The sequence below is a fragment of the Variovorax sp. TLI9-5A genome (genome assembly GCF_056867935.1).
Window position 1 is genome coordinate 2959601 of the sequence record NZ_CP200310.1, and the last position, 54567, is coordinate 3014167.

Below are 54567 nucleotides of genomic sequence, written 5' to 3' on the forward strand. Positions count from 1 at the left end.
GCGAGCGTCGTGGGCAGGAACTCCGTCAGCGCCGACATGTTGGCCCACAGCCGCACATGGCCACGTACGCCGCTCGAGTAGTCGCCGAGCTCGCTGCTGAACTGCTCGAAGCCCTGGAAGAGCCGCATCGCATGCTGCATCGCCACATGGCCGGCCGGCGTGAGGGCGATGCCCTGGGAGCTGCGCTCCAGCAGCTTCGATCCGGTCGCCGTCTCGAAGTCCGAAAGCCGCCGGCTAGCGGCAGACAGCGCAAGGTGGCAGGCTTCCGCGCCCTTGGTGATGCTGCCCGACTGGGCCACTGCGCAGAACAGACGCAGCGTCACGAAATCGACACGAGCGGGGTTGATCGGGTTGGCCATCGGCGGATTCTAGGTAGCGCGCCAGTGCCGAAAGTCATGGGGTAGGTGAAAGATATTTTTTGACATGTTATGTCGGTATGCCTATAGTGAATGCATCGAAGCACCGCTCGCTTCCGACGGTATTCACCACAAGGAGAGGTATGCAACCACTGCTCGATCAACTGAAGGGACTGGATCTGCTGGCAGGCGCCGAGATGGGCGGGCGGTCCGTGCAGCTGCAGCCCATTCCGGGCCACACGCCCGTGATCCAGGTGAGCATCGAGGGGCGCGACGAACTGCCGATCTTCGTCACCAGTTCCGACATGCAGATCATCTGCATCTGCTACCTCTGGGCCGAGGAAGAAGTGAAGCCGGCGCGCCGCACCGAGCTGCTCGAATCCCTGCTCGACCTGAATCCCTCGGTTCCCTTGTCTTCCTTCGGTCGTGTCGACGGCCGCTACGTGCTGACCGGCGCACTCGGCCGTGACGCCAGCGTGCAGGACATCGCACGCGAAGTGGCGGTACTCAGCGACAACGCGCTCGATGCGCTCGACGCCCTGTCCGAATTCCTGAATTAAGCGGAGGTCCCATGACAGTCATCAAGAAGCTCGTCACCCTGCTGCGCGGCAGCGCGCGCGAAATCGGCGAGAGCGTGGTCGACAGCAACGCCACGCGCATCTACGAGCAGGAAATCATCGACGCCAAGCACAGCATCGAGAAGGCCAAGGGCGACCTCACGGGCGTGATGGCCAAAGAGATGCAATCGGCCCGCGAGATCGAGCGGCTGAAGAACGAGGTCGCGCGCTACGAGGGCCTCGCGCTCGAAGCGCTCAACAAGACGCAGGAAGGACTGGCGCTCGACGTCGCGGCCAAGGTCGGTGCGCTCGAGCAGGAGCTGGAGGAGCAGGCCAAGGCCCACGCTTCGTACGCGCTGCAGGTGTCCAAGCTCAAGGACCTGATCAAGTCCGCCGAAGCCCGCATCCGCGAGCACGAGCGCGAGATCGGCATTGCCAAGACCACCGAGAGCGTCTACCGCGCCACGCAGTCGATCTCCGAGAACATCGGCACCGGCGGTTCGCGCCTGGCCAATGCGCGCGAATCTCTGGAGCGCATCCGCGCGCGCCACGAAGACCTGTCCGATCGCATGACCGCCAGCAAGCAGCTCGAAGACGAGTTCGGCCACGGCGCGCTCGAGAAGAAGCTGGCCGCCGCGGGCATCGGCGGCGATGCCGACCGTACCGGCAAGGTCATGGAGCGCCTCCGCGCCCGCCAGGCCAAGCCCGCAGGGCCCGAGGCGCAGTAGGCACCATGCGCGTCAAGCCGGTTCGCTGGCAAGGCTCGGACGAGGCGCTGCGCGCCGTCCAGGTCGCGTTCGACGTGGAAGAGGCCGTGCTGGAGGCCGTGCGCACCGCTGCCTTCAAGCAGCACGTCTCCACGTCCGACCAGATCCGGCAGGTGCTCGGCCTCGCCACCACCGCCAAGCCGAAGCGGCCGCGCCTCACGGTGTCGCTGAGCGGCGCCGACTATGAATTCCTGGCGAAGCGCTACGGCCTCGCCGCAGACGACAGACTGGCCATCAAGGAGAGGGCCACGCGCGACCTGATTGCCTTCGCGGGCAAGCCGGCGGCGGCACCGAAGAAGAACACCGGCGGGAGGACGCCGGTACGCAGCAGCAGTAGCAAGCAGAACAACTGACAACAACCCGCATGCGGGAGGATCAATGGGCGATTTCTTGGGAGCGGTGACGGGGTACCCGACCGCGATCTACACGGTGCTGCTGGGCGTCGTGGTGATCTACTGGGTGCTCGCGATGCTCGGCATGGTCGACATCGAACACAGCGGGCTGGATGTCGACGTCGGCGTGCACACGCATGCCGACGGCGACGCCAGCGACATCGGCCACCTGGCCAGCTACGTGGTGGCGCTGGGCCTGAACGGCGTGCCGTTCTCGGTGGCCGTGAGCCTGCTGGTGCTCATCGCGTGGACCGTGTCCTGCCTCGGCGGCGAATGGCTGCTGCCGCTGGTGCCCACCATGCTCCTGCAGTTGCTGGCCGGCACCGCGCTGCTGGTGGCCAGCGCGGTCATCGCCATTCCTGTCACTGCCGTGGCCATCCGCCCGCTGCGAGGCCTCTTCGTGAGCCACACGGCCGTGAGCAACGCGGCGCTGGTCGGCCAGCTGTGCCGTGTCGTGACCGGCGTGGTCAACGAGAAAGACGGCCGCGCCGAAGTCGCGCGGCGCGGCGCCAGCCTGAACATCCGCGTGTGGGCTCCCACGCCCAACACGCTCAGGCGCGGTTCGCAGGCGCTGATCGTCGAGTACGACGAGGTGGCCGCGCGCTACCTCATCGCCGCGCACGACGACGAACAGTCAGCCTGAGTGCGCGCCATCGAGGCGCGCCACACGCTCTTCACCCGTTTCGTTTCTTTCGCTCTCAAGCATTTCTGGAGAAAAAATGGAGCCCATCATCTTCGCCATCGTCATACTGGCCGTCGTCATCCTCGGCCTGTTCGCGATGTTCGCCAAGTTCTATCGCAAGATCGAGCAGGGCCACGCGCTCATCGTGAACACACTGCGCGCAGAGCCCGAGGTGACCTTCACCGGGCGGATGGTCTATCCGATCATCCACAAGGCCGAGCTGATGGACATCTCGGTCAAGACCATCGAGATCGACCGCTCGGGCAACGAGGGCCTGATCTGCCGCGACAACATCCGCGCGGACATCAAGGTGAAGTTCTTCGTTCGCGTGAACAAGACGGCCGACGACGTGCTGAAGGTGGCGCAGGGCATCGGCTGCGCGCGGGCCTCCAACCACGAGACGCTGGAAGAGCTGTTCTCCGCCAAGTTCTCCGAAGCGCTGAAGACGGTGGGCAAGTCGATGGACTTCGTCGATCTCTACCAGGCGCGCGACAACTTCCGCGACCAGATCGTGAGCCAGATCGGCAACGACCTCTCGGGCTACGTGCTGGAAGACGCGGCCATCGACTTCCTCGAGCAGACGCCGCTGTCGGAGCTCGACGCCAACAACATCCTCGACGCGCAGGGCATCAAGAAGATCACCGAGCTCACGGCGGTGGAGCACGTGCGCACCAACGAGCTGCGCCGCAACGAGGAAATGCAGATCAAGAAGAAGAACGTCGAGACGCAGGAAGCCCTGCTCGAGCTCGAGCGCCAGCAGGCCGACGCCACCGCGCGCCAGCAGCGTGAGATTGCCAGCGTGCGTGCCCGCGAGGAGGCCGAGACCGCCAAGATCCAGGCCGAGGAGCGCACCAAGTCCGAAACCGCGCGCCTGCTCGCCGAGCAGTCGGTGTCGGTGCAGCAGGAGAACGTGCAGCGCGAGAAGGAAGTGGCCGAGAACAACCGCAAGCGCGCCGTGGCCGTCGAGGAAGAAAAGGTCATCCGCGCCCGCGACCTGGAGATCGTCGACCGCGAGAAGGAAGTGACGCTGCAGCGCATCGAGAAGGACAAGGCCGTCGAAGTGCAGAAGAAGGCCATCGCCGACGTGATCCGCGAGCGCATCGTGGTCGAGCGCACGGTGGCCGAGCAGGAAGAGGCCATCAAGGAACTGCGCGTGGTCGCAGAGGCCGAGCGCACCAAGAAGTCGGTCGTCATCATGGCCGAGGGCCAGGCCGACGAGAAGATGGTGCTCGACCTGAAGGCCGCCGAGACACAGGAAAAGCGCGCCCGCCACAAGGCGGCCGAAGAACTCACGCTGGCCGACGCCAAGCTGAAGGTGGCCGAGCGCGAGGCCGAGTCGAAGAAGCGCGAAGCCGAAGGCGTGGAGGCCATCTCGGCCGCGCCGGGACTGGCTGCCGCCAAGGTCGAGATCGCCACCGCCCAGGCCAAGCTCGCCAGCTTCGAGGCCGAAGCCTCGGGCAAGGAGAAGCTGGGCCTCGCCGACGTGCATGTGCGCCAGGCCGATGCCGACGCGATCCTCAAGGCCGGCCAGGCCGACGCCCAGGTGATCGAGGCGCGCTCGCAGGCCGAGGCCGCGGGCATGCGCGCCAAGTTCGAGGCCGAGGCCTCGGGCAAGGAAAAGCTCGGCCTCGCCGAGGTCAACGTGCGCACGGCCGACGCCGAGGCCACGCTCAAGTCGGGCCAGGCCGATGCGCAGGTCATCGAGGCGCGCTTCGGCGCCGAGGCGAAGGGCCTGCACGAGAAGTTCGAAGCCATGAAGGCCATGAGCCCCGAGACGCGCGATCACGAGGAATTCCGCATGCGCCTGGAGAAGTCGCACATCGAGACCCTCAAGGGCATCGACGCGCAGACCGCCATCGCCAAGGAACAGGCCGAGGTACTGGGCACCGCGCTGGCCAACGCCAAGATCGACATCGTGGGCGGGCAGGGCGACTACTTCGACAGCTTCGTGCGCTCGCTCTCGGTGGGCAAGGGCATCGACGGCGTCATCTCCAAGAGCAACGCGCTGCAGGTGGCCTTCAAGGACCAGCTTTCCGGCGAGCGCGACGTGGTGAAGGACCTGCGCGACATCGTCGGCGCGCTCGGCAGCTCGTCGGGCGAGGTGCAGAACCTCAGCGTGGCCGCGCTGATGAACCGGATCGCCAGCGACGGCAGCGAAAGCCAGAAGAGCGCGCTGCGCAACCTGGTCGCCACGTTCCGCAACGGCGCCGCCGGGGACGCGGCGCGATGAACGCGAACCTCAAATGCAGCTGCCCCGCGCACTCGCCGATGCGGCCGGTGGCGCTGGCCGAGGCCCTGCTTGCGGTGGAGTGCGGTGACTGCCACGGCATGGTCATGGACATGGACGATTGGCGCGCCTGGAAGGCAGGCGACGCGAGCCGCGTGCCGCATGCGGTCGACGACGAAGTCATCGAGGTGTTCGACGCCACTGCGGTGCGCCATTGCCCCGAATGCGACCGGCTGATGCAGCGCCTGCGCGTGAGCGCGGGCCCCGACTTCCGCGTTGACCGCTGCGTGGCCTGCCAGAACCTCTGGTTCGACCCGGGCGAGTGGCGCGCCATCGTGAGCCGGGGCCTGGCCGGCCGGCTCGACGAGCTGCTGTCCGACGGCTGGCAGCGCCGCCTGCAGACCGAGGAGGTCCGCGAAGCACGCATGGCCGCGCTGCGCCGCCGCTACGGCGACGTTTGCATCGACGAGCTGGACCGCATCCGCGCCTGGCTCGATACCCAGCCTCACCGCGACGAACTGCTCGCCTTGCTCCGCGCGGACTGACCGCGCCGACCTATGCAACCAACGGATGAAAAGGGCGCGCCGCCGGCCGGCAGCGCCGAATCGCAGACCGAGGCGCTGGTGTCCGGCAGCGGCAGCTATGACCTGCTGAAGAAGCGGCTGGAGAACCAGGGCGAGGGCCTGCTGAAGAAGACGCAGGCGCTCAACGAGCAGCGGCTGGCCGAGTTCGGCCGCTCCGACCAGGCCCTGGTGCTGCGCACCCGCGCGCGCACCGAGAACAACGCCGTGGCGCGCGACCTCGTGCGCATCGGCGACCTGCTGCTGTTCGGCTACAACGTGTTCATCGGCCTGCGCAAGGAAACCACGGTCGGCGACGTGTTCGGTCTCTACCGCCTGGTGTCGCCGGGCGAGGCCGGGCAGGGCGCGGACAGCGACGAGCTGCAGCCGGTGCCGCTGGCCGGCAGCTTCCTGGAAGACCCGCGCTTCGCCTCCGACTTCCGCGAGCTGTACGCCTACTACAAGCAGGCCACGCTGCTGCAGCTTCGCGTGACGCAGGACAAGCTGCTCGCCGCCTTCCAGATCGGCCAGCAGCTCACCGACGTGCGCGTGTTCCGCTGGGCCATCGAGCGCGACGGCCGCATCCAGTACATCGACAACCGCGGCGAGCGCGACATCGCGCTGCCGCCCAGCCACGACTTCGAGTGGACGGTTGCCACGCGCGAAGACCACGTGGGCGGCAAGCACCCGCACATCAACGTGCTCGACACCGTGTTCGTCGAGACGCTGGGCGGCGACCTCACGATCAAGATCGAAAACAACACCGAGACCGGGCTGGGCATCTACAGCGAGCCGGTGGAAGACCGCAGCCAGTCGCTGACCGACGCCGAGATCGCGTGGGCGAAGCTCGGCATGCTGATCCTGCTGCGCGTGAAGCCCTACCGCGAGCAGGTCACGCGCTACCTGGTGTTCAACATCCGCACCCAGCAGGTCGAGCGCATCGACGCCATCGGCGGCTCCTGCGTGCAGCTGCCCGAAGACCACGGCATCATCTTCCCGGGTGGCTACTACCTGCAGTCGGGCGAGCACAAGCGCTTCGACCTGCCGGCCGAGATGGTCGAGAGCCTGCGCTTCAAGCGCATGCTGCGCTCGCCCAACGGCGAGGACGTGGCCTACATCTTCTACGACGCCAAGCCCGGCCGGTACGCGCTCTTCAACTACAACCTGATCGAGAAGAAGCTCGCCACGCCGATCATCGCCAATGGCTATGCGCGCTTCGCCGACGGCCGCATCCTGGTGTTCCACGACAACGACGGCGAGCCTACCCGCGTGCACCCGATGCAGCTGTGGCAGACGCCGTTCGCCAGCGAAGAGCACGTGAGCGCGCAGCCGCCCGCCGCCGGCTTCTTCGGCAAGATCGGCAACGCCGAGCTGGTGCGCGGCGTGAGCGACCTGATGGGCATCGCCCGCGCGGTGCGCGAGCAGGCGCCGACCAAGGCCGCCTACGAGGACCTTATCCGCCAGTGCACCCGCGTGAGCGACGCCTACTTCTGGCTCGATGCACCCGAGGCCGCCGGCATCATGAGCGAGCTGCGCAGCATCGCCGAGGTGGCGCGCAGCACCCTGGCTGAATTCGAGAAGGTCGACACCATCCGTCGCGAGACGGCCCGGGCGCTGGCTCGCGCGGAGGAAGAGCAGCGCGCGCTGCTGGTCGACATCGCCAGCACGCTCTGGCGCGTACCCGACGACTTCGTGAAGGCGCTGGGCCGGCTGCGCGAACGGCGCGGTGCGCTGCAGATGCTCAAGGAACTGCGCTACGCCGACCTGCCGCGCATTGCCGCGATGGACGCGGCGCTCGAAGCCGAGCAGCAGCGCATCGGCGAACGCGCCATGCAGTTCCTGGCGGCCGACACCGCCTTCGCCGGCCAGCGCCTGGCGCTGGACAAGCTCGCGACGGAATTGCCCAACCTCGCCACCTCGCCTGCGCTGGGACAGCTGCTCGCCACGCTCGACGAGCAGGCGGCAGGGCTCGACCTGCTGACCGAGCAACTGGGCAGCCTGCCGGGCGGCGATGCGGTGATCCGCACTTCCATTCTCGACCGCATCTCGCTGATCTACGCCGACATCAACCGCATGCGCGCCGATGCGCGCGCGCGGCGCAAGTCGCTGGGCGCGACCGAGGCGCGGGCCGAGTTCGGCGCGCAGTTCAAGCTCTTCGGCCAGGCGGTCGAGAACGCGCTGGAATTCGCCGACACGCCCGAGAAGTGCGATGACGCGCTCACCCGCCTGCTGGCGCAGCTGGAAGAAATCGAAGGCCGCTTCGCCGAGCAGGACGAGTTCCTCGGCGACATCGCCGAAAAACGCGAGAACGTCTACGAGGCGCTGTCTGCCAGGCGCCAGACCCTGGTCGAGGCCCGCCAGCGCCGCGCGCAGGGCGTTATCGACGCGGCGGGGCGCATCCTCGACGGCATTCCGCGGCGCATCGCGCAACTGGCCGATCTGACGCAGGTCCACAGTTACTTCGCCGCCGACCCGATGATCGGCAAGCTGCACACGCTGATCGCCGACCTGCGCACGCTGGGCGCGGCGGTGCCGGCCGACGAGCTCGACACCCGCCTGAAGACCGCGCGCGACCAGGCCCTGCGCGCCGTGCGCGACAAGCGCGAGCTGGTGAGCGAGGGCGGCGGCACCCTGCGCCTGGGCCGCCACGCCTTCACAGTGCACCGCCAGCCGGTCGACCTGACGCTGGTGGCCCGCGAAGAGGGCATGGCCTACCAGGTGACGGGCACCGACTACCTGAGCCCGGTGCACGACGAACGCCTGCGCGAGCTGCAGGCCTACTGGAGCCAGTCGCTGGTGTCCGAAACACCGGAGCTGTCGCGCGCTGAATACCTCGCCGGCTGCCTGCTCGAAGCCCTGCTCGAAGGCAAGGCCGAGCGCAGCTGGGCCGAGGTGCGCACGCTGCTGGCCGAAGACCCGCAGCATCCGCAGTTGCTCGAAATGGTCCGTCGCTTCGCCGCTGCCCGCTACCAGGAGGGCTACCAGAAGGGCATCCACGACGACGACGCGCTTCGCCTGCTGGCCGCGCTGGTCACCATGCAGGACCAGGCCGGGCTGCTGGCCTGGGGCCCGACCGAGCGCGCGCTGGCCTTGCTCTACTGGCAGCATGGGCACCTCATTGCGCACCGCGAGTCGTTGCTGCGCCGTGCGCGTGCGGCACTGCAGATGCAGGAGTTGTTCGGACGGCACGACGCCCTCGACCAGCTCGAAGCCGACGTCGCCCGTTCGCTGAGCCATTTCGTGCGCGAGGTGCTGCCCGACCTGCTTCCGCCTGCCGGGACAGAGGAAGAAGACGAGCACGAATCCCGCAAGGCGCTCGTCGCCACGCTGTGCGACCAGTCGGCCGCCTACCTCGTGCGCCAGCTTGCGGCACATGGCGGCGATACCTGGGTGGTTTCGGGGGCCGGCGAAGACCTCGCCGCCGCTTTGCTGCGCGAGCTTGAGCGTGGCCGCCGACGCGAAGCCTGGCAGGCTGATCTCGACGCCGCGCCGCCGGCCGAGCGCTGGCGGCTGGCGCGCGACTGGGTGCGCGCCTTCGCCGTGCACCAGTCGCCGCAATCGGTCGACTGGGTGGACGACGCGGCCAGCGTGCTCGCCATGCCGCTGCAGCGCACCCGCGTCAACGTGGCGCTCGATCAGACGGTGGAAGGCCTGCGCGGCGAACATCCGCGCGTGGCCGAGGGCCGCCTGACGCTGAACCTCAACGACTTCTGGCGCCGCTTCCTGTTCCACACGCAGCACGTGGTGCCGGGCTTCGAGTCGCTGCACCGGCTGCGCCACGAGCTGCTCGAAGGCGAGAAGGCGCGGCTCAAGCTGAGCCAGTTCCAGGCCAGGCCGCTCTCGACCTTCGTGCGCAACCAGCTGATCGACGAGCTGTACCTGCCGATCATCGGCGACAACCTCGCCAAACAGATCGGCTCGGCGGGCGAGGGCAGCCGCACCGACCGCATGGGGCTGCTGCTCTTGATCTCGCCGCCGGGCTACGGCAAGACCACGCTCATGGAGTACGTGGCCGACCGGCTGGGCCTGATCTTCGTGCGCATCAACTGCCCGGCGCTGGGGCACGGCGTGACGGCCATCGATCCGGCGAACGCGCCCAACAGCGCGGCGCGGCAGGAGCTGGAGAAGCTCAACCTCGGCCTGGCCATGGGCAGCAACGTGATGCTGTACCTCGACGACATCCAGCACACCAGCCCGGAATTCCTGCAGAAGTTCATCGCGCTGGCCGACGGCACCCGCCGGATCGAGGGCGTATGGAACGGCGAGCCGCGCAGCTACGACATGCGCGGCAAGCGCTTCGCAGTCGTGATGGCGGGCAACCCGTACACCGAGTCGGGCGATGTGTTCAAGATACCGGACATGCTGGCCAACCGGGCCGACATCTACAACCTCGGCGACGTGCTCTCGGGCCGCGAGGCGGCCTTCGCGCTCTCGTACATCGAGAACAGCCTGACCTCCAACCCCACGCTGATGCCGCTGGCCTCGCGCGACCCGAAGGACGTGCAGCTGCTGGTGAAGATGGCGCAAGGCAACGAGGTGCCGAGCAGTGCGCTGTCTCACGCGTACAGCGCGGTCGAGCTGGAGGAGATCAAGGCGCTGCTGCAGCGGCTCTTCCGTGCGCGCGACCTGCTGCTGAAGGTGAACCTCGCCTACATCGAGTCGGCCGCGCAGCAGGAGTCGTACCGCACCGCGCCGCCCTTCAAGCTGCAGGGCAGCTACCGCAACATGACCAAGCTTGCGGGCAAGATCACCGCGCTGATGCGCGACGACGAGCTCGACGCGCTGCTGCGCGACCACTACCGCGGCGAGGCCCAGACCCTGACCACGGGCGCCGAGGAAAACCTGCTGCGCCTGGCCCAGCTCCTGGGCAGCCCGACGCCCGAGGAGGACGCGCGCTGGAAAGAAATCTGCGAGGAGTTCGTGCGCCAGCGCAAGCTGGGCGGGGCCGACGTGGACGGCAGCCAGCGCATCGCCAGCAGCATGCTCGACGTGGCGCGTGCGGTCGATGCGCTCAAGCCCGAGCCCGTTGCGCCCGCGGAAGGGCCGAGCGAGGGCCAGCGGCTGGCCGACGCCATGCTGCAGATCGCCGTGACCTACCGCGAGCTGATCCTGCCGCTGGTGACTGCCACCGAGCGCCGCCTGGAGCTGGACCGCTCCATCGCCCAGAACATGGAGCGCCTGGCGGCGGAGGCGATGGCCACGCGCACGCCACCGAAGCGCGCGTCCAAGCCGGACAACAAGGAGCAATGAGATGTCGGCCCTGCCCGCGACCACCGAAACACCGGCCGCATTGCCCACGCTGCCCTCGTTGTTGGCGCAGCTCGACGACACCCTCGCGGATGCCCGCCTGAGCGACGACGAGCGCCGCGTGCTGGTCCACACGCTGCGCGAGGCCCAGCCGCCCGAGGACGGCCTGCGTCAGCTGCGCAACCGCGCTTTCGACCTGGTGCGTGCGCGCACTGCCGATCCTGAGCAGCTTGCGCTGCTGAAGTGGCTCGAAGGAGTGGTCCGCGCCATCGACACCGGCCGCTCGGCCGACGGCAACGTGACCGTGCGCTCGCAGGCCTTCTTCAGCCCCGGCACGGCCTGCCTGCAGGCCATCAACCAGCAACTGCGCTCGGCCAGGCATTCCGTCGACCTTTGCGTTTTCACGCTGTCGGACGACCGCATCACGGCCGAGATATTGGCCGCGCACCGGCGCGGCGTGTCGCTGCGCTGCATTTCCGACAACGACAAGGAGTTCGATGCCGGCAGCGACATCGGCCAACTGCGCGCAGCCGGCATTCCGGTGGCAGTGGACCGCACCGAGGCGCACATGCATCACAAGTTCGCCATCTTCGACGGCGCCCGGCTGCTCAACGGCAGCTACAACTGGACGCGCAGCGCCTGCGAGTTCAACGAGGAGAACCTCGTGCTGACCAACGACCCATCGCTCGTGCGGCGCTTCGCCGACGAGTTCGACAGCCTCTGGAAAGAACTGCAGGCCCCCCGATGAGCACCCGACGCATCGACTACGACTGGGAGCTGCCGCCCGAGATGCAGCAGCGGCTGGGCGGCTCCAGCTACGGCGCGCAGCGCGTCATCCACGAGCAGGGGCATCTGATGGTGATCCTGCACGAGCCGCCCGCGGGCACGGCGTCGGAGCGCAAGTCGGCGGTGTTTTTGCGCAAGCCCGACGGCAGCTGGCTGCACAAGGGCAACAACCCGGGCGAGCGGCCGCTGGCCAAGCTGGTCGAGAACTACCGCGCGGCAATGGCTGCCTTCGAGGTCAGGCACGAGGCCGCCGAGAGCTCGCAGGCGCTGTTCCAGATCCTCGGGCCGCTTATTCCGCTCTCGCGCGCCGCCTCGAACATGCAGGCCACCCTGCAGGCCGCGCGCGAGGCCGTGCCTGGGGACCCGATGATCACAGACCTGCGCGACCGCGCGGTCGAGATCGGACGCGGGCTCGAACTGCTGCTGGCCGACACCCGCATGTCGCTGGACTACCGGCTCGCGCATGCGGCCGAACAGCAGGCCCGCGCGGCCAACGAGGTCAGCCGCGCGCAGCACAAGCTCAACACCATCGCGGCGCTGACCTTCCCGCTGATGGCCATCGGCGCGGCCTTCGGCATGAACCTGCACAGCGGCGTCGAGAGCCTGCCGGGCTGGGTGTACTGGGCGATCTTCGGCGCGGGGCTCTTCATGGGCGTGCTGCTGCGCGGATGGGTGAAGGCGCCCGATGCGCCCGCACCGGCTACGCCTGCTGCCGGGCCTGGCATCTCGAAGAGAAAGTAGGGCGGGCGGCCCTGCCGGCAGCCGAGCCTTCGCGTTTCGCGAAGGACTGCTGCCGCCAAAGCAATTCCGCATTCCGCGATCCGTTCTTAGAGTCGGGGCCAGCCCAACAAAGGAGACGGACGCGGACATGAATGCACTCGAAGGCCTGAAGGTGCTGGAGCTCGGCCAGCTCATCGCCGGCCCCTTCGCCGGCAAGACGCTGGCGGAGTTCGGCGCCGACGTGATCAAGGTCGAGCCGGCCGGCGTCGGCGATCCGCTGCGCAAGTGGCGGCTGCTGCGCGACGGCACCTCGGCGTGGTGGGAAGTCCAGTCGCGCAACAAGCGCTCGGTGTGCCTGGACTTGCGCAGCGCCGAAGGGCAGGAGGCCGTGCGCGCACTGGCGCTCGAAGCCGACGTGCTGATCGAGAACTTCAAACCCGGCACGCTCGAAGGCTGGGGTCTGGGCTGGGAGACGTTGCATGCGCTGAACCCCCGGCTCATCATGCTGCGCATCTCGGGCTATGGGCAGACCGGGCCCTACCGCGACAAGCCCGGCTTCGGCGTGCTCGGCGAATCGATGGGCGGGCTGCGCTACCTGAGCGGCGAGCCGGGCCGGGTGCCGGTGCGCGTGGGGGTGTCGCTGGGCGACACGCTGGCGGCGCTGCATGGCGTGATCGGCGTGCTGACCGCGCTGCACCACCGCACGGCCCATGGCGGGGAGGGCCAGTTCATCGACGTGGCGCTCTACGAGTCGGTGTTCAACGTGATGGAAAGCCTGCTGCCCGAATACGACGCCTTCGGGGCCGTGCGCGAGCGTGCGGGCAGCGCGCTGCCCGGCATCGCGCCGACCAACGCCTACCGCTGCGAGGACGGGCACTGCGTGCTGGTGGCCGGCAACGGCGACAGCATCTTCCGCAGGCTGATGCGCGCCATCGGCCGGGAAGACCTGGGGAGCGATCCCGGCCTCGCGCACAACGACGGCCGCGTGCTGCGTGTGGATGAGATCGACGCAGCCATCGAGGCATGGACGCTGCAGCGCAGCCGCGACGAAGTGCTGGCCGCACTCGATGCGGCGGGCGTGCCGGTCGGGCGCATCTACACCGTGGCCGACATCGCGAGCGACCCGCAGTACCTTGCGCGCGAAATGATCGTGGAGGCGACCACTTCCGACGGCAGCACGCTGAAGGTGCCGGGCGTCGTGCCCAAGCTCAGCGCCACGCCGGGGCGAATCGCGCATCCGGCGCCTCGGCTGGGCGAGCACGATGGCGATCTGCATGGTGCCGGATGGCCCGCGCGGCGCACGGAAGGAGCGGCGGCATGAAGACGGGCAACGGCACGCGGCTGTTCATCAACGAGGTCGCCACGCGAGACGGCTTCCAGATGGAAAGCCGCTTCATTCCCACCGACGACAAGATCGCGCTGATCGACCGGCTGAGCGGGCTGGGCTACGCCAAGATCGAAGTCACGTCCTTCACGTCGGCAAAAGCGATTCCCGCGCTGCGCGACGGCGAGGAGGTGATGCAGCGCATCGCCCGCCGCCCCGGCGTGGTCTATACCGCGCTGGTGCCCAATGTGCGCGGCGCCGAGCGCGCGCTGGAAAGCCGCATCGGCGAATTCAACATCGTCATGTCGGTGAGCGAGACGCACAACCTCGCCAACCTGCGCATGACGCGCGAGCAGTCGTTCGCGCAGCTGGCAGGTGTCATCGCGCTGGCGAAGAAGGCAGGCGTGCCGGTCAATGTGTCGCTCTCATGCGTGTTCGGCTGCCCGATGGAGGGCGATGTGCCGCTGGCGGCCGTGCACGGCTGTATCGACCGTTTCGCCGCGCTGCAGGTGCAGGGCATCACGTTGTGCGACACCACGGGCATGGCCTATCCCACGCAGGTGGGCGAGATCTGCGAAGCGGTGATGGCGAGCCATCCGGCACTGGAGTGGACGGCCCACTTCCATAACACGCGCGGCATGGGCCTCGTGAACACGGTGGCCGCCGTGGAAGCCGGCATCCGCCGGCTGGACATGTCGCTCGGCGGTATCGGCGGCTGCCCCTACGCGCCGGGGGCGACCGGCAACGTGGCGACCGAGGATGTGGTCCACATGCTGCAGTGCATGGGCTACGACACGGGCATGGACCTCGCGGGCCTGGTCGGCGCCGCGGCGCAGCTGGAGGCGCTGGTGCAGCACGAGCTGCCGGCGCAGGTTTCGCGCGCCGGCCACCGGCTGACGCGGCATGCGCCGCCGCCCGATTTCAACGACATCGTGATCCGCGCCATGGAACGCGGGCACGCACCCAAGGAGCTGCAACCATGATCGACCACCTGGACCACCTCGTGCTGACCACCGCGCACGAGGAAGCCTGCATCCGTTTCTACGTCGACGTGATGGGCATGTCGCTGGAGAGCTTCGGCGCGGGCCGCAAGGCCTTCCGCTTCGGCAACCAGAAGATCAACCTGCATGTGAAGGGCCACGAGTTCGAGCCCAAGGCGCAGCTGCCGACGCCCGGTTCGCTGGACCTGTGCTTCATCGCCAGCGTGCCGCTCGACGAAGTCGTCGCGCGGTTCGGCGAGAAGGGCGTGCCGATCCTCGAAGGGCCGGTGATGCGCACCGGCGCCACCTCGCGCATCCGCTCGGTCTATGTGCGCGACCCCGACATGAACCTGATCGAGATCTCGGAGCTGTCGCCCTGAGGGCACTGTCCGAAGACGGCAGGCGAGCGAATACAAACAACCGGAGACAAACCATGAAACCCATCCACCGCCTTCTCGCGGTAGGCCTTGCCCTGGCCGCTTCGGCCGCGGCGGCCGGCGAAGCCTGGCCCTCGAAACCCATCACCATGGTCGTGCCGACCGCGCCGGCCGGATCGACCGACATCATGGCGCGGCTGGTCGGCGACCCGCTGCAGCGCGCGCTGGGCCAGCCCGTGGTGATCGACAACAAGCCCGGCGCCAGCGGCAACATCGGCACCGAGTTCGTGGCGCGCGCCGCGCCCGACGGCTACACGCTGCTGATGCAGTACTCGGGCTATCACGTCGGCAATCCCTCGCTCTACCCGAACATCCGCTGGAGCCCCACCAAGGACTTCGTGCCGGTGGCGATGGTGATGCGTGCGCCGCACGTGGTCGCGGTGAGCGGCAAGCTGCCGGTGAAGTCGATGAAGGAGCTCATCGAGTACGGCAAGAAGAAGGAGGGCGGGCTCTTCTACGCCTCCTCGGGCAACGGCTCGATCCAGCACATCGCGGGCGAGCTGCTGTCGCGGCAGACGAAGCAGGCCATGACGCACGTGCCCTACAAGGGCTCGGGTCCGGCGATCAACGACCTGATCTCGGGCAACGTGGACATGTTCATCACCACGCCGCCCTCGGTCATCGGCCATTTCGCGGGCGGGCGCATCAAGCCGCTGGCGTACACGGGCAGCAAGCGGCATCCGTCGATGCCCGACGTGCCGACCTCGGCCGAGGCGGGGCTGCCGGGCTACGAGGTCGAGTCGTGGTTCGCGGTGTTCGCGCCGGCGAAGACGCCGCCGGAAGTCGTCAACAGGCTCAGCGCGGAACTGCGCAAGATCGTGGAGAGCGAAGCCTTTCGCAAGAAGGTGGACGAGCAGGGCGCCTTCGCCACCTACATGGACTCGCCGACGCTCGCGAAATTCGTCGACCAGGAACTCGCGACGTGGTCGAAGGTGATCAAGTCGGCGGACATCAAGCCCGAATGATTCCGCGCGCTAAAGCTTGACGTTGATGATCGACAGGATGATCGCGGAGAGCGTCATCGCGACCGGCAGCTTCCGCACGGCAAGCGCATGGGCGCGGGCGACGGAGGCTTGGGTCTGCAGCAGAAGGCTGCGTTCGGAATGGATGGGGGTGGACATTTCGGACTCCTGTGTGGTTGCGGGCTTGTCGCCCTTGATGACCTCCACGATAGGCTTCGCAGAGCGCTCCAGCGCAGGCGTTTCGACGACACGGCGTTTCTGTTTTCGCAACGATCAAGCGGCAACCGGCCGGAACTTCGGGCGGGTCTTTGGGATCGGCGGGTCTGCGTGCAACGCGAGAATCCGGCACCGACTACCCATGGAAGCAGACAGAAATAGATGACGAGCAAGAAGGCAACGCTCCGGCCGCAGATACGCCGTGCCACCCCCGACGACTCGACACCGTGGCCGCTGCTGCTGGCCGCCAGGCTGCAGAAGCAGGACGGCATCGTGCTGCGCGACATGGTGCGCCTGAGCATCGAAGTCGCCGGTTAGCCGGCGATCAGTTTCTGCACCAGTTCGGCCGTGGTCGCGGCCGCGTACTTGCGCATCAGCCGGGCCCGGTGCAGTTCCACCGTGCGGTGGCTGATGCCCAGCGCCTTGCCGATTTCCTTCGAGGTCAGCCCGCGCATCACCTGCGCCGCCACCTCGCGCTCGCGCGGCGTGAGCTCGGCCTTGACTGCGCGGCGCGAGCCCAGGTCCTCGAAGGTCCAGATGCCGGCCTCGTGCGGGGCGGCGCGGTTCATGGCGTGGCCGGTGACGTGGCACCAGAAGGTTTCGTCCGCGATGGCGCCGTGCAGGCCGCCGAGGCGCTTCATCATGCGGTTGTCGGCGTAGTGCCCGCTGGCGTTGAGGAAGGGCTCCATGCGCTTGCCGATGCGCTCGAACTCGGCCACGCTGGGGTAGAGGATGCTGAAGGAATGCCCGACCAGCGCGGAGGGCGTTGCGCCGAATATCTCGCAGACGCGCAGGTTGCACGCCACGATGATGCGGTTGCTCGACACCACCATGCCGACGGGGGCGTGTTCAAAGGCCAGCCGGTAATCGATCTCGGGCATCGGGGGTCACCATTACGAAATACTACGTATGCAGGTACGTAGTATCGTTCAGGGCTGTCTTCCTCCCGCTTTCACCACTCTCATTCATCCATCAAGGAGCTCGAGTGAACAAGATTTTTCCTACCGCTGACGCGGCACTCAAGGGGGTCGTCGCCGACGGGCAGATGCTCGCGGTCGGCGGCTTCGGCCTCTGCGGCATTCCTGAAGCGCTGATCGACGCGCTCAAGGATTCCGGCGTGCAGAACCTCACCGTCATCTCCAACAACGCGGGCGTCGACGGCTTCGGCCTCGGCAAGCTGCTGGAAACGCGCCAGATCAAGAAGATGGTCGCCTCCTACGTGGGCGAAAACAAGGAGTTCGAGCGCCAGTACCTGGCCGGCGAACTCGAGCTCGAATTCACGCCCCAGGGCACGCTGGCCGAGAAGCTGCGTGCCGGCGGCGCGGGCATCCCGGCCTTCTTCACCAAGACCGGCGTGGGCACGCAAGTGGCCGAAGGCAAGGAACTGCGCGAGTTCGACGGCGAAACCTACGTGATGGAACGTTCGCTCGTGCCCGACGTGGCGCTGGTGAAGGCCGACGTGGCCGACAAGTCGGGCAACCTGCGCTTCCGCCTGACGGCACGCAACTTCAACCCGGCCGCCGCCATGGCCGGCAAGATCTGCATCGTCGAGGTCGAGAAGATCGTGGAAGTGGGCGAGTTGGCTCCCGACGACATCCACCTCCCGGGCATCTACGTGCACCGCATCGTGCTCAACGCGAACCCCGAGAAACGCATCGAGAAGCGCACCGTGAGCGCCGCCGCGCCGGTCGACGCCGCCGCCGCCAAGGTCGAGGCGCAGACCGCCATTGCCGCCGCCGCTGCAGGCAGCGAAGTACCCGCCAAGGTCGTCAACAAGAAAGAAGGAGCCTGAGATGCCCTGGACCCAAGACCAGATGGCGGCCCGCGCCGCCCAGGAGCTCGAAGACGGCTTCTACGTCAACCTCGGCATCGGCATTCCGACGCTGGTGGCCAACCACACCGGCGACAAGGAAGTGTGGCTGCAGAGCGAGAACGGCATGCTCGGCATCGGCCCGTTCCCCACCGAAGACCAGGTCGACGCCGACCTGATCAACGCCGGCAAGCAGACCGTGACCACGCTGCCCGGCTCGGCCATCTTCGGCAGCCATGACAGCTTCGCGATGATCCGCGGCGGCAAGATCAACCTGTCGATCCTGGGTGCGATGCAGGTCAGCACCAAGGGCGACCTCGCCAACTGGATGATCCCCGGCAAGATGGTCAAGGGCATGGGCGGCGCGATGGACCTCGTGGCCGGCGTGAAGCGCGTGATCGTGCTGATGGAGCACGTCGCGAAGAAGAAGGACGGCACCGAGGACCTGAAGATCCTCGAGAAGTGCACCCTGCCGCTGACCGGCGTGGGCGTGGTCGACCGCATCATCACCGACCTGGCCGTGATGGACGTGGTGCCCGAGGGCCTGAAGGTCGTCGAATTGGCGCCGGGCGTCAGCTTCGACGCGCTGCAGGCGAAGACCGGGGCGAAGCTGATCCAGTAAGTGCGGCGAACGCAATGACGAACGAGGGCAGGGCCGTGATGCGGACCTGCCCTTTCTGCTTTGGAGCACGGGCATGACGAATGCGAGCGAGGTTCTCGGCGGCATCTGGCGGCAGGCGGGGCTTCCCGAAGAAGCGCTGGCATTCGCGCGGCTCACCGGCGTCGACCCGGTGCTGCCGTCCTCCTTCGCGGTGGGTGCGGCCGCGCAGTCCACCGTCGCCGCAGCCGCGCTCGCGGCCTGCGAACTGGGCCACCTGCGCGGGACGGCGCGCCAGCAGGTGAGCGTCGACATGCTGCACGCAGCCCTGGAATGCATGGGCTGGTTCAGCCTCGGCGGGCAGGTGCCGCCGCAATGGGACGAGTTCTCGGGGCTTTACCGCTGCGCCGATGGCTGGGTGCGCGTGCACGCGAATTTCGCGCATCACCGCGACGGCGCGCTGCGGCTGATGAAGCTCGACCCGGCCACTGCCACGCGCGCGGATGCCGAGGCGGCCATGGCCCGGTGGCGCGCGCTCGACTTCGAGGACGCGGCCGCCGCAGCCGGACTTGTCGCGACGGCATTGCGGCGTTTCGACGAATGGGACACCACCCCGCAAGGGCAGGCCATCGCCGCGCAGCCTCTCTTCACCGTCGAGCGCATCGGCGATGCACCGCCGCTCGCACTGCCGCCGCTGCGCGAAGACCAGCGGCCCCTATCGGGCCTGCGTGTGCTGGACCTCACGCGCGTGCTGGCGGGGCCGGTCGGCGGACGCGCGCTCGCGGCCTATGGCGCCGACGTGATGCTCGTGAATTCACCGAACCTGCCGAACATCGCCGCAATCGCCGACACCAGCCGGGGCAAGCTCTCGGCGCATGCCGACCTGCGGACCGAGGAAGGGCGGATCGCGCTTCGACGGCTGGTGGCCGATGCGCATGTGTTCGTGCAGGGCTACAGGCCGGGCGGTATCGAGGCGCGCGGCTTCGGGCCGTTGGCGCTGGCGCGGCTGCGGCCGGGCATCGTCTGCGTATCGCTCAACGCATACGGCACGAAAGGCCCGTGGGCCGGCCGGCGCGGCTTCGATTCGCTGGTGCAGACCGCCATGGGCTTCAACCACGCCGAGGGCGAGGCCGCCGGCGACGGCAAGCCCAAGCCGCTGCCCATGCAGATCCTCGACGAAGCCACCGGCTACCTGATCGCCTTCGGCGCTGCCGTCGCGCTCTGGCGCCAGCAGCGGGAGGGCGGCAGCTGGCACGTGCAGGTGTCGCTCGCGCAGACGGGGCAGTGGCTGCGCGGCCTCGGGCGTGTGCAGGATGGGCTCTCGGCTCCAAAGCCCGACCTGAAGCCGTATGTCGAAATCTCGGACTCCGGCTTCGGCAGGCTGGCCGCGTTGCGCCACAGCGCGCAACTGCAGCGCACGCCCGCCGCGTGGTTGCGGCCTTCGATGCCGCCGGGCAGCGATCCGCCGTTGTGGCCTTAGACCCCCAGCGCCGCCCGCACCTTGTCCCCCAACCCCCGCAGCCGCTCCACCGGCTCGTTGGAGAACACGAAGCGCAAATACTGCGCCCCGTGCGTCTCGCCCCAGCCCGTCATCGCCGTGGCGCAGACGCGGTGCGCCAGCAGGCGTTCAGACAGCGTCTGACCGTCGATACCGAAGTCGCTGGTGCGCAGCAGCAGCGACCAGCCGCCGCCCGGCAAGCCGACCGGCAGGCCCTTGAGTTCGTCGAGCACCGTGTCGCGCCGCCGCTCCAGCTCGGCCACGTAGGGCGCGAGCGTGCGAGGCGATTGCTCCAGCGCCGTAGCCACCGCGTCCTGCGCGATGCCCACCGGCACCACCACGTTGGCGAGCGACACGGCCACGAGGTCGGGCATGTAGCTCTCGGGCGCAACGGTCCAGCCCACGCGCCAGCCGATCATGCGCAGTTCCTTGGCCGAGGAGCCCACGGTGATGGTGCGCTCGGCCATGCCGGGCAGGCCTGCAGGGTGGATGACCTTGCGGCCGTCGTACAGCAGGCGTTCCATCGCGGTGTCGAGGATCAGCGTGATGTCGTGCCGCACGCACAGCGCGGCGATGGCGCGCCAGTCTTCCTCGTCGAAGCAGCCGCCCGAGGGCATCGAGGGCGACATCAGCAGCATGGTGCGCACGCGCGGGCCGACGGCTGTCTGCAGAGCTTCGCGGTCGAGCTTCCATTCGCCGCCGGGCGTGAACCTGAAGGGCACGTACTTCGGTGTGCCGCCCGCGAGGCGGATGCGGTTGAGCAGGCCGGCGTAGGTCGGATCGGTCACCAGCACTTCGTCGCCCACCTCGACGGTGGCGAGCAGCGCATTGAGGATGCCCGAGAGGCCGCCCGCCGAGATCACGCAGTTGCGCGCGCCGCTGTATTCCACGCCCGAGAGCGCCGACACGTGCCGCGCCGCCACGTCACGAAGCCGCGACTGTCCGACGAAGGGCAGGTAGCTGTTGTCCGGGTCGAACGACGCGGCCTGCACGGTGCGCGCGACGGCTTCGGGGTCGGGCGGGATGTCGACATCGAGGTTCTCCAGCCGCAGGAAGGGCGGGCCGTCTGCATCGTCGGCAATGGCGCCCATGCGGTCGACGCCGATGCCGGCGATGTGTTCCAGGCGGGCAGGGCGATGGCGTGGCATGGGGCGTGTCTCCGTGTAGGGGTTTGCGTTGCTCGTTACGGGGCTGCTGGCTTGCGCGGGCGGGCCGGGCGCTGCGGCGGGCCGCTCGCGCCATTCTCTTCGCCGGGCGGCGGCAGAAGCAACAGCGGCTGCCGCTCCTGCACCGTCTCGCGCAGGAAGTTCCACACCGCCTGCATGCGCGCGAGGTGCTTGGTCTCCGCCGGCATCGACATCCAGAAGGTGCGCGTGAAGTTCGCCTGCCCAGGCAACACGGGGCGCAGCGCGCTGTCGTGCTCGGCGACGAAGGCCGGCAGCACCGCGATGCCCGCGCCCGCCGCCACCGCGCTGTGCTGCGCGAGCACGCTGGTGCTGCGCAGCGCGAAGGCGTCGGGGCGGTGCAGCTCGTCGAGGTACTGCAGCTCCTTGCTGAAGAGCAGGTCGTCCACGTAGCTGATGAAGGTGTGGCCGCGCAGGTCCTCGCGCGTACGGATGGGCTTGTGCGCCGACAGGTACTGCTTCGATGCGTACAGGCGCAGCGTGTAGTCGGTGAGCTTGGCGACCACCACCGGCCCGCGCGCCGGGCGTTCGAGCGAGATCACGATATCGGCCTCGCGCCGCGACAGGTGCACCAGCCGCGGCATCGCGAGCAGGTCGATGGTGAGCTTCGGGTGCCGCACCGCGAACAGCGCGAGCTGCGGCGCCAGCACCATCGTGCCGAAGCCCTCGGTGGCGCCGATGCGCACCAGCCCCGAAAGGCCTTCCTGTGAGGCCGGCGCAGTGCTTTCCACGGCCTGGAACGCGCTTTCCATCGCCTCGACCTGCGGCTGCAGCCTGCGACCGGCCTCGGTGAGCCGGTGGCCGCCCGATTCGCGCGAAAACAGCGGGGCGCCGACTTCCTTCTCGAGCGCCTGGATGCGGCGCGCCACGGTGGTGTGGTCGACCTCCAGCCGGCGTGCCGCGCTCATCAGCGTGCCCGAGCGGGCCAGCTCCAGGAAGTACCGCAGGTTGTCCCAGTCCATGTGCTTTCGTGCCTCGGGTGGTTCCGAATGTGAGGCTCTGCATTTTTGCAAAGCGGTCGCGCAATTTTGTCTATTGTCATGGCAAATCTGCAAAGCTAGGATGCGTGACCGACCCGGCTCGCCCGGCGCCGCTTTCACAGGATTCACAGGAGACAAACCCCATGGACGCCACCACCACGCCCTCTACCCAGGTCGCCACCGTCAAGCTGCTGATCGGCGGCAAGCTGGTCGAATCGAAGACAACCGAATGGCGCGACGTCGTCAACCCCGCCACGCAGCAAGTGCTGGCGCGCGTGCCCTTCGCCACGCAGGCCGAACTCGACGCGGCCGTTGCTTCCGCCAAGGAAGCCTTCAAGACCTGGCGCAAGACGCCCATCGGCGCCCGCGCGCGCATCTTCCTCAAGCTGCAGCAGCTCATCCGCGAGAACATGGGCGAGCTCGCCGCGATCCTCACGGCCGAGCAGGGCAAGACGCTGCCCGATGCCGAAGGGGACGTGTTCCGCGGCCTCGAAGTGGTCGAGCACGCATCGAACATCGGCAACCTGCAGCTCGGCGAGCTGGCCAACAACGTGGCCAACGGCGTCGACACCTACACGCTGCTGCAGCCGCTGGGCGTGTGCGCCGGCATCACGCCGTTCAACTTCCCGGCCATGATCCCGCTGTGGATGTTCCCGATGGCCATCGTCACCGGCAACACCTTCGTGCTCAAGCCCTCCGAGCAGGACCCGATGGTCACCATGCGCCTGTGCGAACTTGCGCTCGAGGCCGGCATTCCGCCAGGCGTGCTGAACGTGGTGCATGGCGGCGAAGCCATCGTCAATGGCATCTGCGACCACAAGGACATCAAGGCGATCAGCTTCGTGGGCTCGACCAAGGTCGGCACGCACGTCTACAACCGCGCCACGCTGGCCGGCAAGCGCGCGCAATGCATGATGGGCGCGAAGAACCACGCCATCGTGATGCCCGACGCCAACAAGGAGCAGACGCTCAATGCGCTGGCCGGCGCCAGCTTCGGCGCCGCGGGCCAGCGCTGCATGGCGGTGTCGGTGGCGGTGCTGGTGGGCGAGGCGCGCAACTGGGTGCCAGAACTCATCGAGAAGGCTAAGACGCTGAAGATCGGCGCCGGTACCGAGAAGGGCGTGGACGTGGGCCCGCTGGTGTCGTGCGCCGCGTATGACCGCGTGAACGGCCTCATCGAACGCGGCGAAGCCGACGGCGCCAAGCTGGTGCTCGACGGCCGCAAGCCCACTGTGCCCGGCTACGAGAAGGGCAACTTCGTGGGCCCGACGATCTTCACCGGCGTGAAGCCCGGCATGACCATCTACGACCAGGAAATCTTCGGCCCCGTGCTGTGCATCGCCGATGCCGAGAACATCGACGAGGCCATCGATCTGATCAACAGCAACCCGAACGGCAACGGCACGGCGATCTTCACGCAGTCGGGCGCCGCTGCGCGCCGCTTCCAGGAAGACATCGACGTGGGCCAGGTGGGCATCAACGTGCCGATTCCGGTGCCGGTCCCGATGTTCTCGTTCACCGGCTCGCGTGCTTCGAAGCTCGGCGACCTGGGGCCGTACGGCAAGCAGGTGGTGCTGTTCTACACGCAGACCAAGACGGTGACGGCGCGCTGGTTCGACGACAGCACCGTTTCGCACGGCGTCAACACCACGATCAGCCTCAAGTAAGAAGAAGCCCGGCGGATGGACTTCGAACTTTCCGAGGAGCAGCGCGCGTTCGCCGAAACGGCGCGCGACTTCGCTCAGGCTGAATTCGCGCCGCACGCGGCGCAGTGGGACGCGGAAGCCATCTTCCCGAGGGAGGCGATCGCCAAGGCCGGCGAGCTGGGTTTCTGCGGCCTGTATGCGCCCGAGCGCATCGGCGGCCTCGGCCTGCCGCGGCTCGACTCCGCGCTGGTGTTCGAGGAGATGGCCGCGGTCGACCCCTCGACCACCGCCTTCATCACCATCCACAACATGGCGACGTGGATGCTGGGCACCTGGGCCACCGATGAGGTGGCACGCCAGTGGGGCGAAGAGCTGACGAGCGGGCGCAAGCTGGCTTCCTACTGCCTGACCGAGCCCGGTGCCGGCTCGGATGCGGGCTCGCTCAAGACGCGCGCTGAATTGCAGGGAGCCGAGTACGTCATCAACGGCGGCAAGGCATTCATCTCCGGCGCGGGCTCGACCGACGTGCTGGTGCTGATGGCGCGCACCGGCGGTGCGGGCGCCAGTGGCGTCTCGGCCTTCGCGGTGCCGGCCGACGCGCCGGGCGTCAGCTACGGCAAGAAGGAGCACAAGATGGGCTGGAACAGCCAGCCCACGCGCACCATCAACTTCGACAACGTGCGCATTCCCGCGCAGAACCTGCTGGGCAAGGAAGGCGAAGGCTTTCGCATCGCCATGAAGGGGCTGGACGGCGGGCGCATCAACATCGCGACCTGCTCGGTGGGCGCGGCGCAGGGCGCGCTCGACGCGGCGCGCCGCTACCTGCACGAGCGCCAGCAGTTCGGCAAGCCGCTGGCGAGCTTCCAGGCGCTGCAGTTCAAGCTGGCCGACATGGCGACCGAGCTGGTCGCGGCACGGCAGATGGTGCGGCTCGCGGCTTCCAGGCTCGATGCCGGCCATGCGGACGCCAGCACCTATTGCGCGATGGCCAAGCGCTTCGCGACCGACGCGGGCTTCAATGTCTGCAACGACGCGCTGCAGCTGCACGGCGGCTACGGCTACTTGGGCGAGTTCCCGCTGGAGCGCCTGGTGCGCGATACACGCGTGCACCAGATCCTCGAAGGCACGAACGAGATCATGCGCGTGATCGTTGCGCGAAAATTGCTGGAAGGGGACAGCGATATCCGCTGAAGCCCTGCATCCAGAACCTCTCAAGACAATGACCGACTCCGTAGTTCTCTTCGACGAAATCAAGACCGCCGGCGGCCAGCGCTTCGCGGTGGCCACGCTCAACGCACCGGCTTCGCTCAACGCGCTGTCCGTGGACATGGTGCGGCTGCTCACGCCCAAGCTGCGGGAGTGGGCGAGCGACGCAGGCATCGTCGGCGTGCTGCTGCAGGCGGCAGGCGACAAGGCCTTCTGCGCCGGCGGCGACCTGCGCCAGCTCTACCAGACGCTGCTCGACTGCGGCCCCGAGCGCAACACCTACGCCGAAGACTTCTTCCGCGAGGAGTACGAGCTCGACTACCTGATCCACACCTTCCCCAAGCCCTTCCTGTGCTGGGGCCACGGCATCGTGATGGGCGGCGGCGTGGGCCTGCTGGCCGGCGCATCGCACCGCGTGATGACGCTGCAAAGCCGCATCGCCATGCCCGAGATCAACATCGGCCTGTACCCCGACGTGGGCGGCAGCTGGTTCCTGCGCCGCACGCCGGGCCGCACCGGGCTGTTCCTGGCGCTCACGGCTGCCAACGTCAACGCGGCAGACACCATCTTCTGCGGCCTTGCCGACGCGCTGGTGCCGCAGGAGCGCAAGAGCGAAGTGCTGGAAGCCATCGCCTCGACGAAGTGGGCCGGCGAGAACAAGGCCGACCGCGCCACGCTGTCGCGCATCCTCGCCAAGGCGGGCGAGGGCGCCGAGATGCCGGCCTCGAAGGTGCGCGAGCACTACGACACCATCAACGCGCTGATGGCGGGCGACGACCTGCTCGACATCGCGAAGCGCCTGCGCGATCTGCAGAGCGACGACGCATGGCTGCAGACCGCGGCCAAGACCTTCGCCAAGGGCGCGCCCAGCTCGGCCGCGCTGAGCTTCGAGCTGTGGCAGCGCGTTCTGCGCATGTCGCTGGCCGAGGTGTTCCGCCTCGAATACTGGGCCTCGCTCGGCTTCTGCGCGCACAAGGACTTCGCCGAAGGCATCCGCGCGGTGCTGGTCGACAAGGATCGCAATCCGCGCTGGAGCCCGGCGACGCTCGAAGAGATCACGCCTGCTTTCGTCGAAGACCACCTGCGCCCGCGCGGCGAGATGCCGGCAGAGCTGGCATCGCTGGTCTGACCCGCACGCACCGATTCCTGCACAGAACAACGGAGACAAGACACATGAAGATCGCTTTCATCGGCCTGGGCAACATGGGCGGCCCAATGGCCATGAACCTGCACAAGGCCGGCCACGCGCTCGCCGCCTTCGACCTCTCGGCCGAGGCCTGCGCGAAGTTCGGCGCCGAGGGCCTGCCCATTGCCCGTTCGGCCGCGGAGACGGTGGCGGATGCCGAAGTTGTCATCAGCATGCTGCCGGCCAGCGCGCACGTCGAGGGCCTGTTCCTTGGCGGTGCGGGCAAGCCCGGCCTGCTCGACAGCATCCGCGCCGGAACGCTGGTGATCGACAGCAGCACCATCGCTGCTGCCACCTCGCGCAAGGTGGCGGAAGCGGCCGCGGCCAAGGGCATCGCGATGATCGATGCGCCGGTGTCGGGCGGCACGGGCGGTGCCATTGCCGGCACGCTGACCTTCATGGTCGGCGGCGAGGTGCAAGACCTGGAGCGCGCGCGCCCGGTGCTGGAGAAGATGGGCGCCAACATCTTCCACGCCGGAGCGGCCGGTGCGGGGCAGACCGCGAAGATCTGCAACAACATGCTGCTGGGCATCCTGATGATCGGCACCTCCGAGGCACTGGCGCTGGGCGTGGCCAACGGGCTCGATCCGAAGGTGCTGTCGGAGATCATGCGCCGCAGCTCGGGCGGCAACTGGGCGCTGGAAAAATACAACCCGATGCCCGGCGTGATGGAAACCTCGCCCGCCTCGAAGAACTATGCCGGCGGCTTCGGCACCGACCTCATGCTCAAGGACCTGGGGCTGGCCCAGGAAAACGCCACCGCCGTGCGTGCGGCCACGCCACTGGGTGGGCTGGCGCGCAGCCTGTATGCGGCCCACAGCCTCGCCGGCCACGGCGCGCTCGATTTCTCCAGCGTGCTGAAGCTGGTGCAGAAGGCTTCCTGAGCCCGCCGCGTCTGTCGGCTCAGCTGTAGCGGGACTGCAGCAGCCACAGCAGGCCGAGCACCACCGCGAACAGCACGGCGAACAGAACCCAGGCGCGCATGAACGCCTGGGTCTCGGTGAGTTCGATCTGCGCAATCTGCTGTGAAGGAGACGGGCTGACGGTAACTTCGGGTTGCGGTTGTGTCATTTCCCCACTGTACAGCGCAGTTCGCCAGCCGTGACCAGCTTTGCACGGGCATCCATCCGCGACATCGACCACATGATGGCGGCCGCTACCAGGTTGGCTCCCACGCTGAACAAGATCGGCAGGAGGTAGCTGCGGCTGATGTCGAAGGCATAGCCCGCGGCGGCCGGACCGACCAGCGTGCCGAAGGCCACGCTGGTGTAGAGCACGCCGATGATCGCGCTGATGTTGCGTCCGCCGAAGTAGTCCATCACCAGCGCCGGCAGCAACGCGACGAAGCCGCCGTAGAACGCGCCATAGAAGAAGGCGAACACCGCCAACCCCCTGAAGCCGCCCGAGGAAGGTTCGCCGTCCGGCCCCAGCCCACGGTCGCACATCGACCTGCAGGTGCAGGCGAGCAACGCGTTGGCCGATTTTTCGCGCGACGGCGTGGACGTCGCCATCCGCCACGGCACGGGCCAGCACCCGGGGCTCGTCAGCCACTGCGTGCTGACAGTCGAGGTTGTTCCCGTTGCCGCGCCCTCGTTGCTCGCTGAGCAGGGCAAGCCCGCGAAGCCAGCCGATCTGCTGCGCTGGCCGCGCGTGAACGACGCGCAGCGCAAGGGCTGGCGCCTGTGGTTCGCGGCGCAGGGCGTGGCCGATGCGGGCCCGGTGCGCGGACCGTCGTTCGACGATGCCGGCCTGTTGCTTGGGGCGGTGCAGACAGGGCAGGGCGTCGGCCTGCTGCCCGCGGCGCTGGTGGCGAACGACGTGGCCGAAGGCCGGCTGGTGCGGCTCTTCAAGGCTTCGCTGCTCGACGGCTTCGCCTACCACCTCGTGTACCCGCCGGCCAGCCATGACCGTCCGAAAGTAGCGGCCTTCCGTTCGTGGCTTGCCGAGGCGATGTGCGACGGCGGTACTCAGACAGCGGCGAGAAAAACGTCGGCGTCGCCGCCTTCGCATTTCCAGTCGGCGAAGACGCCGACGAGGCTGCAGCTGGTGCAGCGGCAGCCGAGGTAGTACCAGCGCACATCGTTGCTGTCGGTGTAGAGCGCCACGCCCGACAGCAGCTCGAAGCTTTCCTCGCCGCAGACGCATTCGTGGCCTTCGAACTCGGCCTCGTCCGCGTACTCGGCGCTGTCGCCCATGAGGTGCTCGTTGCCGCAGGCCGTGCAGGTGCGGAGTGCCGCGCCGGTGTCTTCGTCGCTTTCCAGCCTGAACACGCGATCGCCGCAGGTGCAGGCCGATGCGGCGAAGCGCGTGGCAAGGTACTTGTTGGCCTTGCTGTAGCGCTGGATCTCGGTTTGCGTGTCTTCAGGGCCGTCGCCGTACCAGTAGCGGCCTTTCTTTTTCAGAGCCATGCGGGTCCTTCCGTCCTCGGGTCCTCGGTGGTGTGTGCGGGCGATTCTGCCGAATGCCCGGGCGTCTTTACAGCAGCTCGATGCCCGGCAGGCTCTTGAAGCAGCTCTCGCGCGTGACGCGCACGAAGTCCGCGAGCCAGGGCTGCGCCGAGGTGTTTTGCGTGCACGCCATGTAGAGCCGCCCCGTCAGCCCCTTGCTGCCGACACGGCGGGCCGTGACGTAGCCGCGGTCCAGGTAGTTCTGCACCGCCCACAGGGGCAGCGTCGCCACGCCGCGTCCGCTGGCCACCAGCTGCAGCATCGCCACGGTGAGTTCGGTGGTGCGCCGGTGCGCTGGCTCCACGCCGGCGGGGCCGAGCACCTGGCGAACGATGTCGAGCATGTCGTCGGGCACGGGGTAGGTGATGAGCGTCTGGTCGGCGAAGTGCCGCGCCGTGAGGTAGGCCTTGGCCACGAGTGGGTGATCGTTGGCCAGCAGCGCCATGATCTCGAAGCGGAACAGCGCGTGGTAGTCCACGGTTTCGCCGGGGTCCTGCTCGGACACGATGGCCACCTCGGCGCGGTTCTGCATCACCAGCGCGATCGGGTCGGGGTGGAAGCCCGAGACGATGTCGAGTTCGATCTCGGGCCAGCGCTGGCGGAAGGCGTCCATGGCCGGCATGAGCCAGTCGAAGCAGGTGTGGCACTCGACCACGATGCGCAACTGGCCGCTGCGCCCCAGCGCGAGCCGGGCCACGTCGCGCTCGGCTTCCTCGATGAGCGGCAGCGCGGTGTCGGCCAGCTGCAGCAGCCGCAGGCCTGTGGTGCTGAACTGCGGCGGCACCGACTTGCGCTCGAACAGCTGCGCGCCGTAGCGGTCTTCGAGCAGCTTGATCTGGTGCGACAGGGCCGACTGGGTGAGGTTGAGCAGCTGCGCGGCGCGCACGAGGCTGCCTGTGTCGCGCAGCGCGATGAGCGTGCGCAGGTGGCGTATTTCAAGGATCGATTGCTGCATGACGGACTGCATGAAAAATATTCAATCGAATGGGCAAAAGGTTTCGTTTGAATCATATGCCCCAAACGCCGACCATCGCAGGTTCCAAGATCAGCGACCGGATTACCTGCAAATGACCACCCGTACCCACACCCTCGGCTTTCCGCGCATGGGCGCGCACCGGGAACTCAAGTTCGCCCTCGAGAAGCACTGGCGCGGCGAGATCGACCGTGCCGCGCTCGAAGCGGTCGGCGAGCAGCTGCGCGCCCGCCACTGGCAGGCCCAGCGCGATGCGGGGCTCGACTTCGTGACGGTGGGCGACTTCGCCTACTACGACCACGTGGCCAATCACATCCAGCTGCTGGGCTGCGAGCCGGCGCGCTTCGGCTTCCATGGCGACGAGCCTGAACTTTCGCGCTACTTCAAGATGGCGCGCAGCGTGGAGAGCGAGGCGGCTCACGCGCATGGCGAAGGCTGCACGCACGGTAGCGAAGGCACCTTCGCGCTGGAGATGACCAAGTGGTTCGACACCAACTACCACTACCTCGTGCCCGAGTTCGATGCGCGCACCCAGTTCAGGCTCGCGTCGACGCGCCTCTTCGACGAAGTGGCGCAGGCGCAGCAGGCCGGCCATGCGGTCAAGGCCGTGCTGCTGGGGCCGCTGAGCTTCCTGTACCTCGGCAAGGAGAAGGCGGCCGGCTTCGACCGCTTCTCGCTGCTCGACGCGCTGCTGTCGGTGTACGAGCAGGTGCTCACGCGGCTGAAGCAGCAGGGCGTGGAGTGGGTGCAGATCGATGAGCCCATCCTCGGCCTCGACCTGCCCGATGCATGGCGCAATGCCTTCGAGCGCGCCTACTGGCAACTCGCCCGCAGCGCGCCGAAGCTGCTGCTGGCCACGTACTTCTCGCCGCTGTCGGACAACCTGCGCCTGGCCTGCCAGCTGCCGGTGGCCGGCCTGCACGTCGACGCGGTGCGCTCGCCGCAGGAACTCACCGGCGTGGCCGACTGGCTGCCGGCGCACAAGGTGCTGTCGGTCGGCGTGGTCGATGGCCGTAATATCTGGCGCACCGATGTCGACGCGGCGCTTGCCAAGCTCAGGCCGGTGGCCGAGAAGCACCAGGGCGAGCTGTGGATTGCACCGTCGTGCTCGCTGCTGCACGTGCCGTTCAGCCTCGCGGCGGAGACGAAGCTCGATGCGGAACTGAAGTCGTGGCTCGCCTTTGCCGTCGAGAAGCTCGACGAGCTGCGCGTGCTGCGCGCGGCCATCGATGGCAACGAGGCCTCGGTCGCGGCAGAACTCACCGCAGCTCGCGCCGCGGTGGAAGCACGCCGCGTCAGCCCCCGCGTGCATCGTGCGGACGTGGCCCTGCGCCTGGCGCGCAGCGTGTCCGGTGACGACAGCCGCGTCTCGCCCTTCGGGCTACGCCAGTTGGTGCAGCGCACGCGTTTCGCGTTGCCCGCGCTGCCGACCACCACCATCGGCTCGTTCCCGCAGACCGCCGACATCCGCGCCGCGCGTGCTGCGTTCAAGCGCGGCGAGCTCGACGCGCCCGGCTACCGCGAGAAGATGCGCGCCGAGATCGCGCTGGCCGTGCGCAAGCAGGAAGAGCTGGGCATCGACGTGCTGGTGCATGGCGAGGCCGAGCGCAACGACATGGTCGAATACTTCGGCGAGCAGCTCGACGGCTTTGCCTTCACCGCCAACGGCTGGGTGCAGTCGTACGGCTCGCGCTGCGTCAAGCCACCGGTGATCTTCGGCGACGTGGCGCGACCGGCGCCGATGACGGTCGAATGGACCGCCTACGCGCAAAGCCTGACCAAGCTGCCGATGAAGGGCATGCTGACCGGCCCCGTCACCATCCTGCAGTGGTCCTTCGTGCGCGACGACCAGCCGCGCGCCACCACCTGCGAGCAGATCGCGTGGGCCATTCGCGACGAAGTGGTCGATCTAGAGGGCGCGGGCATAGGCATCATCCAGATCGACGAGCCGGCCATCCGCGAAGGCCTGCCGCTGCGCCGCGCGGGCTGGCCCGCGTACCTGAAGTCGGCCACGCGCGCCTTCCGCATCAGCGCTTCGGGCGTGCGCGACGAGACGCAGATCCACACGCACATGTGCTATTCGGAGTTCAACGACATCCTGCCGGAGATCGCGGCCATGGACGCGGACGTGATCACCATCGAGACCAGCCGCTCCGACATGGAGTTGCTGCGCGGCTTCGGCGGCGAGAACAATTCGGGCGGCTTCCGCTACCCGAACGAGATCGGTCCGGGCGTGTACGACATCCACTCGCCGCGCGTGCCTTCGGTCGAAGAAATCGTGCGGCTCATGCGCAAGGCCGCCGACGTGGTGCCGCCCGCCAACCTGTGGATCAACCCCGACTGCGGCCTCAAGACCCGCGGCTGGCCCGAGACCGAGGCGGCGCTGTCGAACATGGTGGCTGCGGCGAAGCAGCTGCGCAAGGAACTGGCACAGGCCTGAAGCGCGGAAGAGACCGGGGCGGACGGGGGCAGCAGGAGGGAAAGGCCGGCGTGCCAATAATGGCGCCATGCTCTCCCTGAACCGTCTCTCTCTTTTCCGTTTCTCTCTGTTGCTTCTCTTGCTTCCAGCCCCCTTGATGGGCTGGGCGCAGAGCCGTGCGGAAGCGCTGCTGCAGTTCGAAGGCGTGCAGACGCGCTACCAGGCGTCCTACGGGCCCGGCGCCGTCTCGCGCGGTGCGAGGGAACTGCTGGACCCCGATGACCAGGCCATCGCCGACAAGGCGCTCAAGGCGCTGGACACGGCGGCGACGCGCGCATTCAACACCAACGCCTCGGTCGCGGCCATGCAGCAGGAAGTTGCATCGGCCGGTAACGGCGGTGCCGCGCCCGGCCCGCAGCTGATCGCTGCCGTGGCCCGCTTCGTGAAGCTGCGCACCGACTACGCGGCAATGAGCGAAGCCGGCAAGGCGGAGTTTTTCAACCGCGAGCGCGCCAAGCCCGTCGACCCAGCGCGCGCTGAACTGCTCGAGCGCATGGCCGTGGCCGACGTGCGCGAGATCGACTTCTCAAGCCAGTTGCTGATGAGCGCGGTGGTCAAGCAGCTCGCGCGCGGCAATGGCGGCCAGCTCAGCTCGCTGCCCGACCGCACGCTCGACATGGCGCTCGACACGCTCTGGTCGCGCGGCGTGACCTCGACCCGACCGCGCAACCTGATGCTGGTGGCGCGCGAGTTTGAAAGGCAGGTCACGCAGGCGCTGCTCGCCGCGCTGCCAGATGCCGACGTGGCCGCCTTGCTGGCATGGCGCAACGATCCGCAGGCCGCCGCCGAGCGCGAGGCGCTGGTCGGCACCTACCGCGCCGAGGTCAAGGGCAGCGGCGGCGTGGCGCTGCGCACGCTGATACGCACCTGGCCGCGCTCCTGACCAGCAGGCCTCTGGGAGAAATCCCGAGGTCAAAGCCGCTTCAGGAGCGTGCAATGTGCGATGTACCCGATAACGACTCACAACACGCAGGAGAACTTCCCATGATTTCCAACCGCATTGCTTCCCTCGCCGTCGGGCTTGCCGTGTCAGTCCTCGCGCAAGGCGCTGCCGCGCAGGCCTGGCCCACCAAGCCGATCAGGCTTGTCGTTCCCTTTTCCGCTGGCGGTGCCAACGACCTGATGGCGCGCGCGGCGGCCGAAGGCGCGTCGAAGCTGCTGAGGCAGCCGGTGGTCGTCGACAACAAGCCCGGCGCGGGTGCGATCCTCGGCGCCGACGTGGTCGCAAAGAGCGCGCCGGACGGCTACACCTTCCTGGTGAGCGCGGCCGGCGTGGTGTCGAACAGCATGATCAAGAAGAGCATGCCGTACAAGGACGATGCGCTGGTGCCGGTGGCCATGATCGGGCTGGCGCCCTCGGTGATCGTGGTGCCGGCCAACGCGCCGTACAAGGATCTGAAGGAGTTCGTCGCCGCGTCGAAGAAGTCGGCCAGTGGCTTCCACTGGGCCACCGCCGGCACGGGCAGCACGCCGCATTTCGTCGAGGGCATCCTGCAGACGAAGTACGGCGGCAAGCTCGACGTGGTGCCCTACAAGAGCGGCTCGGAGTCGATCACGGCCGTGCTCGGCAACCAGGTCGAAGCGACCTCGGAGGCCAGCATCGTGGTGCTGCCTTACGTGAAGAGCGGCAAGCTCAAGGCGCTGGCGGGCACATGGACGCAGCGCATCTCGGCCTACCCCGAGCTGCCGACGGCGGCGGAGGAGGGCTTCCCCGAAATTCGCATCGCGCACTGGGCCGGCGTGCACGCGCCGCGGGGCACGCCCGACGCGATCATGGACAAGATGGCCGCGGCCGTCGACGCCGCGATGAAGTCGCCCGAAATCTCCAAGCGCCTGAAGGACATGGGCATCGAGCCCATCGGCGGCACGCGCGCGAGCTTCGTGAAGTTCGTCGACGAGGAGCGCACGCGGCTCGGCAGCGTGGTCAAGGCGACCGGCATGAAGGAAGACTGAGCCGGAATGCCCCGAAACCGGGCGCGCTGGCTGGCATGCAACATGCATGAAGGGTCAGCGCACCCGTAGCACCTTTTGCTGAAAGGCCGAGGTCGGCCGGCAAGTTCTGCTTGACGGTCTAGAGACAAAGTATGCAAACTAGCCGCGTTTTTGGCGGCAGAAAGAGCACTTGGATTAGCGTCGTCAAAAAGTTCCCGGTCATTGTTTCAGTTTCGTGAACACTGCGATTCGTTCTTCATAGGGTTTGCCCTAGTGATCGTGGTGCACACTTGCGGCACCCAAAAGCCCAATGAAGAAGGAATTGAAATGAAGACCTCGAACATCCTCGCCGCCGCCGCTCTGTCCCTGCTCGCCGCAGCTGGCGCCCATGCAGAAACCTACGAAGGCGTTCAGCCCCTGACTTCCGGCTACAGCCGCGCCGACGTGGCGCCCCAGGCTGTGGCAGCCGCCCGTGCCGGCAACGCCTACGGCGACAACGAAGGCGCTGCTTCCACCGCAACGCCCGCCCTGGCCGCTTCGGTCGACCGCGCCACCGTCCGTGACCAGGCTGTCGCCGCTGCACACGCTCCGGGCCAGAACCTGCGTCCCGAAACCTTCGCTGGCAGCGTGATCCCCGCGCAAGCCAAGGGCCTGACCTTCACGCGTCAAGCCGGCCTGTAATTCGAAGGCGGCGCAAGCCGCTCTTCATCGAATCACAAGTCACACATCGAGGAAACCGGACCTGCGAAAGCAGCGTCCGGTTTTTTCATTGGCGCTTCTTGTCTAGTGCTTCGCCCCATGACGATGGCAGTCGTGCGCATGGTCGTCCACGATGCCCGTGGCCTGCATCCATGCGTAGACGATCACCGGCCCCACGAACTTGAAGCCGCGCTTCTTCAGCGCCGCCGAGATGTCTTCCGACAGCGGCGTCTTCACCGGCACGCTGCCGGTGCTGTTCACGATGGGCTTGCCGCCCGCCATGCCCCAGATGAATTCCGAGAAGTCCTCGCCCTTCGCCTGCATCGCGAGGTAGGCGCGAGCGTTGCCGATGGTGGCCTCGATCTTCGAGCGCGAGCGCACGATGCCCGGGTCCTGCAACAGCCGCTCGACGTCGGCCTCGGTGAATTTGACGATCTTCTCGGGCACGAAGCCCTTGAAGGCCTTGCGGAACGCCTCGCGCTTGCGCAGGATGGTGAGCCACGAGAGTCCGGCCTGGAAGCCGTCGAGCATGAGCTTTTCCCACAGCGCGCGGCTGTCGCGCTCGGGCACGCCCCATTCGGCGTCGTGATAGGCCATCAGCAGCGGGTCGGTCTGGGCCCATGCGCAGCGGACTTTGGCGGTGCTCTTGTCGTTCATCGTTCGGTTCTTCGCTCGGCTATCGTCGGGAATGTTTTCAAGAATGAGGGGAGACACTCTGATGCAGCATCTTCGATTTTCATTGTCGGCGCTTTCGCTGGGACTCGCGCTCGCCTTTGGTGCGCAGGCGCATGCCGAGACGATCAGGAAGCCCCAGCTCGATCAACTCGCCGCCGCCTGGCAGGCGGGCAAGCCACCCACCGACTTCGGCGCTTTCCTGGCGCAGGCCGAGAAGGCCCATCCCGCACTCAAGCCCGCCGTGGCCGCCTACCGCAAGAAGACGCCCTTGGCCGGCGACGACCTCGTCAACGTCGCGCGCCTGCTCGGCCTCTACAACCGCCTGAAGAACCAGCAGGCCGTGATCGCGAGCATCGGCACCATGGTGGCGATCCCGACGGTGCGCAACGTGCAGGTCCCGCCCCATGAAAGCCCGCCGATCATCGAGTTCGGCCAATTGGTGCAGAAGATGGCGGGCGACTTCGGGCTGGCCTACCGCAACGTCGACAACCGCATCTTCGAAGTCAGCCTCAAGGGCACGGGCGTCGAGGAATTCGGCATCCTCACGCATTCCGACGTGGTGCCCGCGGTACTCTCCGAATGGGTGCTCGACGACGGTACGAAGCTCGATCCCTTCAAGATGACTCGCGTGGGCGACTACCTCTACGGGCGCGGCACCATCGACGACAAGGGCTCCATCGCCGCAGTGCTCTATGCGATGAAGACGGTGAAGGAAAGCGGCCTGCCCATCGAGCGCAGCATCCGCCTGATGATCGAGACCACCGAGGAGACCGGCGGGGACGCGATGCAGTACTACCGCACGAAGACACAGCTGCCGGCCTACAACATCGTGCTCGACAGCAAGTACCCCGCAGTGGTCGCGGAGAAGGGATCGGGCGCGCTGAAGGTGTTGTTCCCGGCGGAAGCTGCCGATGGCGCATCGACCGCGATCACCGCCATGAGCGCCGCCGCGTCGGCCAACGCGATCTCGCAGACGGCGACCGCCACGCTCAAGGGCGGCGACCTTGCCTCGGCACTCGCGAAGCTCGAAGCCGCGAAGCCGGCCTTCCTGCAGAAGTACGAGGGGCAGGGCGGCAAGTTCGCCATCGACGTCGCGCGCGGCGGCGACGGCATCGAGCTGAAGGTGACGGGCGTTTCCGCCCACGGCTCGCGCCCCGAGGAGGGCGTGAATCCGCTGCCGCGTCTCGCGCTGTTCCTGCAGGAGTGCGGCGTTCCGCTCGCGTCCAACCATTACCTGAAGGCCGTGAAGTACATCGATGCGCTCTACGGCACCGGCTACCTCGGCGAGAAGATGGGCCTGGGCTACGCCGACGACTTCATGGGACCGCTGACCTTCTCGCCGAACCTCGTGCGCATGGGCAACGACGGCAGGCTCGAAGTCACGGTCAACGTGCGCATGCCGCGTGGCCGCACGCCCGACGAACTCAAGGCGCAGGTCACGCAGAAGATCGATGCATGGGCCGGCGCGAACAGCGTGAAGCTCGACATCGCCTACGACCAGGGCAACTGGATGGCGCGCGACCCCAAGGGCGCGTGGCTGTCGACGCTGCTCGACATCTACGGCGACACCACCGGCCTCGAAGCCAAGCCCGTGCCAACGGCCGGCAGCACCACCGCGAAGCTGATGCCCAACGCCATCAACTTCGGCCCCGCGATGCCCGGCAAGAAGTACACGGCGCACAACGCCAAGGAATACAAGGAAGTGCCCGATCTCGATGCCGACATGCAGATGTTCACCGAGATGCTGGTGCGCATCGGCAACCTGCAGCAGATGCAGTAACGCAGAAGGCATTTGGCCCCGCGAGCATGGGGCTGGCGAACTTAAAGCCGCACTTTTCAGCCCTTGCACAACGTTTCTTCGTAGTGTGCGAGGGGATGGCGAGATGCCTCGCTCGGGTATCGTCGAAGGCTTCCATTTTTGTGAAAAGGAAGTCATGCACATGCTGCAATTTCGCTTCTCGTTGCCAGCCCTCACCCTGGGCTTGATGGCAGTTGGCCTCACCGCACCGGCCTTCGCAGAGACGCTCAAGAAACCCGCGCTCGACCAGCTCGCGGCGGCCTGGCAAGGCGGCAAGACCGCGTCCAGCTTCAACGCATTCCTCGCGCAGGCGGAGAAGGCCAACCCCGAGCTCAAGCCGGCAGTGGCCGCCTATCGCAAGAAGGCGCCGCTGGCTGGCGACGACCTCGTCAACATCGCGCGCCTGCTCGGCCTGTACAACCGGTTGCACAACCAGAAGGCGGTGATCGCGAGCCTCGGCGCCATGGTGGCGCTGCCGACCGCGCGCAACGTGCAGATCCCGCCGCACGAGAACCCGACGATCATCGATTTCGGCAAGCTGGTGCAGAAGATGGCACGCGACTTCGGGCTCGAGTACCGCAACGTCGACAACCGCATCTTCGAAGTCAGCCTGAAGGGCAAGGGCAGCGAGGAGTTCGGCATCCTCACGCACTCCGACGTGGTGCCTGCAGTGCTGTCCGAATGGGTGCTCGACGACGGCACGCGGCTCGATCCGTTCACCATGGTCCGCGTGGGCGACCGCCTCTACGGGCGCGGCACCATCGACGACAAGGGCTCCATCGCCGCCGTGCTCTACGCGATGAAGACGGTGAAGGAAAGCGGCCTGCCGATCCAGCGCACCATGCGCCTGATGATCGAGACCACCGAGGAAACCGGCGGCGACGCCATGGAGTACTACCGCGGCAAGGTGCCGCTGCCGGCCTACAACATCGTGCTCGACAGCGGCTACCCCGCGGTCGTGGCCGAGAAGGGCGCGGGCTCGCTGAGCGTGTTCTTCCCCGCCGAGAAGACCGACGCCAGCGTCACCGCGATCACCGACATGGGCGCAGCCGCGGCGGTCAACGCGATCTCGCAGACGGCCACCGCCACGCTCAAGGGCGGTGACCTGGCAGCCGCGTTCGCGAAGCTCGAGGCCGCGAAGCCGGCCTTCCTGCAGAAGTACGAACCGCAGGGCGGCAAGTTCGCGATCGCCGTCACGCGGGGCACCGACAGCATCGACATCAAGGTCACGGGCACCTCGGCCCATGGCTCGGAGCCCCAGAACGGCGTGAACCCGTTGCCGCGGCTGGGCCTGTTCCTTCTGGAGTCCGGCGTGACGCTGGCCGACAACCAGTTCCTCAAGGCTGTGAAATACGTCGACACGCTCTACGGCACCGGCTACCTCGGCGAGAAGATCGGCCTGGGCTACAAGGACGACTTCATGGGGCCGTTGACCTTCTCGCCCAACCTGATCCGCACCGGCGCCGACGGCCGGCTGGTGGTGGCGGTCAACACGCGCATGCCGCGCGGCCGCACGCCGGAGGAGCTCAAGGCGCAGGTCACGGCGAAGATCAACGAGTGGGCTGCCGCGAACAAGGCCACGGTCGAGATCAAGTACGACCAGGGCAACTGGATGGCGCGCGACCCATCGGGCCAGTGGCTGACGACGCTGCTGAACATCTACGGCGACACCACCGGCCTCGAAGCCAAGCCGGTGTCCGCTGCGGGCGCCACCACCGCCAAGCAGATGCCCAACGCGATCAGCTTCGGCCCCGGCATGCCCGGCAAGAAGTACACGGGCCACAACGCCAAGGAATACAAGGAAGTGCCCGACCTCGATGCCGACCTGCAGATGTTCACCGAGATGCTGGTGCGCATCGGCAACCTGAAGCAGATGCAGTAGCAGCCGGCTGCGAAGAGAAGCCCCTGAGCTCCAGCAGCTCGTCGAGGATGGGGCAGGCGGGCTGGTGGTCGCCCAGGCACAGGCCGGCGAGGCGCTCCAGCACGCGCTTCGTGGCCTGAAGCTCCTCGATGTGCGACTCGAGCTCTTCGGTGCGGGTGATGGCGATGAGCTTCACTTCGGCGCTCATGCGGTGCTCGTCCTGCCTCAGTGCGAGAAGCCGGCCGATGTCGCCCATGCCGAAGCCCAGCGTGTGCGCTCTTCGCACGAAGCGCAGCACGCCGACGTGCTCGTGCGTGTAGCCGCGCCCGAAGGTGTCCTGAATCAGCCCTCGGGCCTCGCACTGGCGCAGCAGCCGCTCCGAGATGCCCGCGCGGGCGATGGCTTCTTCCATTCCGAACCGCTGGCTGGCCTGCGCCGTTGCAGCCGTTTCGGGCTTGTCATGGGTGCGAGGGTTCATGCGAACTCCTTCCTGTTGAGAAGGCCCGCAGTCTTCGGCTTCGCATGGTGTCAAGGTCAAGCGGGCGGGCCGCTTTTCCCAGGAGGCGGCAGGGCGATGCGCTCGCCCTCGGATTCTTACCGGAGGCCGTGCGCGTGCAGCGCTGCCTTCAGCCGCCGCACCTCGTGCTGCAGATCGAGGATCAGCGCCGCTGCGTCGAGGTTCACGCCGAAGTCGCGTTCCAGCCTGCGTGCCTCCAGCGCGCATTGCAGGTCGGTGCTCGAGAACTGCCAGCGCTCGGGCGAGGTTTCGGCGGTTTCGATGCGCAGGATGCCGACCTCGACCAGCTGCACGACCCAGGCGGTGTCCGCGCCGACGGCATGCGCCAGCTCGTTCGCCGCGAGCGGCTGCGAGGCGCTGATCGCGGTGGTGCTCGTCAGAGTGAAATTCACCATGCTCAGACTCCCAGATGCTGGCGTGGATTGAAGGATGAGGTGGCTTGCGACAGCTGTTCGTAGGCCTTGCGCGCCTCGTCGTTGTCGGCGGGCGGCAGCGCGATGTCGAGCAGCAGATACAGGTCGCCCGGCGTCTTGCCCGCGAGCCCGCGGCCCTTCAGGCGCAGCTTCAGGCCGCTGCGCGCATTGCGCGGTACGGTCACTTCGACCACGCCGCCGGTCGGCGTCGGCACTTGCACCTGCGCGCCCAGCGCGGCCTCGGTGGGTGTGACGGGCAGCGTCATGTACAGGTCGCGTTCTTCCACGCGGTAGAGCTTGTGCGGCGCGATGCGCACTTCGAGATACAGGTCGCCCGCAGGCTCGCCGCCGTGGCCGGGCATGCCCTGGCCCGCGAGGCGGATGTACTGGCCCGGGTGCACGCCCGGCGGGATCTTCACGCTCAGCGTGCGGTTGGTCCACTGGGGGTGGCCTTGCGCGTCGATGGTCTGCGCTCGCAGCGTGATCTCGCGTTCGGCGCCGTTCAGTGCGTCTTCCAGCGTGATCTCGATCGCCGCGTGGTGGTCTTCGCCGCGCGCGCGGAAGTTCTGCCGCGTGGCGCCGCGCCGCTCGGCCTCGCCGAACAGCGACGAGAAGAACTCGCTGAAGTCGGCATGGTCGGCCGGCCCCTGGCGTGGGCCGCGGTGGAATTCGAAGCCCTCGTCCCAGCCCGGCGGCGCGCGGAAGTCGCCTTCGGGGCTGCCGCCGCGCGCGACGCGGTCGGCCAGCGCGTCATAGGCGGCGCGTTTTTCCTTGTCGCCCAGCACGTCCTTGGCCTCGTTGAAGTCGCGCATGCGCTGCTCGGCATCGGCCTCGGTGCTGACGTCGGGGTGGTACTTGCGGGCGAGCTTGCGGTAGGCCTTGCGCACCTCGTCGTCGGAGGCGGTGCGGTCGATGCCCAGGGCGCTGTAGTAGTCCTTGAATTCCATGGTGCGTGGCGGTTCGTTGGGTGGACGGCATCGAGGGCCCGGGGTGTCTTCCGGGGGCGCTAGGCCAGTGCTGAGTCGCCGTCGGCGTGCCGCAGCAGCGGCGTCACGGCCCATGTGGGGCCGCGTCGCTCGAAACGCAAGGGCTGGGCGTTGCCGAGCAGGCTGAGGTCGACGGGCACGCCCAGCAGGGCAGCCAGCGCGTAGAGCGTGCCGCCGTGCGCCACCACCAGCACCGGGGCAGGCAGCCGCAGGACGGTGTCGATGGCCTCGCGCGTGCGGGCGATGAACTGCGAGAGCGTCTCGCCGCCCTCGGGCTCGCAGGCCCAGTCGATATTGGCGGACGAGGTGCCGATGAGCGCGCCGAAGTTGCGCTCGCGCAGCGTCGCCTGTGCGGCGGGCACGAGCTTGAGTGCGGTGGCCACCGCATAGGCCGTGTCGTTCGCGCGCCGGGCGTCGCTGCACACCACGGTGCGGATAGGCTCGCCGGCCAGCAGCGTGGCGGCGCGCGCGGCCTGCTGCAGGCCCAGCTCGCTCAGGGGCTCGTCCACCGCCTGGAAGACGCGCAGCGCGTTGCGGCCGGTCTGCCCGTGGCGCAGGAAGTAGAAGTGGTCGCAGTCGGGCAGGAGCGGCTGTGCCGCGGCGATGCGGATGAGCTGGTCGAGCCCGTTGGGCGCGGTGTGGATGGCCGTGGTCTGTGACATGAGAGAAGTGGAGGTGCGCCCTCAGCGTAACTTCATGGCCTTGGGCCGGGCCTGCAGCCGGTCGATGTAGGCATCGAGCTTGGGCCGGTGTAGCACGCCGCCGAAGGCGCGGTGCCAGATGAACATCGAGCCGATCATCACGTCGGCCGCCGTGAACTGCGGGCCGAACAGGTAGGGGCCGTAGCCCAGTTCGCGCTCGACCGCGTCCTTGGCCGCCTCGAAGCTGGTCCAGCCACGCGCGCTGTTGTCGCTGCGGATTTTCAGGATGTTGTCGCCCATCGCGGGTTCGAGTTGCGCTGTCGAATAGACCATCAGCGAGAGATAGCGGCCCCGCTCGGGCGAACCCGCGGGGGGCGCGAGCCGTTTGCCGGGAAACTTCTCGGCAACGTACATGCAGATTGCCGCGTTCTCGAAGACGCGCGCGCGGCCGTCGACCAGTGCCGGCAGCTTGCCCGCCGGGTTGATCCTCAGGAACTCGGGCTTCTTGTGCGCCTTTTCCCGGATGAGGGTTTGCACGATCTCGTAGTCGGCGCCGGCTTCGTCGAGCATCCACTTGGCGACCTGCGAGCGGCTGTGCGGATCGAAATACAGCTTCATGGTCATCGGCGTGTCTCCTCGGGCCTTCTGGACGGACGGATGGTCAGAACTTGGGAATGCGCAGCGTCTTGCTGATCATGAGCGTGCCCGAGAGCGCGAACAGCAGCGCCAGCGGATGCAGCTGCCACGGCCCAACCGCCCAGGCGCCGCCCCACACGTCGGTGCCGATGCGGCCCTGCCACGCGGCGTATGCCAGCACGCCCACCAGCACCACGCTGGTCGGGATGGGGGTGCCCTCGAAATACTTCACCTTGTCGGAGCCGGCCGAAAGCGCCTCGGCCGTCACGTTGAAGCGTGCGAGCCGGCTCACGCCGCAGCAGACGAAATACACCAGGATCGCGCAGTCCCAGCCACCGTTGAGGCCCGCCGCGAAGCCGAGGGCCGCGGGCGCCACGCCGAACGAGATCACGTCGGCCAGCGAGTCGAGTTCGCGCCCGAGGGCCGACTGCGTCTGCCGCCAGCGCGCGATGCGGCCGTCGAGCACGTCGAAGACGAAGGCCGCCGGCGCGAGCGCGGCGGCCCACAGGAACTGCGCCAGCGACTGGCTCGCCATGAAGGCCATCGCCAGGAACACCGCGCCCACGCCGCAAGCCGCATTGCCGAGCGTGAACACGTCGGCCAGGTGGAACTCCCGGATCATCGAGAAATGCTTGCGGGTCGGCACGGGAGAAGGGGTGTTCATGAAGGCAAAGAAAGGAATTGGCGGGCGGCCAATGGACCGAACCTTAACCGAAGCAGCAAGCGTAGCCTGTAGTCGCGGTCCGACGCGCGGGGCGCTTGTCGGACGGGTCGCGGCAGGGTGGGGTGGGGCGCTCAGGCGCCGTGGTGCGTCTCGACGATCCGGGCGAAGCGCCCGAGCAGGCTGGCCGCCGCGTCGGTGTCGACCACGCGCTCGCGCATCGTTTTCGCGTCGGCACCCATCGAGGCCAGCTCGCCGGCCAGCATCTCGATGTAGCCGCGCATGGCGTCGGCGTCGAATTCCGGGTGAAACTGCACGCCCCAGGCGTGCTTGCCGAAGCGGAATGCGTGCACTGGCTCGTGCTCGTTGCCGGCCAGCAGCACAGCGCCTTCGGGCAGGCGCAGCGCGCTCTGCCAGTGCACCGCGTGTGCCGGGAACTGGGCGGGCAGGCCCTGCAGCAGCGGATCGGTCGCGGCGGCCTCGTTGAGCGCGACGGTCACGGTGCCGACTTCCGCGCCTTCCGGATGGTCGCCGGCCTCGCCGCCCAGCGCGTGCGCCAGCAGTTGGTGGCCGTAGCAGATGCCAAGCACGGGCGTGTCGCGCGCGACAAGCTGAGCGAGCCAGGCGGCCGTGGCCTCGCTCCAGGGTTCGCGGTGCGACACCATCGCATGCGAGCCGGTCACCACCACGCCCGAAACCCCGGCCGGATCGGGCAGGGCGTCGCCGCGGCGCGGATCGATCACCAGCAGGGGCAGCGCGTGCTCGCCGAGGCCGTCGGCGATCCAGTGCTCGAAGTCGCTGCCCTGCTGTGCGCGCAGGGCTTCGAAGGTGCTTCCCAGCTTGACGATGACGAGGGGGTGCGGTCGGGGAGTGTCCATGCCGCGATCATGCCGCAGGTGCGCAACCGGCAAGCAACGGCTACAGTGGATGACCCGGGGCCGTTCCCGGGTGCCTGACTTGACCGCAACCCTGCCGGAAACACCATCGATGCGCGCACTGGCTGCCTTCCTCGCGATCTCCGCCGTGGCGCTCGGCGCGCATGCGGCCGAGGTGGTGCGCTGCACCGATGCCAACGGGGCCATTTCGTACACCAACGTCGAGTGCCCGCCGGGCAGCAAGCAGTCGCGGCAGGTGCCGATCCTCGAATCGCCGCCGCCCGATCCGGCGCGCCGCGACTACTCGCCGCCGCAAACCTACGCGCCACCGGGCACGCCGCCCAGCCAGGTGGCGAGCAACCCGCCCTCGGGCCCGGCCATCATTCCGCGCTACCCCACCGAGAGCCAGCCGCAGGCCGCGGCCGAGCCTCCGGGCGTCGTGATCCTGAGCCCCGATCCGTACTACGACGGCGCGCGCCCCATCCGCAGGCCGCGGCCGCCGCACGCGCAGGACTCCGGGCCACCGCCCGGTCAGCGGCCCTGCCAGAACCTCGCCGGCATCAAGCGCTACAACTGCTGAAGACCGACCGGATGAGCGTTGTTGGGGAAGAACAGGGGCCCGGCAGCCTGCCGTGGACCGTCTATTGCGACGGCAGTGCCATGCCGAACCCGGGGCGCATGGGCATCGGCGCCGTCATCACCGCGCCCGACGGCAGCCGCCACACGCTGTCGCAGGCCACGTACATCACGGGCTGCAACAACGAAGCCGAACTGCGGGCGCTGACCCTCGCGCTGCGGGACCTGCGCGAGCGCGGCGCGACGGTGGTGCGGGCCTTCAGCGACAACAGCATCCTGGTCGAACAGCTCGGTGCGCCCGGATCCGAGCCGGTCGCGCCCATCGTCCGGCTGGCTGGCCTGTTCGACGAAGCCCGTGCGCTGATCGGCAGCTTCGACGACGTGCGCCTGCAATGGATTCCGCGCCACCGCAACGGCGAGGCCGACGCACTGGCACGCGCCGCGCTGGGCTTCGGCCCCAAGCCGCCCGCCCGACAGAGCCGCAAGCGCCGATAGGCGCCAACACGGGGCCTGTCCGGGAGCCCCTATCATCACGCGCCATGACAGAAGCCACCTCCCGCCCACCTCTCCCCGACCATCTCTCCATCGACCCGCGCAGCCCGCACCATGTGGCCGCCGCGTTCGAGCACGACATCGGCATCCGCTTCAATGGCAAGGATCGCCTCGACGTCGAGGAATACTGCATCAGCGAAGGCTGGGTCAAGGTGCCCGCCGGCAAGACCCTCGACCGCAAGGGCAAGCCGCTGCTGATCAAGCTCAAGGGCACCGTCGAGGCGTACTACAAATAAAGAGACCGCTCATCGCCACTGCAGCAGCAGCGACCAGGGCTGCTGGCTCATGTGGCGATCGACGCACCCCGGCGTACCGGGCGTGCATCCCTCGGGCAGGTAGCTCGGGTCCAGCCACCGCGTGCCCGGCGCGAAATCGAGCCGGCGCCGCGTGACCGACTGCAGCACGTTGCCGCCCACGGCGTCGAAGCCCGTCGCATCCACAGTCACCACCACGTCGCAATGCATGGGCAGCGGCTCGCCGCCGGTGTCCCGCGCGGCCAGCACTTCGCCGATCTTGTCGAAGGTGTCGAGTTCGGCGCCCGTGCCGCGCGCCTGGCAGACCAGGTCGCCGACGCGCGGCGGCGTGCGCCTGAGGTCGCAGGCCCGCAGCGCATAGCGCGTGTTTCGGCCGAAGCTCTCGTCGATGCCGGCCTGCCACGCGGCTGCGGCGTAATCGGCATGCGCCTCGGAGAATACGAATTCCTCTTCCGTCAGTCCCGCCTGCCGTGCCAGCCAGCTGATGAAGGCGGCGGACCAGGGCGTGTCGATTACCGCGACCCGCGCCAGCGCGGCCTGGACGGCGCGCAGCTCCGCTGAATCCAGCCCCTCGTCGGGGCCCACGCCCATGCCCTGAAGCCGCCCGGCAGTTGCCTCGTTCAACGCCTGCATCAGCAGATGGCGGTCAGCCGGGCGCAGGGCGCCGAAGCGCACCTGCGAGGGCAGCCGTGGATCGACCGCCTGCCAGTAGCCCAGCACGCGCTGCCAGGGCGCGAGGCCGGGCACGGTGCGGCGCGTGGCCTCCGCTTCGGAGTCGCCGGCTTCGGTCATGCGGCCTTCGGCGTCCATCGCCTGGCCGCCGAAGGCTTCGTGCTCCTGGATGGCGAAGGTGGCCATGGCGAGGGCGCGCGAGGGTGATGGGAGTTGCGTGGCGGTGTCGAGGCAGCCCGAAGAGGCCGATGCCGGGTTCGCGAACGCTGCCAGCCACAAGGTGCAGGCGAGCACTCCCGCCGAGTGTTTCGACGCGCGGGGAGTCTGGTCGCCGACGAATGGCATGCGGCTCTTGCGCGGGCGCCTCAGGCCAGGATCACGCGCTCGCAGGCCTTGCGCAGACCCGGCAGGCCCGGCAGTTCGCGCGCCTTCGCGTCGGTGATCACCACGTCGATGTCGGCCGTGCGCGAATAGGTCACGCGGCTGGCTTGGCCGATCTTCGCGTGGTCGGCCAGCAGCACCAGCTGCTGCGCCTGCTCGGCCATGGCGCGCGCGACGGTGGCCTCATGGTGCTCGAAGCTCATGGCGCCGTGCTTCGCATGCAGGCCCACGGGCGACAGCAGCGCGATGTCGGCGCGGTAGCGGTGAATGGCCTCCACCGTGGTGTCGCCGAAGGTGGCCTGTCCCTTCACGTCGATCTGGCCGCCCAGCAGGATGGTCTGGTTGCCGGTGAGGCGGCCTTCGCCCGCGCCCGCGAGCTTGAGCGCGATGCTCAGCGAATTGGTGATGACCGTCATGCCGCTGAGCGTGGCGATCTCTTCCGCGCAGATCGACATGGTGCTGCCCGCGTCCATGAAGATGGTCTGGCCCGGCTGCAGCAGGGCGACAGCGGCCTTGGCGATGGCGCGCTTCTCGCGCTGCCGTGCCACCAGACGCACCGCGAGCGGCGGCTCCGGCTCGGCCTTGACCGCGATGGCGCCGCCATGCACGCGCCGCAGTTCGCCCAAGCCCTCGAGTTCGACCAGATCGCGCCGCACCGTTTCGCGCGACACGGCAAGGTCCTGCACGATCCGTTCCACGCTCAGGCGCGAGAAAGTGGCCAGCAGGCTGCGGATACGCAGGAATCGTTCTTCTTGGAGCATGGAAACGCGGCTTATGGGAAGAAATGAAAAAGGCGGCGTCGGCGAGACGGCCGCCCCGGACAGGCGCGGAAGCCGCGCCATTGTGCCCGCGCCGAATGTCGGGCACGGGCGTGATCAAGCATTCATGCCAGCGGCCGGCGCCCCGATGCGGATGCGTCGGCCGGATGCCATCGTCAGAGGTCGGCCATGCCCATGGCCGGGTCGCTCACCGAGTGCCTGCCCGTTTCGACGCGGCCGGCGAAGCGGCGGTAGAAGGTCGGATCGGAGTCGCAGGTCACGGCGAAGTCGTACCACTGGCCGCTGCTTGCCAGCACCCATGCCTGCTCGGCCTTGGCACCGCCGTTGACCGTGGCGGTCCACGGGCCGTCGTCGCGATAGGCCTTGGCGCGCACCGTGAACTTGGCCGTGCCGCTTGCGCCGTTGAGCATTTCCACCGAGACGTTGCCGTTGGTCACGTCGTAGCACACGCGCACCTCGGGGTCGGGCGTGCCGCCCGCGCGCAGGCGGTTCAGGTCACCCTTGAAGTGGCGGTGGAAGCCGTTGGGGCCGAGCACCCACAGGTCGTAGAAGCCGCTGTTGTCGGCGCCCGGGTTCCAGGTGTCGTCGAGTTGCTTGCCGGGCTCGACCATGTAGCGGCGCGGCAGGCGGTCGAGGTTGAGTTTGTCGTAGACATGGAACACGGCGGCGGCCTTGCCGCTGTTCTTGAAGATCAGCCGCATCTGGCCCTTGACGGCGTCGCTGCGTCCGCTCACGTGCAGTTCGTAGGGCAGGGCGCGCGAGGGGCGCGTGCCGGTGGCCTGGCGGGGCAGTTGGGGGTCGAGCGGCAGTGCCACCTGCGCCAGCGCCTGCTGGTCGGCGCGCAGCTTGTCGGCCGCGTCCTTGGTCGTGCGTCCCGCCAGCGTGGGCAGCGCTTCGCTGTTGGGAGTGGCGAAGTTGAAGGCGCTCGTGAGGTCGCCGCACACCGCGCGGCGGAACGGCGAGATGTTCGTTTCCTTCACACCGAAGCGTGCTTCGATGAAGCGCAGCACCGAGGTGTGGTCGAAGGCCTGCGAGTTGACCCAGCCGCCGCGGCTCCAGGGCGAGATGACGTACATCGGCACGCGCACGCCGGGGCCGTACACGCGTCCGTCGGGTGCGGGCTGGCTGCTGGTGCCCGGCGGCTTCGGGTGCGTAAAGCGCTCCACGGCGAGGTCGGATTCGGGCAGCGTGGTCTTGCCTGCCATCGTGCCGTCGGGGTTGAGCGAGGGAGCCGCCGGCGAGGGGTAGTGGTCGAAGTAGCCGTCGTTCTCGTCGAAGTTGATGAGCAGCGCGGTCTTGCTCCACACCTCGGGCACGGCGGTGAGCGCGTCCAGCACCTGCTGGATGTACCAGCCGCCCTGCACGGGGCTCGACGGTCCGGGGTGCTCGGAATAGGTGGCGGGCGCGATGATCCACGACACCTGCGGCAGCTTGCCGTTCTTGATGTCCTGGCGGAACTGCTCGAGGAAGCCGCCGTCGGGCATGGTGTTGGCGATGCCCTTGTAGAGCGGGTTGCCCGCATCGTCGCTGGCCGGGTCGTAGGCGGGCGAAGCGGCGTCGTTGCTCACCGGCTTGCCCGAGGCTTCGTTGGCCTTGCGGTATTGCTTGAAGCCGGCCAGCGGGTTGTCGGTGAAGTTGTCGGGCATGTTCTGGTAGATGAACCAGCTGACCTTGGCTTCCTGCAGGCGCTCGGGGTAGGTCTTCCACTCGTAGCCGGAGGTCGATGGGCCGATGTCGTCCCACTCGTTGACGACCGATGCGACGCCGGCGGGGCCGGAGGCGGTCTCGCCCGAGGGGCCGTTGGTGCCGGTCCAGTGGAACATGCGGTTCGAGTTGGTGCCCGTGTGCATGCTGCAGTGGTAGCCGTCGCACAGCGTGAAGGCGTTGGCCAGCGCGAACTGGAAGGTGACCTCGGCTTCCTTGAAGTAGCCCATCGACGCGTTGTTCTTGTAGCGCGGCCACTGGTAGGCGCGGCCGCCGTCCCAGGCGTTCTCGCCGTCGTTCCACGAGTGCGGCGTGCCGCTCACGCGCTGGGCGTTGCCTTTACGGCTGTCGAGGTGGTAGGGCAGGATGGGCTTGCCGTTGGCATCGCTTTGCTGCCACACGTTCAGTCCCTTGGGCAGCGGAATGGTGAAGCGGTCGCCGAAGCCGCGCACACCCATCAGGGTGCCGAAATACTGGTCGAAGGAGCGGTTCTCCTGCATGAGCACGACGATGTGCTCGACGTCCTTGATCGTGCCGGTGGCGTTGTTGGCCGGAATGGCGAGCGCGCGGCGGATGCTGGGCGGAAAGGCCGAGAGTGCGAGGGCGGCAGCGCCGGTGGTGGCGGTGCCGGTGAGGAACTTGCGACGCGAATTCGTCATGGGTTTGTTCTTCTCTTGTTGGGGCATGGCGTAGGACTTGGCGTGGAACTCAGGGGGCGCAGCTCTTCACGGGGGCTGCACCGGTGTCGGGTTGTGTGGGTGTGGTGGGGGTGGTCGGGGGCGTCGGCGTGCCGACGAAGCCACCGCCTCCGCCGCTGCCGCCGCAAGCGGACAGGACGCAGGCCAGGAGGAGCGCGGGTGCGAGACGCGCGAGGAGACGTGGGTGAAGTTGCATGGTTGGAGTCCTCTGAAGGCGTTGTTGTCTTGGGGCTGAAGGTGATCGGGGTCAGGGCAGGGTCGACAACGGCTGGCCCGACTTGAAGATGCTGTTGAGCTCGGCGCTCGTGAGCGCGCGGTTCCAGATCGCGAAGTCGTTGAAGTCCATGGCGCCGCGCGGTGAGCTGCTCTCGCGCTGGTAGTAGAGGCCGGTGCCGTCCTCGTTGAGGCCCAGGCCGTTGCCCAGGCCGCCGAGCTTGTCGACCAGCGCGGTGGTGATCGCGGTGCTGTTGGTCTGAGTGCCCCTGACGGGGTCCATCACGTAGCCACGCATGGTGAGCGCCGCCTTGTCGACGATCACCGCCACGTAGGCCCACTGGCCCGCGCTGAGGCTGTAGCCGTTGCTGTCGGCGCGCGCGCTGCCCGTGCCTACGTTGAAGCGGATCTCGCAGCTGCCGAACAGGCCGATGGCCAGGCCCGCATTGCCGCCGGTGGTGTAGTTCTTGTTGCCGATCACCGTGCCGCCGTTGCTCACGCCCTGGCTGCAGGTGTTGTCGGTGCGCATCCAGAACCCGATGGTGAAGGCCGTGACCGCCGCGTTGGTGGTGACGTCGTTGTTCTGCACGAGGCGATAGCCGGCCATACCGCTGGCGTTCTTCACCGTGCTGTCGACGCGCAGCGCCTTGGCCTTGTAGGGTGCGCTGAAGCCGTCGTCGACCAGCGAGCCGCCGTTGGCATCGGACGCCCACGGTGCGAGCGTGGAGGCGTTCTTCGTGTCCACGCCGGGCAGGGCGTCGAGTGGGTAGTAGTCGACCAGGCCGTTCGCGAGCGTGGGGGCGAGCGTCACGGGTGCTTCGGGCGCGACATAAGAGATCTGCGCGGCAAGCGCCACGCTGGCTTCGCCCGCGACGACCGTGTACTGGAAGGCGTAGACCCCGTCGCTCGCCGCGACGATGGGATCGGTGTAGCTGGTGGTGCCGGCCGGCAGCGTAGCCACCACCTTGCCGTCGCGCAGAACCTGCACCGCGGAGGTCGTGTTGCCGGAAAGGGTCCACGACAGTTGGATGCTGCGCTTGTCCGCGCCCGTCTTCGCCGCCAGGCTGCGCAGCGAGGTGCTGGCCTGCAAGGCCTGGCCGGCGAAGCGGTAGTCCGTTGCCGCCGGCAGTGCGCCCAAGTGGCGCAGCACGGTCGGAGCGATGTCGGTGGCGGCCGCGAGTGCGAGCAGCGTGTCGTCCGACGCAGCGGCAGCGCCGACGCCCGGCAGCGCCGCCAGCGTCTTGTTGCTCGCGATGAAGACGGTCTTGTTGCTGTTGTCCTGCAAGCCGGCAGCACTGCCGAAGGCATCGAGGCCGTGACCGGTGGTGAGGATCACCAGCCAGTCTTCCTTCGGGTCGTTGGTGGTGCGCTGCGCGATGCGGGCGAGCAGCTTGCCCACGCCGGTAGCGGTGTCGGCGATCGAATGCTGGTAGGCGTCGCTCTTCAGGCCGTTGCCCGCGGCAGTGGCAGGTGCGCCGTATTGCGCCACCAGCAGGTCGTAGCCGGCGTCGATGAGCTGCGCGGTGCGGTCGGTGACGCAGGCATCGGCGCCCGCGCAGTCGATGGCGCTGTCCACCGTGCCGGCTTCGTTCGCGAGCAGCAGAGGATAGAGCGCGCCGGAGGTGACGGAGGCCGTCCTGTAGCCGGCGGCCTTGTTGTTCTGCTTCGCGAGAGCGAAGACGGAAGGCGCGAGCTTGACGTCGATGCGCTGATCGTTCGTGTCCCAGCGCACGTTGTGGCGCTGTGCCCAGGTGCCGGTGAGCAGGGTGGCCCAGCCGGGGCCGTCGGTGGTGCGCTGCTCGCTCGGCGTGCCGTTGGCGCCGCCGGTCCAGCCCGGCGCGACGCGCAGCGATTGCAATGCAGGCACCTTGCTCTGCGCCATCGCATCACGAAGCGCTGAATGTGTGAGGCCGTCGATTTCCACGACCAGCGCCTTGGGGCCGCTCTTGCCCTGGTTCACCGATGGCGTCGTATTGCCGCCGCCGTTGGTTGGTGGCGTACCGACGAGCGGAAGGCCGGTGCCGCCGCCTCCACCACCGCCGCAGGCCGCGAGAAGCAGCAGCGCGCACGTGCTTCCCCACGCCCGCATGCGGCGCGCATTCATTCCTCTGATCATGTTTTCCCTCGAAGTTTTGAGATGCCGGCCCGTGGCTCGAACCCCCGGGCTTCCGTGTTTCCACATGTGTTTGTGCAAGCAAATGCATTTGCAACAAAACACACAAATGCTCTGAATGCCTCGGATATTGCGTTTGCCGAGTGACAGCGGTTTGACAAGCTCTTCGAACTTCGAGGTCCGGAAAAGAAACGGGGCCCGAAGGCCCCGCAAGAGAAAAATGAAAGCGAGGAGCGCCGCGGCTCAGCGAATCTGCGTCTCGTATTCCTTCGCTACCTCGGCGAGATTCGTCCAGAAGCCCTGGGGCTTGTTCCCCGCGAGCACGTCGATGAGCACATCCACATGCGCGTGCCAGCCGCCCGCCACGCTGAGCATTCCCTTGCGGGTCGCCAAGCGTCTGTGCGTGAGCACGAGCCGCGTGCTGTCGCCCTGCGGCGTGAGTTCGAAGCTGACTTCCGACGGCGCGGCGCTTCCTTCGTCCCAGCTGATGGTCAGCCGCTTCTGCGGTTCGATGTGCAGCAGTCGCGACTTCTGGTGGATGGGCTCGCGGCATTCGGCGAAGCGGTCGGGCGCCACTTCCCCGGTGAGCTTCGTGTGCTCGAAGCGAAGTTCGAACAGCTCGCCGGATTGCTTCGGCAACACGCCGCCGGCCAGCCATGCGGCGCGCTTGTCGGAGTCGACGAGGTAGGCCCACACGCGCTCAATGGGGGCGGGCAGGGTGCGCTCCATGCGCAGGGTGCCGGGTTCGACCTGGGTGCCCAGGCTGTGCTTGATCGTCATTTGCAGTTTCTCCTTGGGTTGGATGAATGAAGGAAGCTCACTTCTTGCGGGGTGCCGAATCGCGCCGCAGCTCCTGCTCCAGCGCATCGAGACGGTTGCTCCAGAAGCTTTCGTAGTAGCGCAGCCATGCATCGGCCATGGCCAGCGCGGAAGGCTCCAGCCGGCAGACGTGCGCGCGGCCCTGCACGGTGCGCGAGACGAGGCCCGCGCGCTCCAGCGTCTTCACGTGCTTGGATGCTCCCGCGAAGGACATGCGAAAGGGCGCGCCCAGTTCGCCCACGCTGCATTCGCCGTGCGACAGCAGCTGCAGCATGGTGCGCCGCGTGCTGTCGGCGAGGGCGTGGAAGACGGCGTCGAGCCGGTCGTCTGCAAGTTCTAGTTCAACCATGAGGTTGAATATAGACGGAGTTCGATCAAAATTCAACTGGATGGTTTAACGAACGCCGGTGTTACACCGGATACACCCGGGACGAGAAACGCCGGCGGGAGGCTGGATCGCAGCGGGGGCCGCTCCTAGCATTCGCTTCGTTCCATCCACTCGCAGAAAGAAAGAGAAAACGAAATGAATCCTCTCATCCAGCGCCGCACCCTGCTGCTCGGTGCTTCCGTGTTGCCGCTTGCCGGCGCATGCACCGCGTGGTCCGGCACGGGATCGCAATCTTCGGCCGAGGCGCAGCTTGCCGAACTCGAAAGCGCCGCGGGCGGTCGCCTGGGCGTGGTCGGCTTCAACACCGGCAGCGGCGCGCGCATCCAGCATCGGGCGCACGAGCGCTTTCCGCTGTGCAGCACCTTCAAGCTGATGCTGGCGGCAGCGGTGCTCGAACGCAGCGCGAAGGACGCAAGCCTGCTGTCGAAGAATGTGAGCTACAGCAAGAGCGACCTGATCGAGCATTCGCCGATCACCGAGAAGCATGTTTCCACCGGCATGACGGTCGCCGCGATGTGTGCCGCCACCATCCAGTACAGCGACAACGCCGCAGCCAACCTGCTGCTGAAGGTGCTCGGTGGCCCGGCCACGGTCACCGCATTCGCGCGCGGCATTGGCGACCAGGCCTTCAGGCTGGACCGCACCGAGCCCGAGCTCAACACCAGCATTCCAGGCGATCCGCGCGACACCACCACGCCGGCGGCGATGAGCGACAGCATCCAGCGCCTTGTGCTGGGCGACGCGCTGGGCGCCGGGCAGCGCGACCAGCTGCGCACCTGGCTGCTGGGCAACACCACGAACACCGAGCGCTTCCTGGCCGGCGTGCCTGCCGGCTGGAAGGTTGGCGACAAGACCGGGGGAGGCTCCTACGGCTCGAACAACGACGTCGGCGTGCTGTGGCCGCCCGCCGGCGCACCCATCGTGCTGTCGGTTTACCTGACCTTCCCGCAGAAGGACGCGAAGGTACGCAACGACGTGGTCGCGTCGGCCACGCGGATCGCGGCGTCCGCGCTGGCAGGCTGAGGCTTCGCGGGCTCAGCGCAGCCCGAACAAACCGGCTGCGTTGCCCCACGCGATGCGCTGCGCCACATCGTCCGGCAGATCGCCCAGCCAGACCCGGTAGCCGCGCATCGTTTCGTCGTAGCTGCTCCAGCGCTGGTTGATCCAGGTGTCGGAACCGACCATGAAGCGGCCCGGATGCTTGAGGATCAGTGCGCGCCATTCAGGGCAGAGCCTGCCGCCTTCGCAGGTCAGCCCCGCCCGGTACGAGAGCTCGCCCATCAGCAGCGGATAGCGCTCCAGCATCGCCTGCACCCGTTCCACCGGCGTACCGCCGATGCCCGTGTGGGCCCAGATCAGGCGCAGCGACTGGCCCTTCGAAGGAGCATTCGCCATCAGCAGGTCGACCGCCACATCGTCGACGTGCGCGAGCACGGCGAGCTTCTCGCGCTCCGCCAGCGCGATCAGCTTCTTCGCCACCGGACCGTTGGCGTTGGCACTCTCG

At 67.9% G+C, this 54567-nt stretch carries 54 protein-coding genes and 2 pseudogenes (2 of these 56 only partly in view); 32 read left to right on the forward strand and 24 right to left on the reverse strand.

The features are described from left to right. Window positions 1–359 carry the beginning of a LysR family transcriptional regulator gene (locus AC1VNX_RS14060; protein ID WP_483157241.1) on the reverse strand. Its footprint begins 562 nt before the window's first position, so the window shows 359 of its 921 coding nt (coding positions 1–359); the start codon lies at window positions 357–359; the stop codon falls past the left edge of the window. Window positions 360–499: 140 nt separating this feature from the next. Here AC1VNX_RS14060 and AC1VNX_RS14065 point away from each other — a divergent pair, with 140 nt between their 5' ends. From AC1VNX_RS14065 to AC1VNX_RS14125, 13 genes are all read left to right on the forward strand, one after another. Then, on the forward strand, window positions 500–916 hold the full coding sequence (locus AC1VNX_RS14065) for a YjfI family protein (protein WP_483157242.1): 417 nt from the start codon (window positions 500–502) through the stop codon (window positions 914–916). 11 nt (window positions 917–927) lie between these two features. Further along, window positions 928–1641, forward strand: a complete 714-nt coding sequence (locus AC1VNX_RS14070; RefSeq protein WP_483157243.1) for a PspA/IM30 family protein — start codon at window positions 928–930, stop codon at window positions 1639–1641. Between the two features lie 5 nt (window positions 1642–1646). Beyond that, window positions 1647–2033 carry a hypothetical protein gene (locus AC1VNX_RS14075; RefSeq protein ID WP_483157244.1) on the forward strand — a complete coding sequence of 129 codons (387 nt, stop codon included), beginning with the start codon at window positions 1647–1649 and terminating at the stop codon, window positions 2031–2033. 25 nt (window positions 2034–2058) lie between these two features. Next, the gene (locus AC1VNX_RS14080) at window positions 2059–2715 is read left to right on the forward strand and encodes a ubiquinone biosynthesis protein (protein ID WP_483157245.1); all 657 of its coding nucleotides are present in this window, start codon (window positions 2059–2061) and stop codon (window positions 2713–2715) included. Window positions 2716–2791: 76 nt separating this feature from the next. Next, window positions 2792–4984, forward strand: coding sequence for a flotillin family protein (locus AC1VNX_RS14085; protein WP_483157246.1), 2193 nt, complete (start codon window positions 2792–2794; stop codon window positions 4982–4984). After that, the gene (locus AC1VNX_RS14090; RefSeq protein ID WP_483157247.1) at window positions 4981–5526 is read left to right on the forward strand and encodes a TFIIB-type zinc ribbon-containing protein; all 546 of its coding nucleotides are present in this window, start codon (window positions 4981–4983) and stop codon (window positions 5524–5526) included. The genes AC1VNX_RS14085 and AC1VNX_RS14090 overlap by 4 nt, the downstream gene beginning before the upstream one ends. A gap of 12 nt (window positions 5527–5538) precedes the next feature. Then, window positions 5539–10791 carry a DNA repair ATPase gene (locus AC1VNX_RS14095; RefSeq protein WP_483157248.1) on the forward strand — a complete coding sequence of 1751 codons (5253 nt, stop codon included), beginning with the start codon at window positions 5539–5541 and terminating at the stop codon, window positions 10789–10791. Between the two features lies 1 nt (window position 10792). Beyond that, window positions 10793–11536, forward strand: coding sequence for a phospholipase D-like domain-containing protein (locus AC1VNX_RS14100; protein ID WP_483157249.1), 744 nt, complete (start codon window positions 10793–10795; stop codon window positions 11534–11536). Next, window positions 11533–12315, forward strand: a complete 783-nt coding sequence (locus AC1VNX_RS14105; protein ID WP_483157250.1) for a magnesium transporter CorA family protein — start codon at window positions 11533–11535, stop codon at window positions 12313–12315. The genes AC1VNX_RS14100 and AC1VNX_RS14105 overlap by 4 nt, the downstream gene beginning before the upstream one ends. Window positions 12316–12442: 127 nt before the next feature. Next, on the forward strand, window positions 12443–13615 hold the full coding sequence (locus AC1VNX_RS14110; protein ID WP_483157251.1) for a CaiB/BaiF CoA transferase family protein: 1173 nt from the start codon (window positions 12443–12445) through the stop codon (window positions 13613–13615). Then, a complete protein-coding gene (locus AC1VNX_RS14115; protein ID WP_483157252.1) occupies window positions 13612–14601 on the forward strand; it encodes a hydroxymethylglutaryl-CoA lyase in 990 nt (329 codons plus the stop codon). The genes AC1VNX_RS14110 and AC1VNX_RS14115 overlap by 4 nt, the downstream gene beginning before the upstream one ends. Then, complete coding sequence (locus AC1VNX_RS14120) at window positions 14598–14978, forward strand: VOC family protein (RefSeq protein ID WP_483157253.1); 381 nt, start codon at window positions 14598–14600, stop codon at window positions 14976–14978. The genes AC1VNX_RS14115 and AC1VNX_RS14120 overlap by 4 nt, the downstream gene beginning before the upstream one ends. 53 nt (window positions 14979–15031) lie before the next feature. Next, window positions 15032–16000 carry a Bug family tripartite tricarboxylate transporter substrate binding protein gene (locus tag AC1VNX_RS14125; protein ID WP_483157254.1) on the forward strand — a complete coding sequence of 323 codons (969 nt, stop codon included), beginning with the start codon at window positions 15032–15034 and terminating at the stop codon, window positions 15998–16000. A gap of 9 nt (window positions 16001–16009) precedes the next feature. Here AC1VNX_RS14125 and AC1VNX_RS14130 read toward each other — a convergent pair whose 3' ends face one another. Continuing rightward, entirely contained in the window at window positions 16010–16156 is a 147-nt protein-coding gene (locus tag AC1VNX_RS14130) for a hypothetical protein (RefSeq protein WP_301509455.1), read from the reverse strand. 219 nt (window positions 16157–16375) lie between these two features. On the opposite strand from AC1VNX_RS14130, the gene AC1VNX_RS14135 reads away from it, so the two are divergent. Continuing rightward, window positions 16376–16531, forward strand: coding sequence for a hypothetical protein (locus tag AC1VNX_RS14135; RefSeq protein WP_483157255.1), 156 nt, complete (start codon window positions 16376–16378; stop codon window positions 16529–16531). Here the strand turns inward: AC1VNX_RS14135 and AC1VNX_RS14140 are convergent. Beyond that, a complete protein-coding gene (locus tag AC1VNX_RS14140) occupies window positions 16528–17094 on the reverse strand; it encodes a LuxR C-terminal-related transcriptional regulator (RefSeq protein ID WP_301509457.1) in 567 nt (188 codons plus the stop codon). The genes AC1VNX_RS14135 and AC1VNX_RS14140 overlap by 4 nt on opposite strands. A gap of 104 nt (window positions 17095–17198) precedes the next feature. Here AC1VNX_RS14140 and AC1VNX_RS14145 point away from each other — a divergent pair, with 104 nt between their 5' ends. From AC1VNX_RS14145 to AC1VNX_RS14155, 3 genes are all read left to right on the forward strand, one after another. After that, the gene (locus AC1VNX_RS14145) at window positions 17199–18005 is read left to right on the forward strand and encodes a CoA transferase subunit A (RefSeq protein WP_483157256.1); all 807 of its coding nucleotides are present in this window, start codon (window positions 17199–17201) and stop codon (window positions 18003–18005) included. 1 nt (window position 18006) lies between these two features. Continuing rightward, complete coding sequence (locus tag AC1VNX_RS14150; protein WP_301509459.1) at window positions 18007–18645, forward strand: 3-oxoacid CoA-transferase subunit B; 639 nt, start codon at window positions 18007–18009, stop codon at window positions 18643–18645. 73 nt (window positions 18646–18718) lie between these two features. Continuing rightward, window positions 18719–20101, forward strand: a complete 1383-nt coding sequence (locus AC1VNX_RS14155; RefSeq protein WP_483157257.1) for a CoA transferase — start codon at window positions 18719–18721, stop codon at window positions 20099–20101. Here AC1VNX_RS14155 and AC1VNX_RS14160 read toward each other — a convergent pair. Together AC1VNX_RS14160 and AC1VNX_RS14165 are read right to left on the reverse strand one after the other, a co-directional pair. After that, entirely contained in the window at window positions 20098–21267 is a 1170-nt protein-coding gene (locus AC1VNX_RS14160; protein ID WP_483157258.1) for a pyridoxal phosphate-dependent aminotransferase, read from the reverse strand. The two genes, AC1VNX_RS14155 and AC1VNX_RS14160, sit on opposite strands and share 4 nt — an antisense overlap. Window positions 21268–21302: 35 nt before the next feature. Then, on the reverse strand, window positions 21303–22265 hold the full coding sequence (locus tag AC1VNX_RS14165; protein ID WP_483157259.1) for a LysR family transcriptional regulator: 963 nt from the start codon (window positions 22263–22265) through the stop codon (window positions 21303–21305). A 161-nt stretch (window positions 22266–22426) separates the two neighbouring features. Here AC1VNX_RS14165 and AC1VNX_RS14170 point away from each other — a divergent pair, with 161 nt between their 5' ends. From AC1VNX_RS14170 to mmsB, 4 genes are read left to right on the forward strand one after another with little or no spacing between them, the layout of a single operon-like run. Then, window positions 22427–23950, forward strand: a complete 1524-nt coding sequence (locus AC1VNX_RS14170) for a CoA-acylating methylmalonate-semialdehyde dehydrogenase (RefSeq protein WP_301509463.1) — start codon at window positions 22427–22429, stop codon at window positions 23948–23950. Between the two features lie 15 nt (window positions 23951–23965). Beyond that, entirely contained in the window at window positions 23966–25120 is a 1155-nt protein-coding gene (locus AC1VNX_RS14175) for an acyl-CoA dehydrogenase family protein (protein WP_483157260.1), read from the forward strand. Window positions 25121–25148: 28 nt separating this feature from the next. Continuing rightward, window positions 25149–26264: an enoyl-CoA hydratase/isomerase family protein gene (locus tag AC1VNX_RS14180; RefSeq protein WP_483157261.1), complete on the forward strand. Its 1116-nt coding sequence runs from the start codon at window positions 25149–25151 to the stop codon at window positions 26262–26264. 44 nt (window positions 26265–26308) lie between these two features. Next, entirely contained in the window at window positions 26309–27205 is an 897-nt protein-coding gene (mmsB, locus tag AC1VNX_RS14185) for a 3-hydroxyisobutyrate dehydrogenase (protein WP_483157262.1), read from the forward strand. Between the two features lie 19 nt (window positions 27206–27224). Here the strand turns inward: mmsB and AC1VNX_RS14190 are convergent, their stop codons facing one another. Beyond that, complete coding sequence (locus tag AC1VNX_RS14190) at window positions 27225–27392, reverse strand: hypothetical protein (RefSeq protein ID WP_483157263.1); 168 nt, start codon at window positions 27390–27392, stop codon at window positions 27225–27227. Then, window positions 27389–27727 (reverse strand): annotated as a pseudogene (locus AC1VNX_RS14195) (MFS transporter); the annotation flags it as partial. The gene AC1VNX_RS14190 and the pseudogene AC1VNX_RS14195, both read right to left, overlap by 4 nt. A 37-nt stretch (window positions 27728–27764) precedes the next feature. Here AC1VNX_RS14195 and AC1VNX_RS14200 point away from each other — a divergent pair. Continuing rightward, window positions 27765–28388: pseudogene (locus AC1VNX_RS14200) on the forward strand (LysR substrate-binding domain-containing protein); the annotation flags it as partial. On the opposite strand, the gene AC1VNX_RS14205 reads toward AC1VNX_RS14200, so the two are convergent. Both AC1VNX_RS14205 and AC1VNX_RS14210 read right to left on the reverse strand, forming a co-directional pair. After that, window positions 28289–28729, reverse strand: a complete 441-nt coding sequence (locus AC1VNX_RS14205; protein WP_483157264.1) for a hypothetical protein — start codon at window positions 28727–28729, stop codon at window positions 28289–28291. The pseudogene AC1VNX_RS14200 and the gene AC1VNX_RS14205 sit on opposite strands and share 100 nt — an antisense overlap. Window positions 28730–28796: 67 nt before the next feature. Further along, window positions 28797–29723, reverse strand: a complete 927-nt coding sequence (locus tag AC1VNX_RS14210) for a LysR family transcriptional regulator (protein WP_301509473.1) — start codon at window positions 29721–29723, stop codon at window positions 28797–28799. A 112-nt stretch (window positions 29724–29835) separates the two neighbouring features. On the opposite strand from AC1VNX_RS14210, the gene metE reads away from it, so the two are divergent. The 4 genes from metE to AC1VNX_RS14230 all read left to right on the forward strand — a co-directional run bounded on the left by metE (window position 29836) and on the right by AC1VNX_RS14230 (window position 34833). Beyond that, window positions 29836–32181 (forward strand): 5-methyltetrahydropteroyltriglutamate--homocysteine S-methyltransferase, encoded by a 2346-nt coding sequence (gene metE, locus AC1VNX_RS14215; protein ID WP_483157265.1) that lies wholly within the window; start codon window positions 29836–29838, stop codon window positions 32179–32181. Between the two features lie 118 nt (window positions 32182–32299). Next, complete coding sequence (locus AC1VNX_RS14220; RefSeq protein ID WP_483157266.1) at window positions 32300–33103, forward strand: hypothetical protein; 804 nt, start codon at window positions 32300–32302, stop codon at window positions 33101–33103. A gap of 101 nt (window positions 33104–33204) precedes the next feature. Beyond that, window positions 33205–34173, forward strand: a complete 969-nt coding sequence (locus AC1VNX_RS14225) for a Bug family tripartite tricarboxylate transporter substrate binding protein (RefSeq protein WP_483157267.1) — start codon at window positions 33205–33207, stop codon at window positions 34171–34173. Between the two features lie 306 nt (window positions 34174–34479). Continuing rightward, window positions 34480–34833, forward strand: a complete 354-nt coding sequence (locus AC1VNX_RS14230; RefSeq protein WP_483157268.1) for an alpha/beta hydrolase — start codon at window positions 34480–34482, stop codon at window positions 34831–34833. A gap of 102 nt (window positions 34834–34935) precedes the next feature. On the opposite strand, the gene AC1VNX_RS14235 is transcribed toward AC1VNX_RS14230, so the two are convergent. Further along, the gene (locus AC1VNX_RS14235; RefSeq protein WP_483157269.1) at window positions 34936–35508 is read right to left on the reverse strand and encodes a DNA-3-methyladenine glycosylase I; all 573 of its coding nucleotides are present in this window, start codon (window positions 35506–35508) and stop codon (window positions 34936–34938) included. Between the two features lie 61 nt (window positions 35509–35569). Between AC1VNX_RS14235 and AC1VNX_RS14240 the strand changes: the two genes are divergently transcribed. Together AC1VNX_RS14240 and AC1VNX_RS14245 are read left to right on the forward strand one after the other, a co-directional pair. After that, window positions 35570–37306, forward strand: a complete 1737-nt coding sequence (locus AC1VNX_RS14240; RefSeq protein WP_483157270.1) for a dipeptidase — start codon at window positions 35570–35572, stop codon at window positions 37304–37306. Window positions 37307–37466: 160 nt separating this feature from the next. Beyond that, the gene (locus tag AC1VNX_RS14245; protein ID WP_483157271.1) at window positions 37467–39206 is read left to right on the forward strand and encodes a dipeptidase; all 1740 of its coding nucleotides are present in this window, start codon (window positions 37467–37469) and stop codon (window positions 39204–39206) included. On the opposite strand, the gene AC1VNX_RS14250 is transcribed toward AC1VNX_RS14245, so the two are convergent. From AC1VNX_RS14250 to AC1VNX_RS14280, 7 genes are all read right to left on the reverse strand, one after another. Continuing rightward, window positions 39160–39663, reverse strand: coding sequence for a MerR family DNA-binding protein (locus tag AC1VNX_RS14250; protein WP_483157272.1), 504 nt, complete (start codon window positions 39661–39663; stop codon window positions 39160–39162). The genes AC1VNX_RS14245 and AC1VNX_RS14250 overlap by 47 nt on opposite strands. Window positions 39664–39779: 116 nt before the next feature. Continuing rightward, window positions 39780–40097, reverse strand: coding sequence for a chaperone modulator CbpM (locus AC1VNX_RS14255; protein WP_483157273.1), 318 nt, complete (start codon window positions 40095–40097; stop codon window positions 39780–39782). Between the two features lie 2 nt (window positions 40098–40099). Continuing rightward, complete coding sequence (locus AC1VNX_RS14260) at window positions 40100–41062, reverse strand: DnaJ C-terminal domain-containing protein (protein ID WP_483157274.1); 963 nt, start codon at window positions 41060–41062, stop codon at window positions 40100–40102. 59 nt (window positions 41063–41121) lie between these two features. Then, a complete protein-coding gene (locus tag AC1VNX_RS14265; protein ID WP_483157275.1) occupies window positions 41122–41763 on the reverse strand; it encodes a histidine phosphatase family protein in 642 nt (213 codons plus the stop codon). A gap of 21 nt (window positions 41764–41784) precedes the next feature. Beyond that, window positions 41785–42366 (reverse strand): glutathione S-transferase family protein, encoded by a 582-nt coding sequence (locus AC1VNX_RS14270; protein WP_483157276.1) that lies wholly within the window; start codon window positions 42364–42366, stop codon window positions 41785–41787. Window positions 42367–42403: 37 nt separating this feature from the next. Beyond that, window positions 42404–43042, reverse strand: coding sequence for a CDP-alcohol phosphatidyltransferase family protein (locus AC1VNX_RS14275; RefSeq protein ID WP_483157277.1), 639 nt, complete (start codon window positions 43040–43042; stop codon window positions 42404–42406). A gap of 131 nt (window positions 43043–43173) precedes the next feature. Then, entirely contained in the window at window positions 43174–43917 is a 744-nt protein-coding gene (locus tag AC1VNX_RS14280; RefSeq protein ID WP_483157278.1) for a glutamine amidotransferase, read from the reverse strand. 109 nt (window positions 43918–44026) lie between these two features. Between AC1VNX_RS14280 and AC1VNX_RS14285 the strand changes: the two genes are divergently transcribed. Genes AC1VNX_RS14285 through AC1VNX_RS14295 form a run of 3 tightly spaced genes read left to right on the forward strand, consistent with a single transcriptional unit; the run spans window position 44027 to window position 45278 of the window. Next, entirely contained in the window at window positions 44027–44494 is a 468-nt protein-coding gene (locus AC1VNX_RS14285; protein ID WP_483157279.1) for a hypothetical protein, read from the forward strand. 11 nt (window positions 44495–44505) lie between these two features. Continuing rightward, on the forward strand, window positions 44506–44985 hold the full coding sequence (locus tag AC1VNX_RS14290; protein WP_483157280.1) for a ribonuclease HI family protein: 480 nt from the start codon (window positions 44506–44508) through the stop codon (window positions 44983–44985). A gap of 44 nt (window positions 44986–45029) precedes the next feature. Next, window positions 45030–45278, forward strand: coding sequence for a DUF3297 family protein (locus AC1VNX_RS14295; protein WP_483157281.1), 249 nt, complete (start codon window positions 45030–45032; stop codon window positions 45276–45278). A gap of 9 nt (window positions 45279–45287) precedes the next feature. On the opposite strand, the gene AC1VNX_RS14300 is transcribed toward AC1VNX_RS14295, so the two are convergent. The 6 genes from AC1VNX_RS14300 to AC1VNX_RS14325 form a co-directional block, all read right to left on the reverse strand. After that, window positions 45288–46313, reverse strand: a complete 1026-nt coding sequence (locus AC1VNX_RS14300) for a DUF2272 domain-containing protein (RefSeq protein WP_483157282.1) — start codon at window positions 46311–46313, stop codon at window positions 45288–45290. A gap of 20 nt (window positions 46314–46333) precedes the next feature. Next, window positions 46334–47110, reverse strand: a complete 777-nt coding sequence (locus AC1VNX_RS14305) for a DeoR/GlpR family DNA-binding transcription regulator (RefSeq protein WP_483157283.1) — start codon at window positions 47108–47110, stop codon at window positions 46334–46336. 173 nt (window positions 47111–47283) lie between these two features. Further along, the gene (locus AC1VNX_RS14310) at window positions 47284–49491 is read right to left on the reverse strand and encodes a phosphocholine-specific phospholipase C (RefSeq protein WP_483157284.1); all 2208 of its coding nucleotides are present in this window, start codon (window positions 49489–49491) and stop codon (window positions 47284–47286) included. A 286-nt stretch (window positions 49492–49777) separates the two neighbouring features. Then, the gene (locus tag AC1VNX_RS14315) at window positions 49778–51847 is read right to left on the reverse strand and encodes a LamG-like jellyroll fold domain-containing protein (protein ID WP_483157285.1); all 2070 of its coding nucleotides are present in this window, start codon (window positions 51845–51847) and stop codon (window positions 49778–49780) included. Window positions 51848–52099: 252 nt separating this feature from the next. Next, complete coding sequence (locus tag AC1VNX_RS14320; protein ID WP_483157286.1) at window positions 52100–52636, reverse strand: SRPBCC family protein; 537 nt, start codon at window positions 52634–52636, stop codon at window positions 52100–52102. Between the two features lie 37 nt (window positions 52637–52673). Next, entirely contained in the window at window positions 52674–53024 is a 351-nt protein-coding gene (locus AC1VNX_RS14325) for an ArsR/SmtB family transcription factor (RefSeq protein WP_483157287.1), read from the reverse strand. 174 nt (window positions 53025–53198) lie between these two features. On the opposite strand from AC1VNX_RS14325, the gene bla reads away from it, so the two are divergent. Then, on the forward strand, window positions 53199–54086 hold the full coding sequence (gene bla, locus AC1VNX_RS14330; protein ID WP_483157288.1) for a class A beta-lactamase: 888 nt from the start codon (window positions 53199–53201) through the stop codon (window positions 54084–54086). A 12-nt stretch (window positions 54087–54098) separates the two neighbouring features. On the opposite strand, the gene AC1VNX_RS14335 is transcribed toward bla, so the two are convergent. After that, a protein-coding gene (locus AC1VNX_RS14335; RefSeq protein WP_483157289.1) for an amidohydrolase crosses the window boundary here: on the reverse strand, window positions 54099–54567 show its 3' portion. 419 nt of this gene lie beyond the right edge of the window; the window shows 469 of its 888 coding nt (coding positions 420–888); its start codon lies off the right edge, out of view — the gene reads right to left on this strand; its stop codon occupies window positions 54099–54101.

Bases quoted from the DNA above. Each gene is read 5' to 3' on its own strand.
- AC1VNX_RS14065 (WP_483157242.1), top strand. From the start codon at position 500: ATGCAACCACTGCTCGATCAACTGAAGGGACTGGATCTGCTGGCAGGC.
- AC1VNX_RS14070 (WP_483157243.1), top strand. From the start codon at position 928: ATGACAGTCATCAAGAAGCTCGTCACCCTGCTGCGCGGCAGCGCGCGC.
- AC1VNX_RS14075 (WP_483157244.1), top strand. From the start codon at position 1,647: ATGCGCGTCAAGCCGGTTCGCTGGCAAGGCTCGGACGAGGCGCTGCGC.
- AC1VNX_RS14080 (WP_483157245.1), top strand. From the start codon at position 2,059: ATGGGCGATTTCTTGGGAGCGGTGACGGGGTACCCGACCGCGATCTAC.
- AC1VNX_RS14085 (WP_483157246.1), top strand. From the start codon at position 2,792: ATGGAGCCCATCATCTTCGCCATCGTCATACTGGCCGTCGTCATCCTC.
- AC1VNX_RS14090 (WP_483157247.1), top strand. From the start codon at position 4,981: ATGAACGCGAACCTCAAATGCAGCTGCCCCGCGCACTCGCCGATGCGG.
- AC1VNX_RS14095 (WP_483157248.1), top strand. From the start codon at position 5,539: ATGCAACCAACGGATGAAAAGGGCGCGCCGCCGGCCGGCAGCGCCGAA.
- AC1VNX_RS14100 (WP_483157249.1), top strand. From the start codon at position 10,793: ATGTCGGCCCTGCCCGCGACCACCGAAACACCGGCCGCATTGCCCACG.
- AC1VNX_RS14105 (WP_483157250.1), top strand. From the start codon at position 11,533: ATGAGCACCCGACGCATCGACTACGACTGGGAGCTGCCGCCCGAGATG.
- AC1VNX_RS14110 (WP_483157251.1), top strand. From the start codon at position 12,443: ATGAATGCACTCGAAGGCCTGAAGGTGCTGGAGCTCGGCCAGCTCATC.
- AC1VNX_RS14115 (WP_483157252.1), top strand. From the start codon at position 13,612: ATGAAGACGGGCAACGGCACGCGGCTGTTCATCAACGAGGTCGCCACG.
- AC1VNX_RS14120 (WP_483157253.1), top strand. From the start codon at position 14,598: ATGATCGACCACCTGGACCACCTCGTGCTGACCACCGCGCACGAGGAA.
- AC1VNX_RS14125 (WP_483157254.1), top strand. From the start codon at position 15,032: ATGAAACCCATCCACCGCCTTCTCGCGGTAGGCCTTGCCCTGGCCGCT.
- AC1VNX_RS14130 (WP_301509455.1), bottom strand. From the start codon at position 16,156: ATGTCCACCCCCATCCATTCCGAACGCAGCCTTCTGCTGCAGACCCAA.
- AC1VNX_RS14135 (WP_483157255.1), top strand. From the start codon at position 16,376: ATGACGAGCAAGAAGGCAACGCTCCGGCCGCAGATACGCCGTGCCACC.
- AC1VNX_RS14140 (WP_301509457.1), bottom strand. From the start codon at position 17,094: ATGCCCGAGATCGATTACCGGCTGGCCTTTGAACACGCCCCCGTCGGC.
- AC1VNX_RS14150 (WP_301509459.1), top strand. From the start codon at position 18,007: ATGCCCTGGACCCAAGACCAGATGGCGGCCCGCGCCGCCCAGGAGCTC.
- AC1VNX_RS14155 (WP_483157257.1), top strand. From the start codon at position 18,719: ATGACGAATGCGAGCGAGGTTCTCGGCGGCATCTGGCGGCAGGCGGGG.
- AC1VNX_RS14160 (WP_483157258.1), bottom strand. From the start codon at position 21,267: ATGCCACGCCATCGCCCTGCCCGCCTGGAACACATCGCCGGCATCGGC.
- AC1VNX_RS14165 (WP_483157259.1), bottom strand. From the start codon at position 22,265: ATGGACTGGGACAACCTGCGGTACTTCCTGGAGCTGGCCCGCTCGGGC.
- AC1VNX_RS14170 (WP_301509463.1), top strand. From the start codon at position 22,427: ATGGACGCCACCACCACGCCCTCTACCCAGGTCGCCACCGTCAAGCTG.
- AC1VNX_RS14175 (WP_483157260.1), top strand. From the start codon at position 23,966: ATGGACTTCGAACTTTCCGAGGAGCAGCGCGCGTTCGCCGAAACGGCG.
- AC1VNX_RS14180 (WP_483157261.1), top strand. From the start codon at position 25,149: ATGACCGACTCCGTAGTTCTCTTCGACGAAATCAAGACCGCCGGCGGC.
- mmsB (WP_483157262.1), top strand. From the start codon at position 26,309: ATGAAGATCGCTTTCATCGGCCTGGGCAACATGGGCGGCCCAATGGCC.
- AC1VNX_RS14190 (WP_483157263.1), bottom strand. From the start codon at position 27,392: ATGACACAACCGCAACCCGAAGTTACCGTCAGCCCGTCTCCTTCACAG.
- AC1VNX_RS14205 (WP_483157264.1), bottom strand. From the start codon at position 28,729: ATGGCTCTGAAAAAGAAAGGCCGCTACTGGTACGGCGACGGCCCTGAA.
- AC1VNX_RS14210 (WP_301509473.1), bottom strand. From the start codon at position 29,723: ATGCAGCAATCGATCCTTGAAATACGCCACCTGCGCACGCTCATCGCG.
- metE (WP_483157265.1), top strand. From the start codon at position 29,836: ATGACCACCCGTACCCACACCCTCGGCTTTCCGCGCATGGGCGCGCAC.
- AC1VNX_RS14225 (WP_483157267.1), top strand. From the start codon at position 33,205: ATGATTTCCAACCGCATTGCTTCCCTCGCCGTCGGGCTTGCCGTGTCA.
- AC1VNX_RS14230 (WP_483157268.1), top strand. From the start codon at position 34,480: ATGAAGACCTCGAACATCCTCGCCGCCGCCGCTCTGTCCCTGCTCGCC.
- AC1VNX_RS14235 (WP_483157269.1), bottom strand. From the start codon at position 35,508: ATGAACGACAAGAGCACCGCCAAAGTCCGCTGCGCATGGGCCCAGACC.
- AC1VNX_RS14240 (WP_483157270.1), top strand. From the start codon at position 35,570: ATGCAGCATCTTCGATTTTCATTGTCGGCGCTTTCGCTGGGACTCGCG.
- AC1VNX_RS14245 (WP_483157271.1), top strand. From the start codon at position 37,467: ATGCTGCAATTTCGCTTCTCGTTGCCAGCCCTCACCCTGGGCTTGATG.
- AC1VNX_RS14250 (WP_483157272.1), bottom strand. From the start codon at position 39,663: ATGAACCCTCGCACCCATGACAAGCCCGAAACGGCTGCAACGGCGCAG.
- AC1VNX_RS14255 (WP_483157273.1), bottom strand. From the start codon at position 40,097: ATGGTGAATTTCACTCTGACGAGCACCACCGCGATCAGCGCCTCGCAG.
- AC1VNX_RS14260 (WP_483157274.1), bottom strand. From the start codon at position 41,062: ATGGAATTCAAGGACTACTACAGCGCCCTGGGCATCGACCGCACCGCC.
- AC1VNX_RS14265 (WP_483157275.1), bottom strand. From the start codon at position 41,763: ATGTCACAGACCACGGCCATCCACACCGCGCCCAACGGGCTCGACCAG.
- AC1VNX_RS14270 (WP_483157276.1), bottom strand. From the start codon at position 42,366: ATGACCATGAAGCTGTATTTCGATCCGCACAGCCGCTCGCAGGTCGCC.
- AC1VNX_RS14275 (WP_483157277.1), bottom strand. From the start codon at position 43,042: ATGAACACCCCTTCTCCCGTGCCGACCCGCAAGCATTTCTCGATGATC.
- AC1VNX_RS14280 (WP_483157278.1), bottom strand. From the start codon at position 43,917: ATGGACACTCCCCGACCGCACCCCCTCGTCATCGTCAAGCTGGGAAGC.
- AC1VNX_RS14285 (WP_483157279.1), top strand. From the start codon at position 44,027: ATGCGCGCACTGGCTGCCTTCCTCGCGATCTCCGCCGTGGCGCTCGGC.
- AC1VNX_RS14290 (WP_483157280.1), top strand. From the start codon at position 44,506: ATGAGCGTTGTTGGGGAAGAACAGGGGCCCGGCAGCCTGCCGTGGACC.
- AC1VNX_RS14295 (WP_483157281.1), top strand. From the start codon at position 45,030: ATGACAGAAGCCACCTCCCGCCCACCTCTCCCCGACCATCTCTCCATC.
- AC1VNX_RS14300 (WP_483157282.1), bottom strand. From the start codon at position 46,313: ATGCCATTCGTCGGCGACCAGACTCCCCGCGCGTCGAAACACTCGGCG.
- AC1VNX_RS14305 (WP_483157283.1), bottom strand. From the start codon at position 47,110: ATGCTCCAAGAAGAACGATTCCTGCGTATCCGCAGCCTGCTGGCCACT.
- AC1VNX_RS14310 (WP_483157284.1), bottom strand. From the start codon at position 49,491: ATGACGAATTCGCGTCGCAAGTTCCTCACCGGCACCGCCACCACCGGC.
- AC1VNX_RS14315 (WP_483157285.1), bottom strand. From the start codon at position 51,847: ATGAATGCGCGCCGCATGCGGGCGTGGGGAAGCACGTGCGCGCTGCTG.
- AC1VNX_RS14320 (WP_483157286.1), bottom strand. From the start codon at position 52,636: ATGACGATCAAGCACAGCCTGGGCACCCAGGTCGAACCCGGCACCCTG.
- AC1VNX_RS14325 (WP_483157287.1), bottom strand. From the start codon at position 53,024: ATGGTTGAACTAGAACTTGCAGACGACCGGCTCGACGCCGTCTTCCAC.
- bla (WP_483157288.1), top strand. From the start codon at position 53,199: ATGAATCCTCTCATCCAGCGCCGCACCCTGCTGCTCGGTGCTTCCGTG.